The sequence below is a fragment of the Parafrankia colletiae genome (genome assembly GCF_001854655.1).
Classification (GTDB): domain Bacteria; phylum Actinomycetota; class Actinomycetes; order Frankiales; family Frankiaceae; genus Parafrankia; species Parafrankia colletiae.
In genome coordinates this window covers 57,540-115,210 of record NZ_MBLM01000130.1, presented here as the reverse complement: position 1 = coordinate 115,210, position 57,671 = coordinate 57,540, and the positions used below count along the sequence as shown (strand labels likewise).

The 57,671-nt window shown below is 72.8% G+C and carries 41 protein-coding genes (2 of these 41 cut by a window edge); 30 read left to right on the top strand and 11 right to left on the bottom strand.

Features of this window, described 5'->3' with window-relative positions; all coding sequences use genetic code 11:
• On the bottom strand, positions 1–475 hold the beginning of the coding sequence (gene gnd / locus CC117_RS21130; RefSeq protein WP_071086793.1) for a phosphogluconate dehydrogenase (NAD(+)-dependent, decarboxylating). It extends 548 nt beyond the left edge of the window; only the first 475 of its 1,023 coding nucleotides appear in the window; it begins with the start codon at positions 473–475; its stop codon lies beyond the left edge, outside the window.
• A 209-nt stretch (positions 476–684) separates the two neighbouring features.
• Between gnd and CC117_RS21125 the strand changes: the two genes are divergently transcribed.
• On the top strand, positions 685–2,271 hold the full coding sequence (locus tag CC117_RS21125) for a dihydrolipoyl dehydrogenase family protein (protein ID WP_084132510.1): 1,587 nt from the start codon (positions 685–687) through the stop codon (positions 2,269–2,271).
• Positions 2,272–2,302: 31 nt separating this feature from the next.
• On the opposite strand, the gene CC117_RS38190 is transcribed toward CC117_RS21125, so the two are convergent.
• Both CC117_RS38190 and CC117_RS21120 read right to left on the bottom strand, forming a co-directional pair.
• The gene (locus CC117_RS38190; protein ID WP_198541930.1) at positions 2,303–2,446 is read right to left on the bottom strand and encodes a GPGG-motif small membrane protein; all 144 of its coding nucleotides are present in this window, start codon (positions 2,444–2,446) and stop codon (positions 2,303–2,305) included.
• 81 nt (positions 2,447–2,527) lie between these two features.
• Positions 2,528–4,309, bottom strand: a complete 1,782-nt coding sequence (locus CC117_RS21120) for a glycerol-3-phosphate dehydrogenase/oxidase (RefSeq protein ID WP_071086791.1) — start codon at positions 4,307–4,309, stop codon at positions 2,528–2,530.
• 543 nt (positions 4,310–4,852) lie between these two features.
• Between CC117_RS21120 and CC117_RS21115 the strand changes: the two genes are divergently transcribed.
• Positions 4,853–6,025: an acyl-CoA dehydrogenase family protein gene (locus CC117_RS21115; RefSeq protein WP_071086789.1), complete on the top strand. Its 1,173-nt coding sequence runs from the start codon at positions 4,853–4,855 to the stop codon at positions 6,023–6,025.
• A gap of 20 nt (positions 6,026–6,045) precedes the next feature.
• Positions 6,046–7,269: an acyl-CoA dehydrogenase family protein gene (locus CC117_RS21110; protein ID WP_071086787.1), complete on the top strand. Its 1,224-nt coding sequence runs from the start codon at positions 6,046–6,048 to the stop codon at positions 7,267–7,269.
• A gap of 61 nt (positions 7,270–7,330) precedes the next feature.
• On the opposite strand, the gene CC117_RS21105 is transcribed toward CC117_RS21110, so the two are convergent.
• The gene (locus CC117_RS21105) at positions 7,331–8,968 is read right to left on the bottom strand and encodes a glycerol-3-phosphate dehydrogenase/oxidase (protein ID WP_071086784.1); all 1,638 of its coding nucleotides are present in this window, start codon (positions 8,966–8,968) and stop codon (positions 7,331–7,333) included.
• Positions 8,965–9,771, bottom strand: coding sequence for a TetR/AcrR family transcriptional regulator (locus tag CC117_RS21100; RefSeq protein ID WP_071086783.1), 807 nt, complete (start codon positions 9,769–9,771; stop codon positions 8,965–8,967). The genes CC117_RS21105 and CC117_RS21100 overlap by 4 nt, the downstream gene beginning before the upstream one ends.
• Before the next feature lie 127 nt (positions 9,772–9,898).
• Here CC117_RS21100 and CC117_RS21095 point away from each other — a divergent pair, with 127 nt between their 5' ends.
• The 6 genes from CC117_RS21095 (at position 9,899) to CC117_RS21070 (ending at position 18,979) form a co-directional block, all read left to right on the top strand.
• Positions 9,899–11,599: an FAD-binding oxidoreductase gene (locus CC117_RS21095; RefSeq protein ID WP_071086780.1), complete on the top strand. Its 1,701-nt coding sequence runs from the start codon at positions 9,899–9,901 to the stop codon at positions 11,597–11,599.
• A gap of 54 nt (positions 11,600–11,653) precedes the next feature.
• On the top strand, positions 11,654–12,040 hold the full coding sequence (locus CC117_RS21090; protein ID WP_071086778.1) for a hypothetical protein: 387 nt from the start codon (positions 11,654–11,656) through the stop codon (positions 12,038–12,040).
• Between the two features lie 136 nt (positions 12,041–12,176).
• Positions 12,177–12,977, top strand: coding sequence for an SDR family NAD(P)-dependent oxidoreductase (locus CC117_RS21085; RefSeq protein WP_071086776.1), 801 nt, complete (start codon positions 12,177–12,179; stop codon positions 12,975–12,977).
• A 365-nt stretch (positions 12,978–13,342) separates the two neighbouring features.
• A complete protein-coding gene (locus CC117_RS21080) occupies positions 13,343–14,857 on the top strand; it encodes an LmeA family phospholipid-binding protein (RefSeq protein ID WP_241830297.1) in 1,515 nt (504 codons plus the stop codon).
• A 620-nt stretch (positions 14,858–15,477) separates the two neighbouring features.
• The gene (locus CC117_RS21075; RefSeq protein WP_071086769.1) at positions 15,478–17,988 is read left to right on the top strand and encodes an FHA domain-containing protein; all 2,511 of its coding nucleotides are present in this window, start codon (positions 15,478–15,480) and stop codon (positions 17,986–17,988) included.
• A gap of 172 nt (positions 17,989–18,160) precedes the next feature.
• A complete protein-coding gene (locus tag CC117_RS21070; protein ID WP_071086767.1) occupies positions 18,161–18,979 on the top strand; it encodes a hypothetical protein in 819 nt (272 codons plus the stop codon).
• Here the strand turns inward: CC117_RS21070 and CC117_RS21065 are convergent.
• Positions 18,955–21,111 (bottom strand): protein kinase domain-containing protein, encoded by a 2,157-nt coding sequence (locus CC117_RS21065; protein ID WP_071086925.1) that lies wholly within the window; start codon positions 21,109–21,111, stop codon positions 18,955–18,957. The two genes, CC117_RS21070 and CC117_RS21065, sit on opposite strands and share 25 nt — an antisense overlap.
• Positions 21,112–21,429: 318 nt before the next feature.
• On the opposite strand from CC117_RS21065, the gene CC117_RS21060 reads away from it, so the two are divergent.
• Positions 21,430–22,752, top strand: a complete 1,323-nt coding sequence (locus CC117_RS21060; protein WP_241830296.1) for a hypothetical protein — start codon at positions 21,430–21,432, stop codon at positions 22,750–22,752.
• 226 nt (positions 22,753–22,978) lie between these two features.
• Here the strand turns inward: CC117_RS21060 and CC117_RS21055 are convergent, their stop codons facing one another.
• Positions 22,979–24,190 carry an acyl-CoA dehydrogenase family protein gene (locus CC117_RS21055; RefSeq protein WP_071086762.1) on the bottom strand — a complete coding sequence of 404 codons (1,212 nt, stop codon included), beginning with the start codon at positions 24,188–24,190 and terminating at the stop codon, positions 22,979–22,981.
• 199 nt (positions 24,191–24,389) lie between these two features.
• Here CC117_RS21055 and CC117_RS21050 point away from each other — a divergent pair, with 199 nt between their 5' ends.
• The 8 genes from CC117_RS21050 (at position 24,390) to CC117_RS21015 (ending at position 34,291) form a co-directional block, all read left to right on the top strand.
• On the top strand, positions 24,390–25,331 hold the full coding sequence (locus tag CC117_RS21050) for an alpha/beta fold hydrolase (RefSeq protein WP_071086760.1): 942 nt from the start codon (positions 24,390–24,392) through the stop codon (positions 25,329–25,331).
• 127 nt (positions 25,332–25,458) lie between these two features.
• A complete protein-coding gene (locus CC117_RS21045; protein ID WP_071086758.1) occupies positions 25,459–26,121 on the top strand; it encodes an HhH-GDP family DNA glycosylase in 663 nt (220 codons plus the stop codon).
• 179 nt (positions 26,122–26,300) lie between these two features.
• Complete coding sequence (locus tag CC117_RS21040) at positions 26,301–28,961, top strand: HelD family protein (protein WP_071086756.1); 2,661 nt, start codon at positions 26,301–26,303, stop codon at positions 28,959–28,961.
• 322 nt (positions 28,962–29,283) lie between these two features.
• Entirely contained in the window at positions 29,284–30,513 is a 1,230-nt protein-coding gene (locus CC117_RS21035) for an ABC transporter substrate-binding protein (RefSeq protein WP_071086923.1), read from the top strand.
• A gap of 378 nt (positions 30,514–30,891) precedes the next feature.
• Positions 30,892–31,491 carry a sulfite oxidase-like oxidoreductase gene (locus CC117_RS21030; protein WP_071086921.1) on the top strand — a complete coding sequence of 200 codons (600 nt, stop codon included), beginning with the start codon at positions 30,892–30,894 and terminating at the stop codon, positions 31,489–31,491.
• The gene (locus CC117_RS21025) at positions 31,461–32,237 is read left to right on the top strand and encodes a ferredoxin reductase (protein ID WP_071086754.1); all 777 of its coding nucleotides are present in this window, start codon (positions 31,461–31,463) and stop codon (positions 32,235–32,237) included. Before CC117_RS21030 ends, CC117_RS21025 begins: the two co-directional genes overlap by 31 nt.
• A gap of 121 nt (positions 32,238–32,358) precedes the next feature.
• Positions 32,359–33,093: a GOLPH3/VPS74 family protein gene (locus CC117_RS21020; protein WP_084132508.1), complete on the top strand. Its 735-nt coding sequence runs from the start codon at positions 32,359–32,361 to the stop codon at positions 33,091–33,093.
• 118 nt (positions 33,094–33,211) lie between these two features.
• Positions 33,212–34,291 (top strand): acetamidase/formamidase family protein, encoded by a 1,080-nt coding sequence (locus CC117_RS21015; protein WP_071086752.1) that lies wholly within the window; start codon positions 33,212–33,214, stop codon positions 34,289–34,291.
• A gap of 75 nt (positions 34,292–34,366) precedes the next feature.
• Here CC117_RS21015 and CC117_RS21010 read toward each other — a convergent pair whose 3' ends face one another.
• Positions 34,367–35,557 carry an acyl-CoA dehydrogenase family protein gene (locus CC117_RS21010; protein ID WP_071086749.1) on the bottom strand — a complete coding sequence of 397 codons (1,191 nt, stop codon included), beginning with the start codon at positions 35,555–35,557 and terminating at the stop codon, positions 34,367–34,369.
• Between the two features lie 407 nt (positions 35,558–35,964).
• On the opposite strand from CC117_RS21010, the gene CC117_RS21005 reads away from it, so the two are divergent.
• On the top strand, positions 35,965–36,744 hold the full coding sequence (locus tag CC117_RS21005; protein ID WP_131803109.1) for a collagen-binding domain-containing protein: 780 nt from the start codon (positions 35,965–35,967) through the stop codon (positions 36,742–36,744).
• A gap of 96 nt (positions 36,745–36,840) precedes the next feature.
• Here the strand turns inward: CC117_RS21005 and idi are convergent, their stop codons facing one another.
• Entirely contained in the window at positions 36,841–37,524 is a 684-nt protein-coding gene (gene idi, locus CC117_RS21000; protein WP_198541929.1) for an isopentenyl-diphosphate Delta-isomerase, read from the bottom strand.
• Between the two features lie 691 nt (positions 37,525–38,215).
• Here idi and CC117_RS20995 point away from each other — a divergent pair.
• Entirely contained in the window at positions 38,216–39,376 is a 1,161-nt protein-coding gene (locus CC117_RS20995; protein WP_071086919.1) for an alkaline phosphatase PhoX, read from the top strand.
• A gap of 50 nt (positions 39,377–39,426) precedes the next feature.
• On the opposite strand, the gene CC117_RS20990 is transcribed toward CC117_RS20995, so the two are convergent.
• Positions 39,427–42,081: an ABC transporter permease subunit gene (locus tag CC117_RS20990; RefSeq protein WP_071086743.1), complete on the bottom strand. Its 2,655-nt coding sequence runs from the start codon at positions 42,079–42,081 to the stop codon at positions 39,427–39,429.
• A 234-nt stretch (positions 42,082–42,315) separates the two neighbouring features.
• Here CC117_RS20990 and CC117_RS20985 point away from each other — a divergent pair, with 234 nt between their 5' ends.
• Together CC117_RS20985 and CC117_RS20980 are read left to right on the top strand one after the other, a co-directional pair.
• Positions 42,316–43,068, top strand: coding sequence for an ABC transporter ATP-binding protein (locus CC117_RS20985; RefSeq protein WP_084132506.1), 753 nt, complete (start codon positions 42,316–42,318; stop codon positions 43,066–43,068).
• Between the two features lie 158 nt (positions 43,069–43,226).
• Positions 43,227–44,456, top strand: coding sequence for an ABC transporter substrate-binding protein (locus CC117_RS20980; RefSeq protein ID WP_071086741.1), 1,230 nt, complete (start codon positions 43,227–43,229; stop codon positions 44,454–44,456).
• A 156-nt stretch (positions 44,457–44,612) separates the two neighbouring features.
• On the opposite strand, the gene CC117_RS20975 is transcribed toward CC117_RS20980, so the two are convergent.
• Positions 44,613–45,614, bottom strand: coding sequence for an expansin EXLX1 family cellulose-binding protein (locus CC117_RS20975; protein ID WP_071086739.1), 1,002 nt, complete (start codon positions 45,612–45,614; stop codon positions 44,613–44,615).
• 1,063 nt (positions 45,615–46,677) lie between these two features.
• Here CC117_RS20975 and CC117_RS20970 point away from each other — a divergent pair.
• The 8 genes in view from CC117_RS20970 to CC117_RS20935 are tightly spaced (at most 54 nt apart) and all read left to right on the top strand, a layout consistent with a single transcriptional unit that may run on beyond the window.
• On the top strand, positions 46,678–47,847 hold the full coding sequence (locus CC117_RS20970; RefSeq protein WP_071086736.1) for an LLM class flavin-dependent oxidoreductase: 1,170 nt from the start codon (positions 46,678–46,680) through the stop codon (positions 47,845–47,847).
• Positions 47,847–49,148: an LLM class flavin-dependent oxidoreductase gene (locus CC117_RS20965; protein ID WP_084132501.1), complete on the top strand. Its 1,302-nt coding sequence runs from the start codon at positions 47,847–47,849 to the stop codon at positions 49,146–49,148. The genes CC117_RS20970 and CC117_RS20965 overlap by 1 nt, the downstream gene beginning before the upstream one ends.
• Positions 49,145–50,380 carry an acyl-CoA dehydrogenase family protein gene (locus CC117_RS20960; protein WP_241830294.1) on the top strand — a complete coding sequence of 412 codons (1,236 nt, stop codon included), beginning with the start codon at positions 49,145–49,147 and terminating at the stop codon, positions 50,378–50,380. Before CC117_RS20965 ends, CC117_RS20960 begins: the two co-directional genes overlap by 4 nt.
• A 54-nt stretch (positions 50,381–50,434) precedes the next feature.
• Positions 50,435–52,099 carry an ABC transporter substrate-binding protein gene (locus tag CC117_RS20955; RefSeq protein WP_071086734.1) on the top strand — a complete coding sequence of 555 codons (1,665 nt, stop codon included), beginning with the start codon at positions 50,435–50,437 and terminating at the stop codon, positions 52,097–52,099.
• A gap of 30 nt (positions 52,100–52,129) precedes the next feature.
• Complete coding sequence (locus CC117_RS20950; RefSeq protein WP_071086732.1) at positions 52,130–53,086, top strand: ABC transporter permease; 957 nt, start codon at positions 52,130–52,132, stop codon at positions 53,084–53,086.
• Positions 53,086–54,132 carry an ABC transporter permease gene (locus tag CC117_RS20945; protein WP_241830293.1) on the top strand — a complete coding sequence of 349 codons (1,047 nt, stop codon included), beginning with the start codon at positions 53,086–53,088 and terminating at the stop codon, positions 54,130–54,132. The genes CC117_RS20950 and CC117_RS20945 overlap by 1 nt, the downstream gene beginning before the upstream one ends.
• The gene (locus CC117_RS20940) at positions 54,129–55,844 is read left to right on the top strand and encodes a dipeptide ABC transporter ATP-binding protein (RefSeq protein WP_071086730.1); all 1,716 of its coding nucleotides are present in this window, start codon (positions 54,129–54,131) and stop codon (positions 55,842–55,844) included. The genes CC117_RS20945 and CC117_RS20940 overlap by 4 nt, the downstream gene beginning before the upstream one ends.
• On the top strand, positions 55,837–57,671 hold the 5' portion of the coding sequence (locus CC117_RS20935) for an ABC transporter ATP-binding protein (protein WP_071086728.1). It continues 40 nt past the right edge of the window; the window shows 1,835 of its 1,875 coding nt (coding positions 1–1,835); its start codon is at positions 55,837–55,839; its stop codon lies off the right edge, out of view. Before CC117_RS20940 ends, CC117_RS20935 begins: the two co-directional genes overlap by 8 nt.

Here is a 57,671-nt window from a genome sequence, read left to right as displayed (position 1 = left end):
GGGCGGTGCCCACCCCGGGGGCGATGGTCTCGAACAGCGGCTCGAGGCGGGCGACGGTCTCGGGCTCGCCGCCGATCATCAGGCAGTACCCGCGGTCCAGRCCGAACACCCCGCCGGAGGTGCCGACGTCGACGTAGTGGACGCCGCGCTCGGCGAGCTTCGCGGCCCGGTCGACGTCGTCACGGTAGTAGGAGTTGCCGCCGTCGATGATGACGTCGTCGGCCTCGAAGTGTTCCGCGAGTTCGAAGACGGTCTGCCCGGTGATGCCCGCGGGGACCATTACCCAGGCCGCGCGCGGGGTGCGCAGAGCGGYGGTGAACTCGGCCAGGGTGTGGGTGCCCACCGCGCCCTCGCCGGCGAGGGCCTTCACCGCCTCGGAGTTCACGTCATAGACCACACATTCGTGCCCGTCGCGCATAAGCCGGCGAACGAGGTTCGCGCCCATCCGGCCGAGTCCGATCATTCCGAGTTGCATCTGAACTCCCGGTGGTCCTGCACGGACCGGTCGAAGGTGAGGTCCTCGTGGTCCATCCTGCCGTCCGTACCGGGACTCGACAGCGCGGCCTGGGTCACGGACCGGGCACACACCGAGGGCCCGGGCGCCCGGGTGCGCGGCGCCGGACCTGACGGCCCGGCGTGAGAGGGTGGCTCGCGGTGTCGGCGCCAGTGCGGAGGGACGTACCCATGAGCAGGTTGGACGGGCCCGGCGCCGCTGGGTCGTCGGGCACCCGGAGCGAGGTCGGCACGCCGGGCGAGCCTGGCACACCGGGCCAGGTCGACGTCGTCGTGATCGGTGCCGGTCCCGCAGGTGAGGTGGTCGCGGGCCGCTGCGCGGATGCCGGCCTGGCGGTCGCCGTCGTCGAACGCGAGCGGGTCGGCGGCGAGTGCTCCTTCTGGGGGTGTATTCCCAGCAAGACCCTGATCCGGCCGGGTGAGCTCCTCGCGGCGGCCCGGGTCACGCCCGGGGCGGCCGCGGCCGTGACCGGTGGTGCCGACGCGGCCGGTGCGTTCGCCCGCCGTGACGAGATGGTCGGCGACTACTCCGACGAGGGCCAGGTCCCCTGGCTGCGTGACAAGGGCATCCAGCTTGTGCGTGGGGTGGGCCGGCTCGTGGGTGAGCGCCGGGTCGCGGTGCGCGGGCCGGGCGGCGCGGAGCGCACGCTTGTCGCTGCCCGCGCGGTCGTGCTCGCCACGGGTACCCGGGCGACACTGCCGCCGATCCCCGGCCTGGCCGAGGCCGAGGCCTGGGACAACCGGGCCGCGACCGGCGCGCGGGCGGTGCCCCGCCGGCTCGCGGTGCTGGGCGGCGGCGCCGTCGGCGCCGAGCTCGCGCAGGCGTTCCGGCGGCTCGGCAGCGAGGAGGTCACTGTCGTCGAGGGTGGGCCGCGGCTGCTGGCGAGGGAGGAGCCGTTCGCCGGGGACGAGGTGCGCGCCGCCTTCGAGGCGGAGGGCATCACCGTCCTCACCGGCCGCCGCGCGGTGTCCGTCCGGCGGGAGGGCGCACCACACGGCGGTGGCGCGCCCGGGTCCGGGAGCATGCCCTGGGCCGAGCCCGGCAGTCGACCCGCGCAGGCGGCTGGTGGTCCATCCCGTGGTCCCGTCGTGCTGGGCCTCGACGACGCCGGCAGCCCCGACCGGATCGTCGCCGACGAGCTGCTCGTCGCCGTCGGCCGGACGGCAGCATCGGCCGATCTGGGCCTGTCCGCGGTCGGGCTGCCCGACCGCGGTTTCGTCGAGGTCGACACCCGGATGAGGGTGACCGGAGTGGCCGGTGACTGGCTCTACGCGGTGGGAGATCTCAACGGCCGGGCCCTGCTGACGCATGTCGCCAAGTACCAGGCCCGGGTGGCTGCCGACGTGATCAGCGGCCGGGCCGACCCGGCGGGCAGGCCGGCCACTGATCGTGTCGATCCCGGCGCGGTCCCCCGGGTGACCTTCACCGACCCACAGGTGAGCGCGGTCGGCCGGACCGAGCGGGCTGCCCGCGAGGCGGGCCTCGACGTCCGGGCCGTGGCCGTGCCGACCGCATCGGTCGCCGGGTCCTCCGTGCGTGGCACTGACGCCGTGGGCACCTCCCAGATCGTGGTCGACGTCGCCCGGCGGGTGCTGGTCGGCGCGACCTTCGTCGGCCACGACACCCAGGAGATGGTGCACGCCGCGGCCATCGCCATCACCGGTGCCGTCCCGCTGGAGGACCTGTGGCACGCGGTGCCGTCCTTTCCCACGGTGAGCGAGGTGTGGCTGCGTCTTCTCGAGGCCTACGGGCTCTGAGCCGATTCTCCGGCCCTGAAATCCGCAGTCATCAGGTGAAGACCGAGACACCACCGGGGCCGACGAGCAAACCGATGACAATGAGCGCGATGCCATACAGAATTGCGCCCCGGACCAGCGAGACAATGCCCCCGACCACGAGAACGACGGCGATCAGCCACAGGATGAGTTCCATGGTCATCTCGTTCCTCGTGGCCGGTCGACAAAACCTCGCGGCGCTGTGGGATTCCGCGGGGCCCAGACCGGTCAGGCAGGGTCAGGCAGGTGTGGCGGCTCCGCGGTTCTCCTGCACCAGTGGCCGGACGTCGGGAACGTCAAGCCGCGCGGCATCCGCGGCCCGGTCGTTGGGCTGCCGCTGGGACTCGATCTCCGCGGCCACCCGCGCCCGGTAGTGGTCGGTCTCCCGGGCCACCGCCTCGGAGTTCCAGCCGAGGACCGGGGCGATCAGCTCGGCGACGTGGGGCGCCGCCGTGAGCCCCCGGTCGGCGGTCTCCATCGAGATGCGGGTCCGCCGGGTGAGGACGTCCTCCAGGTGCAGCGCCCCTTCGTGCGAGACCGCGTACACCGCCTCGACAGCCAGGTAGGCGGCCGCTCCCGGCAGCGGCCGCCCGAGTTCGGGGCGGGCAGCGACGAGATCCAGCACCTCCTCCACCAGCGTGCCGTACCGGCGCAGCAGGTGTTCGACCCGGGCGACGTGCAGCCCGGACGTCCGCGCGAGGCGCTCGCGGGCGTTCCACAGCGCCGGGTAGCCGTCCGCGCCGAGGAGCGGTACCCGCTCGGTGCAGGACGGCGCGACCGCCCCGCTCATGCCCTCCGTCGCGGCATCGACGGCATCGGCCGCCATCACCCGGTAGGTCGTGTACTTACCGCCGGCGACCATCGTCAGGCCCGGGACCGGCCGGACCACCGCGTGCTCGCGGGACAGCTGAGAGGTTTCGTCCGACTCGCCGGCGAGCAGCGGCCGCAGGCCCGCGTAGACGCCGACGATGTCGTCGGTCGTCAGCGGCGTGCGCAGCACCTTGTTCACGGTGTCGAGCAGATAGTCGATGTCCGTGCTGGTGGCGGCGGGGTGGGCGAGGTCGAGGTTCCACTCGGTGTCGGTGGTGCCGATGATCCAGTGGCTGCCCCACGGGATCACGAACAGGACACTCTTCTCGGTCCGCAGGATGAGCCCGGTGGAGCCGTGCACCCGGTCGCGCGGCACCACGATGTGCACGCCCTTCGACGCCCGCACCGACAGCCGCCCACGTCCCCCGACCATGGCCTGGATGTCGTCCGTCCACACCCCGGCCGCGTTGATCGTCTGGGCGGCGCGTACCTCGAGGTCGACACCGTTCTCCAGGTCGCGGACCCGGACGCCGGCGACCCGGTCGCCCTCCCGGACGAGCCCCGTCACCTGGGCACTGGTGGCGATCAGGGCGCCGTACCGGGCGGCGGTGCGGGCCACGAACATGGTGTGCCGCGCGTCGTCGACCTGACCGTCCCAGTACTGGATGGCGCCGACGAGCGCGTCCGGCCGCAGCGACGGGAACTCGCGCAGCGCCGCCTTGCGGGTGAGATGGCGGTGAAGCGGAACACCCCCGTTCCGGGGAGYGCCACCGTCCCCACCCGGCCTGGGTGCGATGCGCCCGAGGCCCTGTCCCAGAGTGTCGTACAGCAGGACGCCGCTACCGATGTAGGCGCGCTCCCAGCCGTGATGGGTCAGCGGAAGCAGGAACGGGATGGCACTGACCAGGTGCGGCGCGAGGGTCTCCAGGAGCAGCGAGCGTTCGCGCAGCGCCTCGCGGACCAGCGTGCCGTTGAGCTGCTCCAGATAGCGCAGGCCGCCGTGGATCAGCTTGCTCGACCGGCTGGACGTGCCGGCGGCGAGGTCACGCGCCTCCAGCAGGGCGACTGACAGGCCCCGGGTCGCCGCGTCCAGCGCCACGCCGGCGCCGGTGACTCCGCCGCCGATCACGACGACGTCCACGGGCTCGGCGCGCATCCGCCGCAGCGCGGCAGCCCGGCTGGCCGGGTCGAGGCGTGCGGTACCGGTCATCGCGTGTGCATCCCCCTTCGACCGTGTGCTGTCCTGCGGTCGGTGCCGGGCCCGTGCTGCCGGACCCGCCACCCATCGTGCCGGCAGTTGGTTCCCGCCGCTCACGGTGAGATGAACGGCGGGTGGATATCGGGCGCCGACCGGGTGGGGTCTGCTGGCGCCACGGGTGCGTCAGGGTCCATGATGCCCAGCGCACCCGCATCCGACATGTCCGACACGTCGGATGCGACGCGCGTGTCGGCCGCGGCCTGCCCCGAGCCGCGGTTCGCCGCACGTTCCGTGGGTGTCCCTCATGTCATCCGTCACGGCATGTCTTTCGGCGGCCGGGCAGGAACGGCCGCCGGAATGCGGGCTGGCTACGGGCTGCGCCAGAACCGGTGGAATTCGTGCCACTCATTGTCTCGGTCCGCAGGCGGCGTCACGGCGGGCGGCATGAGGAACACGGATAGGGCATGCTTATGCGCGAATCGATCCGATCTCGACGTGCTCCGTCGCACCCTGTCGGCGCGGCCCGGTACGACCTGACCCGGAGGAAGAAACGACATGGACCTGACGTTCTCTGCCGCGGAGGAAGCCTTCCGCGCGGATCTCCGGGGCTGGCTGGCCGACAACCTCCCCAGCGCCTGGCGCGAGCCCGGCTTCTGGGCCACCGTGCCTGACGCCGAGGCCTTCGAGCTGCGCCGCGAGTGGGAGCGGCGGAAGTTCGACGCCGGGTTCGCCGGCATCGACTGGCCGACCGAGTTCGGCGGCCGCGGCGGCACCCCCGGCATGAAGGCGATCTACGACGAGGAGATGGCGCACGCCCGGGCGCCGTCGACCGTGAACTCGCTGGGGCTGGCGTTTCTGGCGCCGACCATCATGGCGATCGGCTCCGAGGAACAGAAGCGCGAGATCATCCGCCCGCTGCTGCGCTGCGACGTCATCTGGTGCCAGGGCTTCTCCGAGCCGGACGCCGGCTCCGACCTCGCGGCCCTGCGGGCATCAGGTGTCGCCGACGGTGAGGACATCGTCGTCAACGGGCAGAAGGTCTGGACGACGAATGCCATCCACGCCGACCGGATCTTCGCCCTGGTGCGCACCGAGCCGGGCAGCCAGCGCCACCGCGGCATCTCGATGCTGCTCATCGACATGCACCAGGACGGGGTCGAGGCCCGGCCGCTGCGGCAGATGAGCGGGGCCACCGAGTTCGGCGAGGTGTTCTTCACCAACGCGCGGGTCCCCGCCACCGAGTGCCTGGGCGGCCTGGGTAACGGGTGGGCCACCGCGATGCTGCTGCTCTCCTTCGAGCGCGGCGCCTCCGGCATCCTGCAGTACACGTCGTTCCGCCGTGCCTACGACGAGATCGTCCGCGCGGCCCGGGTGCTGGGGCGTGACCAGGAGCCGGTGCTGCGCCAGGAGCTCGCCCAGCGTCTGGTGGAGCTGGAGTGCCTGCGCTACCACGCGATGCACGTCCTGACCCGGGTGGAGCAGGGCGCCGATCTCGGCTCCGAGTCGTCGATGACCAAGCTGCAGTGGTCCGAGACGTACCAGGATCTCTTCGAGACCTTCGACAACCTGCTCGGCTCCGACATCGCGATCGGGTCGCCCGTTGCCGGCCTCGACCTGACCGCCCTGCAGGCCGAGGGGTTCTGGAGCAGGTCCGTCACGATCTGGGGCGGGTCGTCCCAGGTGCAGCGCAACATCGTCGCCGAGCGTGTGCTCGGCCTGCCTCGCTGAGCCCTGAAGGGACGACTGACGTGTTCTTCGCGCTGACTGACGAACAGCGGGCCCTGGGCGACACCGTCCGGGACTTTCTGGCCGACCGCTTCGATCTGACCGCCGTGCGTGCGGTGTTCGAGGACGCTGCCGGCGACGGCCACCCGACAGAGCTGTGGAAGGCGGTGGGCGAGCAGGGCTGGCTGGCCGTCTGCGTCCCCGAGGAGTACGACGGCCTGGGGCTCGGCATCCTCGACGCGCATGTGGTGGCCAGGGCGCTCGGGGCCGGGGTGGTTCCCGGTCCGTGGCTGTCGACCGTGCTGGCCGGCGAGGCGGTCCGGCTCGCCGGATCGGAGGCGCAGCGCGCTGACCTGCTGCCCCGCATCGCCGACGGCGACCTGGCCGCGACGGTGGCGCTGCGCGGCGCCGGCCGTGGGTGGGGCGCCGACGGCGTCACGGTGAGCGCCGTCCCGGTCGCGGGGGAGCCCGCGGCGGAGGCGGGCGGTGAGCTGGGCGCGCTCACCGGCGCTGCCTCACCCGTCGAGTACCTCGCCGTTGCGGGCCTGGTCGTCGTCGCCGCCACCGAGTCCAGCACGGCGGCGGGGGCTGCCGGGGCCGGGGCCGGGAGTGCGACCGGCTCGGGTGGCGTCGGCCTGTACCTGGTCGACCCGCAGGCAGCGGGGGTGACCGTCGAACCGCTCACCAGCTACGACGGGACGACCAGGCTCGCCGCGCTGAAGCTGGAGGGCGCGCACGCCCGCCGGCTGCCCGGCTCGTCGGCTGCTGTCCTCGAGGACCTTGTCCGCCGCGGCGCGGTGCTCACCGCGGCCGACCTGGCCGGCATCGCCCGGGAGGCCCTCACCCGGACCGTGCGTTACGACCAGGAACGGATCCAGTTCGGGCGCCCGGTGGGCTCCTTCCAGGCGCTCAAGCACCACCTCGCGGACCTGCATGTCGCGGTGACGATGGCCGAGCACGCCGCCATGTACGCCGCGTACGCGATCGACGCCGAGCTCGACGACCTGCTGCTGGCGGTCGCCGTGGCGAAGGCCAAGGCGAGCCAGGCCGCCCGGGACGCGACTGCCGCGATGATCCAGTACCACGGTGGGATCGGCTACACCTGGGAGCACGAGACACACTTCTTCTACAAGCGGGCGCGCCGGCTCTACGGGGCCTTCGGTGACCCGCCGTCGCACCTGGAGCGTGTCGCGGCCCTCACCATCGACACGGTGGCTGCCCCCGACTCGGAGGCAGCCGCGGTCTGACGGCTGCCACGGCCCGGCAGCCGCCGCGGTGCGCGCACGGGCTGGAGCGGGCGGGCCCGACTCAGCCCGTGCGCACGGCGCGGTGCGTCAGGGCGCTGCGGGCCGCGTCCAGGGCGGCTGCGCGATCGGCGGGCACGAGCCCGACCCGGGTCCGTCGGTCGAGCAGGTCATCCACGTCGAGCGCGCCCTCGTGGAGCACGCCGAACACCAGCTCGGCTCCGGTGACGTCGACGCCGGCGGCGACCGGGGCGAGCAGCCGCGGATCCTCCCGGGCCAGGTCCAGCACCGCGGGAGCCTCGGTGCCGTAGCGCGCCACCAGCCGGCGCGGCGCCGGAATGCTGGCGAGAGCGCGGCGCGGTGCGGCACCGACCAGCGGCAGCCGGCTGGTCCGGCAGGGGCCGGCGTCCAGGTTGGCCTGCGCGACGGCGGCGTCGACCGCGTCCTCGGCCATCCGCCGGTAGGTCGTCAGCTTGCCGCCGACAACGGTGATCACCCGGTTGGCGCCGGTGTGGACGGTGTGTCGTCGGGACAGGTCCGCGGTGCGCCCACCCGGTCCGTCCAGCAGTGGCCTCAGGCCCGCGAACGACCCCAGCACGTCAGCCCGGTCGAGCGGGGTGGCCAACACCCCGGACACCACGTTGAGCAGCTGGGTGATCTCCCCGTGATCCGGCACGGGCAGGTCGACGACCTCGTCCGTCGACACGTCGGTCAGGCCGACGTATACCCGGCCGTCACCCTGCGGCAGGACGAGCACGTACCGGTTGCGCTCGCCGGGGATCGGCACCGACAGTGCCGTCGGTGTGCCGCCGAAGGCCGCCGCGGGCAGCACCAGGTGGGTTCCCCGGCTGGGCCGCAGGCGGATCTCCGGGGCGAGCACCGGCGCCCAGACGCCGGTCGCGTTGATCACCGTACGGGCCCGCAGCCGGCACGGCTGACCGGTGAGCGTGTCGAGCGCCTCGATCTCGACGGGCCCGGGCCCGGGCCCCACGGCGGCCGCGGGCCCGATCCCGTTCGTGCCTCCCGGCACGGAGTTCTGGACCGCGGAGTTCTGGACCGCGAGGACCTGCACGCGGGTGAGGATCCGGGCGCCGAACGCGGCCGCGGTGCGCGCGATCGCCACGACGAGGCGGGCGTCGTCGACGAGCTGGCCGTCCCAGTACAGCAGGCCGCCCCGCAGCCCCTCCTCGCGCAGGCCGGGGACCATCCCCAATGTCTCGACCACCGACAGCCGGCGCGGCGGGGGCAGCACCGAGCTCGGAGTCCGGACCCCGCGCCTCAGTAGATCCGCGAAACCCAGGCCGACGCGGGCGAGCAGCGCCGCGCCGACGGGGACGTCCCGGGTGAGCGGCAGCACCATCGGCAACGGGTGCACCAGGTGCCCGGCCGTGCGGCGGATCAGGATCTCGCGTTCGGCCGCGCTCTCCCGAGCGAGGCGGACGTCCCCGGAGGCGAGGTAGCGCAGCCCGCCGTGGACCAGCTTCGAGCTCCACCTGCTCGTGCCGAACGCGAGATCGCGCGCCTCGACCAACGCGACGGACAGCCCGCGGGAGGCGGCGTCGAGCGCGACCCCGGCACCGGTGACACCGCCGCCGACGACGAGCAGATCCACCACCGTTCCGCCGGCGAGCTCGGCGAGTTCGCGGGCGCGGCGGTCCGCGGTGAGCGACGAGCGTGCGAGCGGGCTGGCCAGGTCGGTCATGACGGCCCTCCGGGGTGCTCGGCCGGCCGGCGCTCGGTCGGCTGGTGGTGGTCGGTCGGCCGGGTCCGGAATGCCGGCCGGGTCCGGGATGACGGTGCCCCCCGCGTGGGCGGCGGAGCCTCGGGTGGCGGAGATCCGGACAGGGGATCGTGGGGCGGGGCCAGGTAGCCGTCCACCATCAGGTACAGCTCGCGTGCCAGCGCCTCCCGGGTGACCTCGTCGCCCATCGCGCCCGCGGAGAGAACGTACGACTGCGCCGCCAGCAGCACCATCCGCGCCTGCGCGTCCGGATCACCGGTACGGACGGCGCCGGTGGCCTGGGCCGCGGCGAGCCTGTCGCGCAGGAGGTCCAGGACCAGCAGCTGGGTCGTGCCGAGCCGTTCCAGGACGTAGGGGACCAGCAGCTCCCCGTCCGTCTCGGTGATGCGCACGAAGAGCGGGTGCGCCCGGAACGCCCGCGCGGCCGCGATCAGGGAACCCACCAGCTCGGCCCGCTCCGCGCCGGGCGCGTCCGGGGCGACCCTCGTCGCCGCCTCGGCGGGCAGCCAGGTGCCGGGGGCGCCGGGCGGGGCGGTGGCTGTGATGATCCGCCCCCACTCGCGTGTCATCACGTCCCGGACGAGGGAACGCAGGTCGGGCCAGCGGCGGTAGAGGGTCATCCGGCTGACGCCGGCGCGGCGCGCGACGTCGGTGAAGGTCGTCCGGCGGACGCCGACGCTCATCAGCAGCGCGGCGGCGGCGTCGAGGACCACCTCGTCCGCGACGGCGACCGGCGCGGGACGGGAGCGGGTCTGTCCGGTCATCGCCCTGGTCCTCCCGGCTCCGCAACGCCGTGCCGGTCACGTGGGGAGTGCCCGGCGCGTGGTCGTGTGACACTGTGACTTGAGTTGTCACACTGTATCGATCGGTCCGTCAAGCCGGGGAGCTGCCATGACGTCCGAGTCGGGTCATCTCGCTCCGCAGCCGGCCGCGGACCCGGTCTGGTGGGGCTGGGGGGTGGCGGAGCGGCACCGGCCGTTGCCGGGCGCCGTCCGGGACCTGCTCGGCCAGCTCGGCATCCCGTCCCGTCCGAGCCCGCCGGTCGCCCTCGCGGACGTCTCCCTGCCACCGGTGCGCCTCCCGGCGGACGTGCGCGGCGAGCTGTGCGCCGCCGTGGGCGCCGAACACGTGCTGGCCGACCGCGAGACGCGGGTGCGGCACTGCCGAGGCCGGTCCACCGTCGACCTGCTCCGTCTGCGCGCCGGGGACGCTGCTGCCGCCCCGGACGTCGTCGTCGTCCCCGCGGACCATGACGAGGTCCTGGCGGTGCTGCGGATCTGCTCCCGGCACCGCGTCGTCGTGGTCCCGTTCGGCGGCGGGACGTCGGTGGTCGGCGGCCTGGCGCCGCCCGGCCTGCCCTCGTCGACCTGGGCCGGCGTCATCGCGCTCGACCTGCGCCGCCTGGACCGGTTGGTGGACGTCGACACCGTCTCCGGGACGGCGGTGCTGGGTGCGGGGCTGCGTGGGCCTGCCGTCGAGGCCCTGCTCGCCGGGCACGGGCTCACCCTCGGCCACCTGCCGCAGTCGTGGGAGTACGCCACCGTCGGCGGGTTCGCCGCGACCCGGTCCAGTGGCCAGGCCTCGGCTGGATACGGCCGGTTCGACCAGCTCGTCACCGGGCTGCGGCTGGCCACGCCGGTCGGCACCTGGCAGCCGGGGCGGGTCCCGGCCTCGGCCGCCGGCCCGGATCTGCGCCAGCTGGCACTGGGCTCCGAAGGCGCCTTCGGTGTGATCACCGAGGTGACGGTGCGGGTACGGCCGGCACCGCCGCGGCGGACCTACACCGGCTGGCGGGTCGCGGACCYGACAACCGGCCTCGAGCTGATCCGCGCACTGGCCCAGCGGGACCTGTTGCCCACGGTGTGCCGGCTCTCCGACGAGATGGAGACGGCGGCCGGCCTCGCCAACGCGGTCACCGCGGGCACCGGAGTCACGGCCGGCGGGTGCTACCTGCTGACCGGCTTCGAGGGGGATGACGAGACGGTGGCCCGGGGCGCGGCCGCGGTCGAGACCGTCATCGCCGCCGGCGGCGGCCAGCCCCTCGGGGAGCAGATCGGCCAGGACTGGCTCGCGGGCCGCTTCCACGCGCCCTACCTGCGCGACGCCCTCCTCGACGAGGGGATCCTCGCGGAGACTCTGGAGACGGCGGCCTACTGGGCGGATCTCCCCGACCTGTATGCGGGGGTGCGCGCCGCGGTCGCCGGCGCCGTCGAGGCGGACGGGTCACCCGCGGTCGTGCTGTGCCACATCTCGCACGTCTACCCGGCGGGGGCCTCGCTGTACTTCACGATCGTCTGCGCGCAGGGCCCCGACCCGATCGCCCGCTGGGGTCGCGCGAAGCAGGCCGCCGGGGACGCGATCATGAAGTGCGGTGGCACGATCACCCATCACCATGCGGTCGGGACGGATCACCGCCCCTGGATCGCCGCCGAGATCGGGGAGGTCGGCGTCGCGGTCCTCCAGGCGGTGAAGGCCGTGCTGGACCCGGCGGGTGTGCTCAACCCGGGTGTCCTGGTGCCGGCGACAGGCTCGGTTTCGCCGACAGGCTCGGTCTCGCCGCCGCCGGGCCCGGTTCCGCCGCCGGGCGGGTGACGGGGACGCCCGCCTGAGGTGTGACCATATGGATACGGTGGGTATCCATTGTGGGTGAGAACATTCGCTGCCGTCATCGTCGCGCTGTTGCTGATCTCCGCAGTCATCTCCGTCGTGCTGGTGGCACTCGCGGTGGCCTACCGCTCGGCCGCGCCCACCCGGGCCGCGAACGCGGCGGCGGTGCGGCCGGCTGCCGGAGGTGCCGTGGCTGCCGGTGGCGCGGTCCCGGGCGGTGCCGTCGGCGGGCCGGGRGCCGGGCGGGCGGTCGTCGGCGGCCGCCCGGTCGACCGCCGGGCCCGCCGGCGGCCGGGCCGCCGCTCGCTGCTGACCCGCAGCCTGCGCGCCGGCCGGGCTCGTGGCCGCGTCCTGCGTGGCCGTGGCCAGAAGGCCGGTGCTCACCGTCGGACGACGTCCGACTCGACGGCGGCCGGCCGCCGGTAGGGCGATCCATCCACCGTCCGGGCCGCCGGGGACGGGGCGCGCCCGGACGGGAACTGAGCGCAGGCATCCAGGCGCGATCGCGCGTATCCGGGCCATATCGGCGCGGCGGCAGCGCCCGCGCGTCAGGATGGGGCGCATGGACAACGGCGCGGCCACGAAACACGCCGCGGGCGCCAGGACCCCCGCCGCAGGTGCCGGGACCCCCGCGGTTCCGGTAGGTGGGGCTGTGGGGCCTTCCAGCCGTGGCCTGATGGTGGTCGGTCCCGGCGCCGCCTTCGGGACGGCGCTGCTGCGCCGGTTCGCTGCCGAGGGGTTCCGGCTGGGAGTGATCTCGCGGTCGGCCGAGACCGTGGCCCGGGTGACCGGCGAGCTCGCGGCTGCCGACCATCCGGTCGCCGGGGCCGTCGCCGACGTCACCGACCAGGCGGCGTTCACCGCCGCTGCCGGGCGGGTGGCTGCCGAGATCGGCGGGCTGACCGTGCTCGTCTACAACGCCAAACTGAGCATCCGGGGCACGGCCTTCTCGGTGCGCGCCGAGTCGATGAACCAGACGCTGGCGGTGAACGTGACCGGGGCGCTGACGGCGGTGCAGATCGCGGCGCCGCTGCTGGCCGAACGGCCGGGCGCGACCATCCTGCTGACCGTCGCCGGCCCGCGCAGTGAGCCGGCGGCCGGCCGGTTCGCGCTCGCCGTCGGGAAGGCGGGTGCGGCAGCAATGGGGGAGGCGATGGCGTCGCTGCTGGCGGCGCAGGGCGTCCGACTGCGCACCGTGGTGCTGGACGGYCGGGTCGGTACCGCCGGGCCGCTGCGGCCCGACGAGGTGGCCGACCACTTCTGGCAGGCGTTCGCCGCCCCGGGTGGGACGGCCTTCCGGCTGGCACCCGAGCCGCGGCGGGCGGGTGCGCGCGGCGCCGCGCAGCTACCGCTCGAGGTGTGACGTCGCGAGAAGGTGCAGAGGAGGGCGTGGCGGAGGCGTGGCAGTGGCCTCCGGACGGTGGCCTCCGGACGGTGACATCCGAGCGGAGGCACTCGGGGCGAGAGCCGGCGAGGCGGGAAGGTGGGCCGCATTCACGGGGTATGCGGAGCGTAGGACGTAGTTGCTGATAGTGATCGGGGTGGAGCGGCCTTCCTGGTGCTCCTGAACGGTGCGTAACCGACAATCGTCCGGGTCGGAAATCCGACACGTGCGAGACACAGGTGATCGGACCCGACACGGTCGCCTGACCCTTCCGCGTGCGACCATCCTCTGATGGGCCGGCGGTTCGGACGGCGGCCGGCAGGTCGGACTCGAGATGACCGACTGTGACAGGCGGCGCCACGCCGGACGCCCGGCGGCGCGGAGCGGGAGATGTTCCGGTGAACCACGGGCACGGCGGTGACGGGCAGGAGCCCGCGGACGCCACCAATGTAATGCCCCCCAGGGGATCCGCCGCGCAGTCGGGCGAACGCGGTACCCGGCCGACCGAGAACGTGCAGCGCCGGGCGCGCCCCGGCGCCCCGGACGCTCCACCGCCCCCGCCGGAGGCCTTCCGGCCCGCCGGTCCACCGCCGCCGGCGGACGCGTTCCGCCCCGGCCGCCGGGTTCGCCCCGCCGACGGTGATCCGGAGGACGAGGCGGAGGGCGAGGGCGCTACGCAGCTGCTCGGTGAGGCGACCCAGGTGGTCCGCCGGAGCCGGGCTCCGAAGGCGGCCGGTGGCCAGCCCGGTGCCGCAGGTGCCCCCGATGCGTCCGCCGCCTACGGGCCGCCCGCCGGGGCCGGCGCCGGGTACGCACCGCCGGCCGGGTACGCCCAGCCTGCCCCCGGGGTCGGCGGTCAGCCCGGCTACGACCCCGCGGCGTCCGGGCCCCGTGAGGGCGCTCCCCACACCGGCGGCACCTACCTCGACAGCGGAGGCCACGTCCGCCCGGTGTTCGCCGGGAACGGCGCGGCGGGCCCGTACGGCGGCGAGGCCGGTCCGTACGGGGCGGAGAGCGGGCCGCTGCCTGCCGGCGGTGCCCAGCAGCCGCCTGGCGGCCCAGGTGGTTCCCGGCCGGCTCCGGGCGGCCCGGCGCCCGCGAAACGCAAGCGTCGCCGGGGCCGGATCCTCGCGTTCGTCGTCGTGCTGCTGCTGGTTCTCTTCGTGGTCGGTGACCGGGTCGCGGTCGCGATTGCCAGGGATCAGATGGAGAAGCAGGTCGAGGTCAGCGTCGCGGAGAGCCTGGAACCCGGTGCCACGCCGCCGACGGTGCGGAACGTCGCGATCGGCGGTTTCCCGTTTCTCACCCAGGTGCTGTTCGGCAAGTTCAAGGACATCAGCGTCACCATCGAGGGAATTCCCACGCCCGGGCCGCGGATCTCCGAGGTCGACGCGAATCTCAAGGGCGTGCACGTGCCGCTGGGTGACGCGCTCTCAGACAGCATCGGAGAGGTGCCCGTCGACGACGTCCGGGCGACGGTGCGGATCACCTATGACGACCTGAACGCCTACCTGGAGACGGTGGATCCCGTAGTTCAGGTGACGCCGGTCGACGGCGGCGAGAAGGTCGAGATCGCGGGTTCTCTCCTCGGCCAGCAGATCAGTGGCGTGACCACCTTCGAGGTCGAGAACAACGAGCTCACCCTTGTCCCGTCGGAGATCGGGCTCGCTGGCGGTATCAACGCCACCATCCCGCTTCCGGGTGGTTTGCGTCTTCCGTCGATTCCCATTCCGATCGCCGGGCTTCCGTTCGATCTGAACATCGTCCAGGCGTCGACGGACGCGACCGGTCTGTCGCTGACCGCGACAGCCAAGGACGTGGTGCTGCCGGCCGCTCCCAAGCCGGCCGGCGACAAGTGACGTCTCGGACTGGGGCGCTGGATCGGGGCAAACTGGACGGATCGCCCACCTTGCTACACTTCGTTTCCGAAAAGTCACTTTTCGTGTTCGAGGTGTCGGGGTGGCGTGGACAGTCGGGGCGATGCCTGCAGTGGTCGCCACGGGCCCGCCGGTGGGCCCCGCGGCCGGCCGCCGGAGCCCTCGTGGGGGCGCGTACGGTAGCGGGTCGGATCGGCGACAGAAGCAGGTACCAGGTGTTCCCGGCGGGCATTGTCGGTGGTGCACCGACCCGCTCACGTCGCCGGTCCCCGTGCCGGACTTACCACACTCGGTCACGAACCCGCTGCCGACGCGATATGAAAGGCGTCGGGACGTGAACGAACGACGTGAGGAAGGTTAGAGGTGTCGGCTCCGGAATCGGCTGAAGCGGTCCGTTCGACGGCGCTCGCGTCACCCGGGCTGGATCAAGGTCGGCATGCGACGCTACGATCTGCGGCATCCCGCAAGATCGGTCAAGGTAGTGAGGATCCATCGGTGGTGGCACCGTTGCCCGTCCTGTTCGGAGACCGATCCGGACGGCGTGCTGATGAGGGTTTCGGCGGGGCATCCCGGCCTGCGTCCCGTCGCGAAGGGGGAGAGACGTGCAGACGACGTATCTGAGAGTCGTCACCGAGGCCGGTGCCGCCACCGTGCCGGCAGGTGAGCAGTTCATCATCGGCCGCGCCCGGACCGCGGACTACGTCATCGCCGACAGCCGTGTCTCCCGTCGACACCTCCTCGTCGAGCAGACCGGCGGGGGTTGGTCCGTCCGCGACATCAGCTCGAACGGGACGTGGGTCGACGGCCAGCGGATGCCGGAGGCACTGCCCGTCCACGGCGAGGTCCGGTTCCGCCTCGGCACGCCGAGCGGCCCCGAGGTCGTGGTCATGYCCGAGTTCCCGGCCGCGCGCGGCGGGTACGACGAGTCCGACTACGACCCGGGCTCCTACGACATGCAGACCATGCTGCCGGGCTCCAGCGGCTACCAGCCGCCGAAGCCGACCGCGCCGACCCGGGGCCAGGGCGGCGGCCGGGCGCCTGGTGGGCAGGCCGCACCCGGTGGGCGTGGTGGCGGTTCCGACTACGACCCGGCGCAGACGCCCTCCGGCTCGACCAGCCTCGACCAGGAGCACGAGCGGCGGACCACCTACCGGCTTCGGCCGGGGACGATGACGCTGGGCCGCGCCCGCGACAACGACATCGTCATCACCGACCTGCTGGCCTCCCGCCGGCACGCCGAGCTCTACATCGGCCGCTCCGGGCTGCAGATCGCCGACCTCGAGTCGGCGAACGGCGTGTTCGTCAACGGCCGCCGCATCAGCCGGACCAACGTGAACCAGGGCGACGTGATCGCCATCGGTCACCACGTGTTCCAGCTCGAGGGCGAGCTGCTCGTCGAGTACCTCGACTCCGGCGACGTCAGCTTCGAGGCCGACGCCCTGAACGTGTGGGCCGGCGAGAAGCAGCTCATGCACGACATGACCTTCAAGCTTCCCGGGCGGGCCCTGCTCGGTGTGGTCGGGCCCTCCGGTGCCGGCAAGTCGACGCTGCTCAACGCACTGACCGGCTTCCGCCCGGCGGACAAGGGCAACGTCCGCTACGCCGGTCGGGACATGTACTCCGAGTACGACGAACTGCGCCGCCGGATCGGCTACGTGCCGCAGGAGGACCTCCTGCACACCTCGCTGACCGTGCGCCGGGCGCTCGAGTTCGGTGCCGAGCTGCGGTTCCCGCCCGACACCACGAAGGCGGAGCGCCGCCAGCGGGTCGACGAGGTGCTCGCCGAGCTCGGCCTGACCCAGCACGCGAACACGCAGGTCTCACGGCTCTCCGGTGGCCAGCGCAAGCGGACCTCGGTCGCCCTGGAGCTGCTCACCAAGCCCACCCTGCTGTACCTGGACGAGCCGACCTCCGGCCTCGACCCGGGCATGGACAAGAACGTCATGGAGTCGCTGCGCAAGCTGGCGGACGATGGCCGGACGGTCGTCGTGGTCACGCACAGCGTCGCCCAGCTCGACCTGTGTGACTACGTACTCGTCCTCGCGCCCGGTGGTTACGTGGCCTACTTCGGGCCGCCCGGCGACGCGCTGTCGTTCTTCGGCGCCCGGGACTACCCCGACGTGTTCCTGACGCTGGAGGCGACTCCGGGCGCAGAGTCGGCGGCCCGGTTCCGGAACTCCCGCTGGTACGTGCCCGCCTCGATCACCGCTCCGTCGGCCCGGCCCGCGCCGGAGGACCTGCCGTCCATCCGGCAGCAGTCCGTCGTCTCCCAGCTCATCACACTGAGCCGACGCATGATGGCCGTGGTCGCGTCGGACAAGTCCTACCTACGGCTGATCATCGCTTTCCCGTTCCTGCTCGGGGCAATTCCGCGAGCAATTCCGGGCGATTTGATTGCGGCGTCTGAGGGACCGAACAGAGACGCGCCGACAGTGCTGCTGGTGATGACACTGTGTGCCTGCTTCATGGGCATGTCGAACTCGGTGCGAGAAATCGTGAAGGAGAGACCGATCTATCGCCGAGAACGGGCGATCGGTCTGTCCCGAACGGCCTATATCGGTTCGAAGATCGTGGTGCTCACGCTCATCACGACGCTGCAGGCGCTGGTGTTCACCACCATCGGCATCGCCGGTCGCCCGATGGGCGACGGCCTGTTCGGGTTCCCCTTCCTGGAAGCCGCGATCGCCGTGATCGCGCTGTCGCTCGCGTCGGCGATGCTCGGCCTGGTCATCTCCTCGCTGGTCGACAACGCGGACAAGACGATGCCGCTGCTGGTGCTCATCACCATGGCCCAGCTCGTGTTCTCCGGTGGTCTGGTCGCCGCGGACGGAACGCCCGGCCTCGAGCAGGTGAGCTGGATCGCGCCGGCCCGCTGGGGCTTCGCCGCGCTCGCCTCGGTGATCGATCTGAACACGATCTCCGGCTTCGGCACGGAGATCAACCCGGACTTCCCGGCCGACCCGCTCTACCGGTTCACGTCGACGCAGTTCCTGATCGACATCGGCGGAGCCTTCGCCGTCGGGGTCGTGTGCGTCATCGCCGTCTCCTTCCTGGTGCGCCGGATGGACCCGAAGACCTCGAAGCGCCGCCCGACGGCTCCCACCGCTCGCTGACATCCCGCGGTCTCCTACACGAGGGGGGCGGCGCCCAACCCGGACACGGGTGGGCGTCGCCCCCTTTCGCGTGCGGACCCGACCCGGTGGACAGGGGTCCGATCCGGATCGCGTTGTCCACAGTAGCCGCCGCGCCTCTGCCGGCGGCCGGCGCGGATCGCAGACTCGGCACATGCCCGAGAGCTATCAACGAGTCGTCGCCCTGGCCCGCAGCCAGGACGACATGATCACCCGGTGTGAGGCGCGTCGGCTCGGCATGTCCGACGCGGCGATCACGGTGCGCCGGCGTTCCGGTGGTTGGTGGGCACCGGTCCGCGGAGCGCTCGTCGTGCCCCCGGTGCGCGACCGGGTGCGCGCCTACGCCCGCGCCGCGCTGGCGGTCGCCGGTGGCGTGGTCTGCCTGCTGACCGCGGCACGCCTGCACGGCGTCCCCGGCCTGCCCCGGTGGGCGCCGCAGGAGCCGGTGGACGTCGCCTTCGCCGATCCGGTGGCGGCCGGCCGGCGCCGGGCCGGCTGCCGGCGCCACGCCATGGCGGTCGAGCCGCCGGATCTCACCGACCTGGGCGGCATCGCCGCCACGGCGGTGCACCGCACCCTGCAGGACATCGTCCTGCGGCTGGACCAGCGCCTGTCGGTGCCGATGCTGCGGGCCGTGCTGCGCCTCGGCTGGCTGGGCGGCCCGTCATCGCCGCCGGCCGGCCTCCGCGACGGCCAGCGCCGCCCGTCGCCCGCCTTCCTGGCCTTCAAGGACGCCGTCCTGCGGCGCAACGACGAGGGCGCGGGGCCCGGCGGCGGCCCGGGCTACTGGCGACTGCTGGACGCCGTCACAGCGTCAGCCGACGCGGCCCGCGCCGACGGAAAGCCCGCAGACAGGGGCCCCACCACAGCGATGCCCGCCGTCACCGCGCCCGCGGGCGCGGTGACGGCGGGCATCGCCGAGAGGACTGACCGCTCTCGCAGCGTCCGTCAGCCGTTTGACCAGCGGACGTGAAAGCTCGGGATGTTCGTGAGAAGACGGTCCGCGTCGGTCGTGTTCGCCGGGTCGGTGAGATAAAGCCGGCGGACCGGCGTGCCCCGCTCACCGGTGAACACCAGGCGGCTGCCGTCCGGCGAGTAGGCGGGGTCCTGGTCCCGCCCCGGCTCGGCGGTGACCCGGGTCAGCCCGGAGCCGTCCGTGTTCATCTGGAAGATCTCCAGGTCGCCTTCAACCTCGCGGCTGAAGGCGATCCGCTGGCCGTCCGGGGAGAAGGTCGGGTCCGCGTCCCGGTTGCCGTCGCCGGCGGTGACGGGTGTCGGGGTCGAGTCCCGCCGGACCGGAATCGTGACGATGAATCCCCGGTCGCTTTCGGTGTCGGACGACCAGTAGGCGATGAGCTCTCCACTGGGCGACCACGCGGGGTCGGTGGCCTGGGGCTTGGCATTGAGCCGGAAGACGGTCACCCCGTCGAGGGACGCGACGTACAGACCCGCGTCCGGCAGACCCTCAACGCTGGTGGTCGACCGGACGACCAGGAACTTGCCGTCCGGGGAGAGGGACGGCCGCGCGTCGTCGGCGATGGTCAGCTTCGACGCCGGTCCGCTGGTGAAGAGCCTGATCGGGGCACCCGAGCCGTCCGCCGCCACCGCATAGAGGGCGTTCTCGGCGCCTTCCCGACGGGTGAAGACGACCGTCCTGCGGTCCGCGCTGACGGAGGGGAGGAGATCGTCCTCGGCGGTGGTGGTGATCGGGCGGATGTCGGTCAGCTCGCCCTGGTCGGGGAGCCGGCCGGTGAACAGGTCGTAGTTCCCGTTCTGGTCGCTGGCGAACACCATCGTGGTGTCGTCGAGGGGAGCCGCGGACTGCGGCAGCGCCCCGGGTGGCAGCGACGCGGGCGCGTCCGAGCCGCTGGCCGCGTCGTCGTCGCCGCCTCCGCCCAGGGCGATCAGCGTGGCCGCGATGACCACGGCGGCGACCGCGGCGGCCGCACCGATGACGACCGGGCCGCGGCGGTTCCGGTGGCTGCCCTCGTCGACCCGTGTCCGCTCCGGCGTGCCGCCGCCGCCCGTCCCGCCGGAGCTCGGGCCCGTGCCGGGCCCCGCGCCCGTCGCGGCGCCGGGACCGCGGGTCGCGGCGATGGTGGCCACCGTCCGGTCGTCGGCACCCGGCCCGCCGCCGGCGCTGCCCGTCTGGCCGCCGCCCGGGCCGGCCGCGTGGAGCCCCGGCCCGGTGCCGGGGGCGATCGGCAGGTTCCAGCCCTGGAGGACGTTGGTGACCTCGCTCGGGTCGATCGTCGCGTCGACGTCGTCCGTGGGGTCGCCCAGCAGGCGCAGCATGAGCTGCTGCGCGGTGGGCCGGCCCGCCGGATTCTTGCGCATGGCGTGCCAGACGATGGGGCGCAGCGCGGTGTCGACGCCGTCGAGGCGCGGCTCCTCGTTCAGCGCCCGGTACAGCAGCACCTGCGCGTTGCCCTCGCCGAACGGGTAGTGACCGGTGGCGGCGTAGGTGACCAGGCCGCCCCAGGCCCAGATGTCGACCGCCGGGGTCACCGCCCCGCCCTCGATCTGCTCCGGCGACATGAAGGCGGGTGTGCCGAGCTGCTGCAGGTCGCCGGTCAGCCCGGAGGCCGAGTCCAGCGCCCGGGCGATGCCGAAGTCGATGACCCGGGGGCCGAACGGGGAGAGCACCACGTTCGCCGGCTTGAGGTCCCGGTGCACGATGCCGGCGCGGTGGATCGCGGTCAGCGCCGCCGCGACACCGACCGCGAGCTGCTCGAGGTTCGCGTCCGCGAGCGGGCCGTTGCGGGCGACGAACCGCGCCAGGGTCTCGCCCTCGATGAACTCGGTCACCAGGTAGGGCTGGGGGGCGTGCGGGGCGGCCTCGAGCACCTCGGCGGTGCAGACCCGGGCGACCCGGCGCGCGGTCTCCGCCTCCGACCAGAAACGGGCCCGGAACTCGGGATTGTCCGCCACGTCGGCACGGATCACCTTGATGGCGACCAGGCGGCCCTGCTGCGACCGGCCCAGGTAGACGGTGCCCATACCGCCCTGGCCGAGCTTGCCGAGCAGCTGGTAGGAACCCAGCTCGCGGGGATCGTCCGCACCGAGCGGAACGGTCCGCGCCGGAATCCCGGCCTCCGATGACATCGAGCCCACCCTCACATGCTGTAGCGGGCCAGATGCCTCACCCGGGAGCACCTCTGCCGCGCATCAAAAAAGATCATCGTTTTGTCGCCGGTGCCGTGGCGGCACCTGACCAGTTCCGCGGGAGCGGATCCCGGCACCGTTCCGGCGGAATCAGAAAGGAACCTCCGGAGCAGGCAACGCAACACTGTAATGCCGCCCGGGTACGCACCGGTGTCCGGATAGGGACTGGATGTGGGACTCTTTTCCGACATACCTCGCCTCCGGAGCGGGGTGGGTGCCGTTGTCCCCCGCGCACCCGGGAAACGAAGGGCTGGATGCGTGCCGCACTGGAATCGGGCGACGGTGGCCAGCGYGGTTCTCGCGGTCCTCGCGTTCGCCGGCGGCATCACGCTGATCGTCACCGCGGCCGCCCGGGACGCACCGGCCATCCAGGGCACTCTCGGCCCGGCCGATCCCCGCGGGCCGGTCTGGGGCTTCCTGCGCTCGGAGGTCACCGCGCCGGCCGCGCCGCTGGAGGCGCCTGACAGCGCCGCGGCGGGGAGCTGGCAGGTCGTCGACGCGCTGGCCGCGGCGAGGCCGGTGATCTCCCGGTCGGAGGTCGGCCGCTACCAGGTCACCTTCCCCGGTATCGGGGTCGCGGGCGGGCGGGGGGTGGCCCTGGCCACGTCGATCGGCGTGCCGCCCGACGGCGGGGCGTACTGCCACGTCACCGACTGGCAGGCGGTGCGGCAGTCCGCCGACGAGGCCGTGGCGGCCACCGCGGCGGGCAGCGGCCGGGTGGCGCCAGTGCGGGCCGGTGAGCGGCTCGACGAACGGGTCGCGCTGGTCTGCCGCGACCCGTCCGGCGCGTACGCGGACTCGCGGTTCGCGGTCCTGTTCACCCACGCGCCGCCCGGCCGCGCGGGGACGGGCGACGGCGGGCCGTACGCCTATCTGCACCACGACGGCTCCGCCGCGGCCGGGCCGCTGGATCCCGACCGGTACAGCGTCGCCGGTCCGGGTCGGATCGACGTCCGCCGGGTGGCCACCGGCCGCTATGCGGTCGACCTCGTCGGCGCCCAGTTCGTGCGCCCCGGCAACAACCTCCAGCTGAATGCGATCGGCGGCGGCGCGGCCGGGTGCAACCCCCTGGATCGGGAGGTGCTCGGTGACCGGCAGACCGTGCTGGTCGGCTGCACCGACGGCGCGACCTGGGCTGACACCCCGTTCGCGCTGCTCTACACCGATCGGGACGCGCTGCTGCCGGCTGGGGCGGGCGGTTTCGCTCACGTCTTCACGGGCGTGACGACTGGCGACGGGCCGGTGGAACCGGCGCCGCTCGGTGATCCGGTCGGGGCGTGGGGTCGCTACTCGGCCAACAGCGCCGGGGCGGTCAACACCGTCCGGCGGGTCGAGGTCGGTGTCTACGAGGTGGTCTTCCCCGGGGTGGGGCGCGGCCCGGACTTCCTGGGAGTGACGGCGTACGGCGACGCGACCTCACGGTGCTCGGCCGACGACTGGGCGCGAGGGGCCGACGAGACCGGAACGGAGCCCACCGACCTGGCCGCGACCATCCGCTGCGTGGACGCGGCTGGCCGCCCGGTGGACAGTCACGCCAGCGTGGCCTACGTGTCCGCGGTGCCGGCGGGCCTGCGCGGATGACCGGATGACCGCGCAGCGGCCCGGGTCCGCGGGCCCCGATCGGCTAGACCGGATCGCCAGACGTGGCTGATGCCCCCGAACATCGCCCCCGATCCCACGTCGGCGATCCGGCCTGTGTCTGATCCAAGCCGGCCGGCGGCCCGCGAACCCCGTAGCTTGCTGGTTTCTGCGCAACTGGTACGAGAAGTTGTCTCCGGTCGCCTTCGCAGGCGCGCGTCGGAGCCGCTCAGGCCAGGCGCATCCCGGAGATCGCCCGGGCGACCACGAGCCGCTGGATCTCCGACGTGCCCTCGAAGATCGTGTAGATCTTCGCGTCGCGGTACATCCGCTCGACGGGATGCTCCCGGCTGTAGCCGGCGCCGCCGAGGATCTGCACCGCCTTCTCCGTCGCCCACACCGCGACCTCACCTGCCTTGAGCTTCGACATCGAGCCCTCGCCGGCCTCGAAGCGGCGTTCGTTGCGGCCCATCCACGCCGCCCGCCAGATCAGCAACCGGGCCGCGTCGATCTCCATGCGCATGTCGGCGAGAGCGAACGCGATCGCCTGGTTGGTGATGATGGGACGTCCGAACTGCTCGCGGGTACGTGCGTAGTCGAGCGCGTACTCGTAGGCGGCCCGGGCGATGCCCACCGCCTGCGCGCCGACGGTCGGGCGGCTCATCTCGAAGGTGCGCAGGGCGGTCTGCTCGGCGGAGCGGGTGCCCTCGCGGGCCCGAGCCAGTCGCTCGTCCAGCTTGTCCTTGCCGCCGAGCAGGCACCGGCCCGGGATCCGGACGTCGTCGAGGAACACGTCGGCGGTGTGCGAGGCACGCAGGCCCAGCTTCCTGATCTTGCGGGTCGCGGCGAGCCCAGGCGTGCCGGGCGGGATGAGGAACGAGGCCTGGCCGCGCGCCCGCAGCTCGGGATCCACCGACGCGACGACGATGTGCACGTTCGCGATGCCGCCGTTGGTGATCCACGCCTTCTGGCCGTTGAGGACCCACTCGTCCCGCGCCTCGTCGTAGCGGGCCCGGACCCGCATCGAGGAGACGTCCGAGCCGGCCTCGGGTTCGGAGACGCAGTAGGCGGCGACCTTCGGGTCGGCAGCGTCCCCGAAACAGGCGGGCACCCACTCGCCGATCTGCTCCATCGTGCCCGACGAGGCCAGGCCGGCGATCGCCAGCGACGTCCCCATGATTGACATGCCGATGCCGGCGTCGCCCCAGAACAGCTCCTCCGACAGGATCGGGAGCGACAGCCCGGTCGGYTCGAACCACAGGGTGGAGAGGGTGTCGAAGGTGTAGAGCCCGATCTTCGCCGCCTCCTGGATGATCGGCCAGGGGGTCTCCTCCCGTTCGTCCCACTCCGCGGCGGCGGGGCGCACGACATCCTCGGCGAAGCCGTGCACCCACGATCGCAGCTCGGTCTGGTCGTCCGTGAGGTCAAGGCTGAAGCTCATGAGGGGTTCCTTCCGTCGGCCTGTGCCGGCCTGTTTCGGCCCCGTCCCGCGTGGCGGAAGAACCGGAACTGCGTCCGACCGGCCGGATCGGCGCGTGTCGCGCCCGATCGGTCCTACATTCTCCCTGCGCGGCCCGTCGGCTGCCGGGCCGGATCGGACCTGGCGGCCGAACAGATGTGGACGAGAGCGAGGCGGGATCATGGCCGATCAGCCGGACGTCGACAGCAACCCCGAGACCGACGAGTACGACGAGTTCGGGCTGTTGCACGAGAACGCCGAGGAACTGGGGATTCCCTACACGGGGCGCCCTGAGGTGGCCCGCGGCCAGGTCGAGGTCGAGCCCGGCCGGTGGCTGAGCCACCTCCGCTGGGGCACGGCCGAGCCCGAACTCGTGTTCCTGCACGGCGGCGGCCAGAACGCGCACACCTGGGATTCGGTGGTGCTCGCGTTGGGGCGTCCCGCGATCGCCTTCGACCTGCCCGGGCACGGCCACTCCTACCGGCGTGACGACCACGACTACGGTCCGTGGGCGAACGCGGATGCCGTCGCCGAGGCGTTGCGGGTGGCTGCGCCCGCGGCGCGGGTCGTCGTCGGCATGTCGCTCGGCGGCRCCACCACCATCCACCTCGCCGCGACCCGGCCGGACCTGTGCCGCAGCGCGATCCTCGTCGACGTGACGCCACAGTCCGCGGACCGGGTCCGCGCGATGGACACGGCGCAGCGCGGGGCGGTGGCACTGGTCGGCGGGCCGCCGACGTACGACTCGTTCGAACAGATGGCGCAGGCCGCGATCGCGCTGAGCCCGCGCCGCCCGGCCTCGGGGGTGCGCCGCGGGGTTCGCCACAACGCCTACCGGCAGCCCGACGGCCGCTGGGCATGGCGTTACGACCTGGCCAGCCCCGGCGGCGCCGACCAGATGACCGCCATGACCCGGCTGTGGGACGAGGTCGATGCGATCACCGTGCCGCTGCTGCTCGTGCGGGGCGGCGCGTCACCGTTCGTCCACGACGACGACGTCGAGCAGTTCCGTCGCCGGCTGCCGGCGCTGCGCACCGCCGTGGTCGACGGGGCGGGCCACTCGGTGCAGAGTGACCGGCCGCTGGAACTCGTCCGACTGATCGAGGAGTTCCTCGCCGGCTGAGCGGAGGCTCCCGGGTGTCCACCGGGACCCGTCCGTCGCCCACTGTGGGCTGGTATGGCCGGCGCGGGGTCGGGCGTGGGGTTGACAGCCGGGAGTCGGGGCCCCCGGCCGCGGGTAGCCCAGGGTCATGGCTGGAACTGACAGCGAGGCGATCCTGCGCGAGCTGCTCGCCCGGCACGGCCGTACCTACGCCGAGGACATCGACGTGGACGTCCCCGCCGACACGGCCGAGGGCATGTTCGGTCTCCTGCTCTTCGCACTGCTGGCGAGTGCGCCGATCCGCACGTCGATGGCGGTCGAGGCGTTCCGCGCCCTGCGCAAGCAGGGTTGGACGTCGGCGGCAGCCCTCGGCGAGGCGAGCTGGGCCGAGCGGGTCCGGGTGCTCAACCGGTCCGGCTACGCCCGCTACGACGAGAGCACGTCGCGGACACTGGCGGATGCCTGCGGCTACCTGCTCGACACCTACGACGGCGACATCCGGCGGCTGCGGGACGCGGCGGACCACACGCCGGACCGCGAACGGGAGCTGCTCCAGCAGATCAAGGGCATCGGCCCGGTCGGCGCGGACATCTTCCTCCGCGAGGCGCAGGCGGCCTGGGACGAGCTGGTGCCCTACGTCGACGAGCGGGCGCGGGCTGCCGCCGGCGACCTGGGCCTGCCGACCGACCCGCGGGACCTGGCCGAACTCGTCGAGCGCGAGGATGTCCCGCGGCTCGTCGCGGCGCTCGTGCGCACCCGGCTGGAGCATGACGCCGACGACGTGCGGCAGGCGGCGGCACGCGGAGGGTGACCGCAGGCCGGGGTGGGTGCCGGGTCCACTCCCGGCGGCGGGGCGGTGAACGGGACACGTCGTGGCCGGGGCGTTGGCAGGCGGGATGATCCTGGTGTGGTGGGCTGTCAGCGGGCAGCGCTGGTCGCTCGCAGCCGCCCCCCGACACGCATCCCACCGCCGAGTGGAAAGGACATCCGGTGCCGACGACTCGTGACTCCGAGCTTGCGTACGAGCAGGCTTACGTCGACACCCTCTACACGCGCCTCGACGAGATCCGCGAGACCACCCGCGACCAGCTCAGGCAGGTCCTGATGGAGGCCGGGACGGGGACGCCGCAGTCGATCGTGGAACGGGACGTCTTCGCCGCGACCCACGCCGACCGCCTGGCCCGCCTGGACGCAGCCGAGGGCCGGCTGTGCTTCGGCGCGATGGACCACACGGAGGGACGCCGCACCTACATCGGGCGGATCGGGCTGACCGACCGGGAGCAGGAGCCCATCCTGGTGGACTGGCGCGCGCCGGTCGCCACCGCGTTCTACCAGGCCACCCTCGCCGACCCGCGCGGACTGGTGCGCCGGCGCCACCTGCGCACCCGCGGCCGCCGGGTCACCGGCATCGCCGACGACCCGCTGGACCCGCGTGCGGCCACCGTCTCCGCGGCCGGGGCCGCCTCCGGGGCCGCGGACGAGGGCGCCGCCGGGTCCGGAGGTGCCCAGGCGCCCGCCTCGGGCGACACGATGCTGCTGGAGGCACTGTCGGCCCCGCGCACCGGGCGGATGCACGACATCGTCTCGACCCTGCAGGCCGAGCAGGACCGGATCATCCGGGCCGCGGCGAACGCCGTCCTGGTCGTCGACGGCGGCCCGGGAACGGGCAAGACCGCGGTCGCACTGCACCGCGCCGCCTACCTGCTCTACACCCACCGCGACCGGCTGCTGCGCTCCGGCGTGCTGGTGGTCGGGCCCAGCCCGGTCTTCCTCCGCTACATCGAGCAGGTTCTGCCCTCCCTCGGCGAGACCGGCGTGGTCTTCGCGACGCCGGGGCGGCTGTTCCCCGGCGTGGACGCGACCGGCGACGAGCCCGTCGCCACCGCCGTGCTCAAGGGCGACGCGCGGATGGCCGACGTGATCGCCGGCGCCGTCCGGGACCGTCAGCGGGTCCCCTCCCGCGGGCTGCGTCTCCGGCACGACGAGCACGACCTTCACCTGGACCGGGACACGGTCGTCCGGGCCCGCACCCGGGCGCGGCGCAGCCGCCGCCCGCACAACTCGGCCCGCCAGATCTTCCTGCGGGAACTGCTGAGCGCCCTGACCAGCCAGGTGGTCGCGCAGCTACCCAACGGGCTGCTCGATCCGGACGAGCGCACGGAGATCAGAGCGGACCTCTGGGCGGACCAGAGCATCCGCCGTGCCCTCAACGACCTGTGGCCCGTGCTCACCCCCGCCCGGCTGCTCGCCGACCTCTACGCCTCGCCCGACCGGCTTGCCCGCGCCGCCGGCACCCGGCTCACCGGGCAGGAGCGCGGCCTGCTGCGCCGCGGCGCGAGCGCCGCCCCCCAGGCCCGTTCCGCCGCCGGGCCCACCGCGCCGGCCGTCTCGGTCGCCCCCGCCGCTCCTGCTGCTTCGCCCGTCCCGGCGTGGACCCCGGCGGACGTCCCGTTGCTCGACGAGGCGGCCGAGCTGCTCGGCGACCCGGACGAGAAGGCCCGTCGCGACGAGGYCCGTCGCGCGAACGCCGAACGGGCGGCGGAACGCGAGTACGCCCGCGGAGTGCTGGAGATGCTCGGCCTGGACGACCGGCTGGACGCCGACGCCGTCGCCGAGCGCTGGACGGCCCCCCGCCAGCGCCGCAGCGCGGCCGAGTACGCCAGCACCGACCGGAGCTGGACGTACGGGCACCTGATCGTGGACGAGGCCCAGGAGGTCTCGGCGATGCTGTGGCGGCTGCTGTGGCGGCGCTGCCCGGGACGCACGGCGACCCTCGTCGGCGACCTGGCGCAGGCCGCCCGCCCGCAGGCGCCGCGCAACTGGGGCGAGCTGCTCGGCCGGGACGTCACCCATTACGCCGTCGAGCGCCTCACCGTGAACTACCGGACCCCCAGCGAGATCATGGACGTCGCCGCGGGTGTGCTGGCCGCCGCCGACCCCGCCGCCGCCGCGCCGCTCTCGGTGCGCTCCGTCGGCCGGCGTCCCCGTGCCGTCCGGACCGTCTCCGGCGCCGCCACCGCGACTCGCGCCGGCAACGAGGCCGCACTGGTGCGTGGCGTGGTCGCCGAGACCAGGGCGGCGGCGGACGAGGTCAGGGGCGGAAGGACCGCGGTGATCACCCCGCCCGGGCGGGTCGCGGCGGTGCGCGGGGCGCTGCACGCGGCGGACCCGGCGCTGCTGGCACCGCGGGAGCTCGAGACCCCCGGCGCCGCCGCGCGCACCGACCGGGGACGGGCGGCCGCGGACCGGCTGCTGGACGCTCCCGTCGCCGTCCTCACCGTCGCCGACTCGAAAGGCCTCGAGTTCGACGCCGTCATCATCGTGGAGCCGGCCGAGATCCTGGCCGGGCCGACCCGGGGCCTGGCGGACCTGTACGTGGCACTGACCCGGGCCACCCGCCTGCTCACGGTCGTGTACGCCGGTGATCTCCCCGCGGTGCTGCACGGCCTGGAACAGGAGGGCGACGTGCCCCCGCCCGCCACCGGGACGGAAAGACCCCACGGCGGTGATGCGCCGCCGGACACCACCAGTGCCGAGGCCGCCAGCGCCGGGAACACCAGCACCGGGAACACCAGCGTGGCTGCCGACACCGCCCTGTCCGCGGATGCGGATGCGGATGCCGGCGGGCGCCAGCTCCATCTGCTCTGGTGAGCRCAACCGCCCAGGTCGGCCAGCCAGGTCGGCCAGCCGGGCCGGGCATCCGGGACATGCGGGCCCTTACCAGGTCAGCGTGGGCGCGGTGGTTGAGACGGGAGCGCCGTCGAGCGTCCGGCCGAAGGGTTGCGCGGGAATTGGCCTGATGGTGGAAGTTCACAGAATCAACGGTTAGACGTTGATGGTGACTTTCGTGGGTCACTCTGGTGCTGTGCGTATCAGACCTGGGACGGGCCGTGGTGGTGCCGGGGATCCCGTAGCCGCCCGGCCGGAGTGCCGAGGTCGGCGCGCGTCCTGGCTGGTGGGGAGCTGGCGGGCGGTGCGGGCCGGAGTAGCCGCACTGCTCGTCGGGGTGGCGTGTGTCTCGTGTGTGTCCCGAGATGGCGCGCTGCCGCCGGCGCCGAGTCGCTCGGATCCGTCCTGCCCGCCGTCACCGGGGATCGCCGGCGACGAGGTCCGGCTCGGCCTGCTGTACCCGGACTCGGGCAACGCCGCCTCGCTGTTCGGCCCGTTCCGCGCCGGAGTGGACGCTCGGCTGGGCGTGGCGAACGCCGACGGTGGCGTGCACGGACGCAGCCTCACCTACCGCTGGCAGGACGACGGTTCGCAGCCCGGCGTGAACCGGACGGCGGCCCAGCGTCTCGTCGAGGAGCAGGACGTCTTCGGGATCATGGAGTCGACCACGGCGTCGGACGGCTCGGCGGAGTACCTGCACAGCCTCGGTGTCCCGGTCACGGGAACCTCGCTCGACGCCGCCTGGACCAGGTTCGACAACATGTTCAGCTACTCGAACATGATCGCGGACGGGGTCTCCGTCTCGACCTGGGGGGAGTTCGTGGCCGACCAGGGCGGGACCTCCGCGGTGATCGCCGTCTCGACTCTCTCGGCCGCGTCCGGTGAGCTCGCCGAGGAGTTGAGGGCCAGCCTGGAGGGCGCCGGCGTGCGGGTAGTCGGCACCGTGGAGGCAACCGGCCCCATCGACCTGCGCGCGGTCGGAAACCAGGTGCGTGACAGCGGGGCGGACACTCTGGTCGGAACCGTCACCGGTGGGGCCTTCGGTCAGGTCGTGCTGGGCGCGAAGGAGGCCGGGACGGACCTGCGGGTCGTCCTGTCCCCGTCGGGCTACGACCAGAGCCTGCTGAAGGCGTTCGGCCCGCTCCTGGGGGGCCTCAACGTCAACCTCTTCGTCGACTACCAGCCGTTCGAGCTGGACCTGCCCGGCCACCGTGCCTTCCTCGCGGCGATGGGCCGCTACGCGCCGCAGATGCAGCCGCCGAACCGCCAGGCATCCCTGTCCGGCTGGATCGCGGCCGACATGTTCGTGCGCGGCCTCGCCGAGGCCGGGCCCTGCCCGACCCGCCAGCGCTTCCTCGACGGCCTGCGTGCCGTGCGCGACTACTCCGCGGGCGGTCTGCTGCCCGCGCCCATCGACTTCATGACGTCCTTCGGTCAGCTGGGACGGTGCTACACCTTCCTGCGGGTGGCGCCGGACGGACAGCGCTTCGAGGTGCTTCGGCCGGCGCCCCGCTGTGGGACCCTGGGGACCTGACACTCCGCGACTCCATGATCCACGAAGCGTCGCGCGCGGTGGGCGGTCTGGAGACCGCGAGGCCCGACGTCCAGGATCGAGGGGTGTCCTTCGGCAGGTCTATGAACGACGGGAAAGGACCTTCGCCCCGGGACTTATGTCCTGAGGTGGTGAGACCACAGCTGTCTGTCATTGCCGATGCGCCGTGGGTGATGGAAAGATCCGACTGTCGCCCGGGGACCCCCCGACCCCGGGCGACGCCCCACCCACCGCGGACGGCGGCCGGGCCCCTGTCGCCGACCCCGGCCGGACCGGTGGCAGACCAGTGGCGGATGATCGTCTGCTGCGGGATGGCCGTCTGCGCCGCGCGGGTAGCCGGTTCCGTGATAGGTGTCGTACGTGGGCATCGTCTCGCCGGGGTTCCAGGGCCGGCCCCGTTCCGCCGGGGAGTCCGTTCCACCGGGTCAGTACGCCACCGACGACTTCCCCGTGCTGTCGGCCGGGCCCACCCCGCGGGTGCCGCAGGCCGGCTGGGAGTTCACGATCACGACCGAGACCGGTGCCGAGCACCGCTGGGACTGGTCCGCCTTCCTCGCGCTGCCCAGTGAGTCGCCCACGGTCGACATCCACTGTGTGACGCAGTGGTCCAAACTGGGGACGTCCTGGGAGGGCGTCAGCCTGGACACGCTGCTCGGCGAGGTGGAGACGTCCGCGGAGTTCGCCCTGGTGCACTCCTACGGCGGGTACACCACCAACCTGCCGCTAACCGACCTGCTGGACGGCCAGGCCTGGGTGGTGCACCGCTACGAGGGCGCGCCGCTGGACCCCGAACACGGCGGCCCGGCGCGGCTCCTCGTCCCGCACCTGTACTTCTGGAAGTCGGCCAAGTGGGTGCGGGGCATCCGGCTCCTCGAACGCGACGAGCAGGGTTTCTGGGAGCTCGCCGGCTACCACGACCGGGGTGATCCGTGGCTGGAACAGCGCTACCAGGGCGACTGAAGGAGCGGCTCGCCTGGCGCGTCGCCCGGCTGGTGGCGGTGCGTGACGAGACGTCCACGGCCCGCACGCTGGTGCTGGCGGTCCCCGGCTGGCCCGGGCACCTCGCCGGTCAGCGGGTCGACCTGCGCCTCACCGCCGCCGACGGCTACAGCACCCGCCGCAGCTACTCGCTGGCCGCACCGGCCGACGGCGACCGGGTGGAGCTCACCATCCAGAAGGTGCCCGGCGGGGAGGTCTCCCCGTATCTGACCGAGGTCTTCTCGGTCGGCGACCCCCTGGAGCTGCGCGGCCCCGTCGGCGGCTGGTTCGTCTGGCGCCCGGCCGACACCGCGCCGGTGCTCCTGGTCGCCGGCGGGTCCGGCCTGGTGCCCCTGATGGCGATGGTCCGCGCGCGGCGCGCCGCCGGGAGCCGGGTGCCGTTCCGCCTGATCTGCTCCGTGCGCACCCCGGAGGACCTGTACTACGCCGCCGAGCTGCGGGACGCCGCCGGCCGTGATCCGGGGCTGGACGTCACCCGCTTCTACACCCGTGCCGTGCCCGACCACTGGACGTCGCCGCCGCGCCGGCTGCGCGCCGAGGATCTCGCCGCCGCCGGCTGGCCGCCCGACTTCCAGCCGACCTGCTACGTGTGCGGCCCCACCGGTTTCGTCGAGGAGGTCGCGGACGCGCTGGTGGAGATCGGCCACGAGCCCGAGCGCATCCGCACCGAACRCTTCGGCCCGAGCGGTTCCAGCGCTCGCGGGTAGGACACGCGCGGTGACCATCTCCTGAAACGATGACCGACGTCGGACATCGGACATCGGACATCAGGCGTCGGAAGTCGGACGTCGGACTGGCGGTCCGGGTCGGGTCCGGTAGGCAGGTGCGGTGACACCTGATCCGCTGACCTCGCTGCCCGCCCGGCTCTACCTTCTCGCCTACAACCTGGAGAAGGACCAGCTGTATCCGAACCGGCGCCTCGGCCGGGCACTGCGCGCCGCCGCCCTCGTCGAGCTGGAGACGGACGGCTGGCTGGTCGACGACGAGGGCCGGGTCCGGGTGGCCGCTGCGCCGCCGGGTGGCCGGGTGGCCGGGGCCGGGCCGACCCCCCGCGGCGGCAGCGGCCGGGCCGATCCGCTCGTCGCAGCGGTGTACCGCCAGGTCGAGGGCGCGCCGGTCGCGCGGAGCTGGGCCGACTGGATCGGGCACGAGCACCGGGCGGCGGTCGTCGAGACCCGGGACGATCTGGAGGCCGCCGGCTGGATCCGGGTCGCCCGGGGCCGGGCACTCGGGGTGTTCCCGACGTCCGCCGTGGTCCTGCTGCCGCGGGCCGAGGTGCGGGCGGTGAACCGGGCCGCGGGCCCGGTCCTGCGCGGTGAGGTCGCACCCGCGGACGCCGATCCGGACCTCGCCCGCCTCGTCGCGCTGGCCGCGGCCGGCGACGTGATCACGTTGGTGAGTGCGGGGCAGCGCCGGGCGTTCGCCGGCCAGCTCGGCGCGCTCACCGCGCTGGCGGGCCACGCCGCCCGTGCCCTCGCCGGCGATGACCCCACCGGTCCGACCTCGGGTACGGCGGCCCGATCTGGTGGTCCAGGTGCCGGCCGCCCCGCCCCCAAGGTGTGAGACCGCGCGCTCGGAGGGGACGTGACGTGCGGTTTCCTGGTGGGATGGCCGTGAATTGACCGCTGTAGGCACCGGTGGTCCGGGGCCGGGGCGCGGACGAGTACCGAGGGAGCGCGTCATGTCCGTCCTGCAGTGTGGGTACGGGGAAGTACCGGGCCAGCACTACCTGCCGTCGTCACCGAAGACGGTCACGTGGGGCCGCCTGCCGACCTCGGCGACCGAGCCGGTGCTCGAGGTGGCGTCCGGGTCGACGGTCACCATCGACACGGTCTCGCACGAGGGGCTGATGGAGGACCAGGGACGTGACCCGGCCGCCTTCTGGGCCGACCTCGACGTCGGCACCGACGCGGTGCTCCTCGACGCGATCGACATCGCCCGGGAGGCGCAGCACTACCGGGGCCTGGACGGCCCGCACGTCGTCACCGGCCCGATCCAGGTCGACGGGGCCCGGCCTGGCGACATCCTCAGGGTCGAGTACCTGGAGCTGCGCCCGCGGGTGCCCTACGGCCTCGTCTCCAGCCGGCACGGTCGGGGCGCGCTGCCCGGCGAGCTGCCGGTCGACCAGGACGGGTCGCTCACCGACCGCTACAGCCAGTTCTGCGCGGTCGACGTGGCGGCTGGCCGAGCCGTGATGCGGTACGGCGCCGGACGGGAGATCACCTTCCCGATCGCGCCGTTCATGGGCCTCACCGGGATCACCCCGGTGGGGGACAAGGCACTCAACACCGTCCCGCCCGGGGCGTTCGGCGGGAACCTAGACGTCCGCGACCTGGTGGCCGGCACCGCTCTCTACCTGCCGGTGCAGATCCCCGGCGCCGGCTTCTACACGGGCGACCCGCACTTCGCCCAGGGACATGGGGAAGTGTCCCTGACCGCGCTGGAGGCGTCGCTGCGGACAACGGTGCGGCTGACCGTTCTCAGCGCGGACGTGGCGGCCCCCCTCGGCGCCGGCACCGGCGGCCCGTTCGGCGAGACGCCGGAGCACTGGATCGCCGTCGGCCTGCACAACGACCTCGACGAGGCGATGCGCCTCGCCGTCCGCGAGGCGCTGCGGGTGCTGGGCCAGGTACGGGACGTCCCGCTGATGGTCGCCTACAGCTACCTGTCCGCCGCCGCGGACTTCGTGGTCAGCCAGGTGGTCGACGACGTCAAGGGTGTGCACTGCCTGATCCGCAAGCGTGACTTCCCCGCCTGGTAGGCGGCCCGGGCCCTGAGCTCGGGGCCGCGCCGTCGTACCGCGGTGCCGCCGATACCGCTGGTGCCGTGCCCGGGACTAGATCGTGAGCTGGCCGGCCAGCAGGCCCCGGTGGTGGGCCGGGCCGCCGAACATCAGCTCGGATGTCTCCGCCCGCCTGAAGTACAGGTGGGCAGGATGCTCCCAGGTGAAGCCGATGCTGCCGTGGATCTTGATGTTCTCCGCCGCGGCCGAGAAGTAGGCCTCGCCGACGTACGCCTTGGCCAGGGACGCGGCCTGGGCCAGCCGCTCGGCCTTCCCGGAGTCGGCGACGCGGGCCGCGTGGTAGGCGGCGGACTTCGACCCCTCGACTGCGACCAGCATGTCGGCGCACTGGTGCCTGACGGCCTGGGATGACCCGATCGGCCGGCCGAACTGGAGACGCTCGCGGGCGTGGTGGACCGCCTGATCGAGGACGGCGCGTGCCCCGCCGGCGCCCTCGTTCGCCAGCGCGACGCAGGCGAGCAGGACCACCTGGGTGAGCACCGGGCCGGCCGCGCCCTCGGCACCGATCAGGCGGGCAGGGGTGTCGGTGAAGGTCAGGTCCGCCTGTTTGCGGGTCAGGTCCATCACCGGCAGCGGGGAGCGGGTGAGGCCCGGCGCGTCGCCGCTGACAGCGAACAGGGAGAGGCCACCGTCGGCCCACGCCGTCACCAGGATCAGACCGGCGACGGCACCGTCCAGCACGAAGTGCCGGGTGCCGCGCAGTGTGTAGGCACCCGCCGCGCCGGACGAGGCGGCGGTGATCAGACGGTCCGCGGGAGTGGAGATCGGAGCCGGCACCGGAGCTGGCACCGGAACCGGGGCGAGCGCGACGGGCGCACCGGTGTCAGGTCGTCCGGAGGGACCGGCGAACGCCAGCGTGCCGATGGCCGTGCCGTCGACGAGGCCGGGCAGCAGCTCCGCGCGGGCGGCCGGGTCGTCCACCGCCAGCAGGGCGCCGGTGGCGAGCACCGCCGAGGCGAGGAACGGCGCGCACAGCAGCCGCGCGCCCATCTCCTCCAGGACGATCCCCAGCTCGACGTAGCCGAAGCCGGCGCCGCCGTACTCCTCGGGAACGTGCAGCCCCTGCAGGCCCAGCTGTTCCGCCATCTGGCGCCAGACCGCCGGGTCGTAGCCCTCGGCCGTCTCCATCAGCCGGCGCACCTCCGATTCCGGCGAGGTGTGCTCGAGGAAGGACCGGACGGTGTGGCGCAGTTCTTCCTGCTCGTCGGAGAACACGAGGCTCAAGAGGTCCCCCCGGGTGGTCGGCCGGTCCAGTGGACGAGTCGGCGTGTTGCGGTTCGTTGGCTTCGTGCTGTTGTTCGGATTAGACGCGTTGCTCGTTTGTTTGGTTGGCCTGGTCGGCCGGATCGGCCGCACACGCCCGGCGGACGGTGGCCGGTGGTCGGCCGGGTGGTCGGCCCGCCGGCCGTGGGCGCCGGCGGAGGGGTCCCGCCATGGCGCGTTCCTGTCGACGCGGATGTCGCCAGCCCGGAACCTAGCCCGTCTTCCGAAGGCCGGCAATCAGTCGCTTCCGGACAGTGGTCTGACGAGGTGTCCTGGTTATCGGATTGCTGGCAGCGGACACCGGACACCGGACGCCGCGCCGACGTCCCTCGTCGTGCAGGGGCAGCTCGACCCTGCCGCTCGGCGGCGTGACCAGAGTGGTGCCGACGGGTGGCGACGCGGGAACCACCCCAGCACTGATCGTCAATTCGCCGCAGCCCGCCGAGTCCGTCGCGGGGCCGAGCGGCTTCGACTTCCCGAGCCTGTTCTCGACCTACCGGGACCTGAACGCGGAAATCGCCAGCTGCGCCGCCACGGTCACCCTGCTGGACCAGAACGGGCTGGCGTCGTGGAACGGCACCGACCCGATCGCGGCAATCCCGCTGCAGCCGGGCCAGAACATTCTCAACCTGACGGGTGACCAGCTGGCCGACCTTGATGTGATCAACCCCGTGCCGGGCGGCGTGCAGCCGTCCGACGCCACGACACTGGTCATCAACGTCGCCGTTACCGGCGACTTGTCTGGGACGTGCCGAACGTCGGCTGGCAGGGCAACGAGCCGTCCCGGCATGTGCTGTGGAACTTCACCACCAGGGGGGTCATCACCCTGCCCGGGGGAAGCGCGACGGTGGGGCACGATCTACGCACCGAACGCCACCCCGGTCGACCTGAGCGCGGCCGACATCGAGGGCAACGTCGTCGTGCGGACCCTGCAGGAGGGCAACGCCGCCGGTGCGAACGGCGGCGAGATCCACTACGCGCCGTTCGAGAACCTGGTCACGAACACGGGGACCACGACCCTGACGGACATTGCCGTGCGCGATGAGCTGGCGGGGTGTCGGCGGGTGGTGTGCCCGGTGACGACACTGGCGCCGGGGGGCTTCCACCGGCGGGAACGAGCCCGCTGGGCAGCGACCAGGTGTCCGTGACGGGCTGATCGCGGCGTGCCGACAGGCCCTCGACCGGACCCTCGACCGGGCGCGCGAAGGTGCGCCCGGTCGAGCGGGCGAGGCGCCGGTGGCCGGTCACTCCGCGGTGATGGTCCGGATCTGCCGGGCCGCCGCCGGAAGCTCGTCGTCTGACGCACTCGGCCAGTTCCGCGGCGACGGCCCGAGGGTCCGGAGCTGCTCCACCTGGAGCCGGGCCCACGGCGAGATGGTGAGCGCACCGCTCATCACGTCGTCGACGAACGTCGACCACGGCAGCCAGAACGCCTCGGCCACTTCTTCCGGATTGATCTGGAAAGCGCCGGAGGTGCGGGTGAAGAAGACCGGGCAGATCTCGTTCTCCACCGTTCCGTCGTCCATGACGCACCGGTAGCGGAACGTCGGAAGAGCCAGCTCGATGGGCCCGGCCTGCAGCCCGAGTTCTTCCTGCAGGCGCCGGGTGATGGCCTCCCGGAAATCCTCACCAGGGGCCGGGTGACCGCAGCAGGTGTTGGTCAGAACCCCCGGCCAGGTCCGCTTCTCCAGGGCCCGCCGCGTGACGAGGAGGCGATCGAGGTTGTCGAAAACGTAGGACGAGAAGGCCAGGTGCAGGGGAGTCTGCGGGCCGTGCACCGTGGCCTTCGGAGTGGTGCCCACGACGTCGCCGGACGGACTGAGCAGGATGACGAGTTCCGGCGTCTTTACTGCCGCCCCGCCCGACCTGTGTGAGTCATGTGGACGAGAAATCATATCCTGAGGCCCAGGATGATTCGCGGTAGCCATGCAGGCATTTTATCCAGGGCGCGCACCGAGGTCGCGTGACTTTCCGCACCGATGTTGTCCGAGGGGCGGCCGGAAATATGGTTCCGGTGGCGGGCCGGCCGCCGAACGCAGACGTATTCGCACCCGCCCGCCCGCATCCTGTGCAGGTAGAAGCCATGTGTGGTCGCCAGGTGCGCGGCCGGGCGCCGCCGGGACCGAAGAACACACGTCTCTCCGGGATGGTTCTTTGTGTCGCCGTGTCGTGATGGCGACACATCCCCGGCGGCTTCTCGGCGCCGCGCCGTGTTCGCCGGACAATCATCCCTCGGCCGCCGGGCCACCGCGGCCCCGGCCACCGGGCCGACCGGCCGTACGGCCGGGGTTCGGCCCCGGCCACGGCCCAGGTCACGGCGATGGTCGCGGTCGCGTTCGGGGCGCCGGCCGATGGCACCTCGGAGGGTTCGGGGCGCGCACCGCACCTACCCGGGAGTGGAGTCGCCACCACGGGGCGGGTCCTGCCCGCCCGGCCCGCGCCAGGAGCGGGCGAATGCCCTCCGCGCGCCGTATTAGCGCGATGTTTCGGCGATCGTAGCCGGCCGGACCCAACGTTCATCGATTCGTGGGTGGCGTRCTCGCGGCCGGGATCACTATCGTTCCCCGAGGCGTTCGGCGCTTTTGCCGAAAAAGCTCCCGAGTTTCTGGAGGATCGATGGTGGACCGGCGGTCATTCCTACGTTCTGCGTTCGTCGGCGCGGGTGTGATGGCTTTCTCGGCAACCGCGCTGGAGGTGGCCATGGCGGCTCCCGCGCAGCCGGGAACGAGCCCCTATGGGGCACTGYTCGCGGCTGATGCCAACGGTGTTCTGCTGCCGTCCGGATTTACCAGCAGAATCGTCGCGAGGTCCGGCCAGACCGTCTCCGGCACGAGCTACGCCTGGCACAGCGCGCCGGACGGCGGCGCCTGCTACGCGAACGGCACCGGATGGATGTACGTGTCGAACTCCGAGGTGGGCAGCGGGTCCGGCGGCGCGTCCGTCCTGCGCTTCAACTCGGCCGGGACGGTGACCTCCGCCCAGCGGCTGCTCTCCGGCACGAGCAGCAACTGCGCCGGCGGAGCCACGCCGTGGGGGAGCTGGCTGTCCTGCGAGGAGACGTCCACCGGGCGGGTGTGGGAGACCTACCCGGCGACCGGCGCGGCCGCGGTGGCCCGTCCCGCGATGGGCCGCTTCGCCCACGAGGCCGCGGCCTGCGACCCGGTCCGCCAGGTGATCTACCTGACGGAGGACCAGAGCAGCGGCTGTTTCTACCGCTTCAGGCCCACGACCTGGGGGAACCTGTCGAGTGGCACTCTGGAGGTCCTGTGCGCCTCCGGGTCCGCCACCTCGGGCACCGCGACCTGGCAGACCGTGCCGGACCCGGACGGATCGCCGACTGCGACGCGCAACCAGGTCTCCGCCGCCAAGCACTTCAACGGCGGCGAGGGCGTCTACTACGCGAACAACACCGTCTGGTGGACCACCAAGGGTGACAACCGGGTCTGGAAGCTGAACTGCGCCACCAACGCGTTCGAGCTGACCTACGACGACTCCCTGGTCAGTGGCACCGCACCGCTGACCGGCGTCGACAACATCACCGGCTCCAGCTACGGCGATCTCTACGTGGCCGAGGACGGCGGCAACCTGGAGATCTGCATCATCACGCCGACCGAGGTGGTGGCGCCGATCCTGCGCCTGTCCGGCCACGGATCATCGGAGATCACCGGCCCGGCCTTCTCGCCGGACGGCTCCCGCCTCTACTTCTCCTCCCAGCGCGGCACCACCGGCTCGTCCTCCGGCGGCATCACCTTCGAGGTGACCGGCCCGTTCCGCACCTGAGCCCGCCCGGCCCCGGGACGGCCACCCGCCCGTCCCGGGGCCGCAGTACGTCACTGCGGTGACGCCTGGCCGGCGACCACCGGTTCGACGGCCTCGCCCAGGTAGGCCTCCCGGACCGTCGCGTCGGCCTGCATCTCCTCGGGTGTGCCCGCCGCCAGGACCTGCCCCTGGTGCAGGACGACGATCCGGTCGCAGGCCGACATCACCAGCGCCATGTCGTGGTCGACGACCAGCACGGTGAGGCCGCAGCCGTGGGCGAGCTCGCGCAGGTTCGCGGCCAGCTCGCGGATCTCGGTGATGGACAGGCCGGCGCCCGGCTCGTCGAGCAGCACCACCGCGGGGTTGCTGGCCAGGGCGCGGACGATGCCGACGAGCCGGCGCTTCGCCATCGGGAGCTCGGTGGGGAGCCGGGGGAGGTCGTCGGTCAGCCCGAATCCCTCCAGCGCGGCCCGTGCCGGGGCGGGGAGCCGGCCGTCAGTGCCACCCGCGTTCTCGGCGGCGACGCGCAGGTTCTGCGCGACGGTGAGATCCTCGAACAGCTCACCGGCCTGGAAGACGCGACCCAGTCCGGACCGGGCACGGGTGTCGGCGCCCTCGCCGCCCAGGGGCCTGTCGCCGAGGAGGACCTGGCCGCCCTGGGTGGCGGCGAAGCCACCGATCGCGTCGAGCAGGGTCGTCTTGCCGGCGCCGTTCGGGCCGACGAGCCCGGTCACCGAACCGGGCAGGGCCCGCAGGGTGACGTCCTGGACGGCGGCGACCCCGCCGAAGCGCACCGACACCCCCACCGCGGCCAGCTCCGCACCGGCCCGGGCCGGCTGTTCCCCGTCGGGGACCGGAGCCGGGTCGTGCTGGAAACGCCGGTGCCAGGCCACCCCGTTCTCGTGCACGAGAACGGTCACGACCAGCGCCGCGCCGAAGATGGTCGCGTAGTTCTCCGTGACGAAGCCGATGTGCAGGTTGGCGATCACCAGGTACACCAGGCCACCGAAGGCCAGCACTCCACCGAGCAGGCCCCCCGTGACCGAGGTGACCCCCGCGATCACCGCCAGGCTGACGAGATTGATCGATTCCAGGAACGAGAACTGGGTGAAGGTGACCGAGGAGCTGCGGAACCCCAGCAGCACGCCCGCCGCACCGGCCATCGCCGAGGAGATGACGAAGGCGGAGAGCTTCGCGCGGGCGACGCTGATACCGACGGACGCGGCGGCCCGCTCGTTCGTCCGCACGACCAGCAGCCGCCGCCCGAGCGCGGACCGCCGGACGGCAGCCACCGCGCAGGCCGCGACGACCAGCCAGAACAGGGCGACGAAACCGTACCGGCCGGGATGGCGCGCCGCGTCCACCTCCAGGCCGAAGACCGTCGGCGGGTGCGGCTGCGAACCGGTGATGCCCCCGGTGTAGTGGGTGCTGTCGAACAGCACTCCGGAGATCGCGACGGCCATGCCCATCGTGAGGATGGCGAGGTTGATGCCGCGGACCCGCAGCGCGGGCAGCCCGACGAGCAGACCGGCCAGCGCACCGACCACGGCACCGGCGACCGGGGCAAGCACGAAGGGCAGGTGGATGTCCAGGTCGAGGCGGACGGCCGCGTAGGCGCCGAGGCCGGCCACGGTCATCTGCGCGAGGCTGACCTGGTTGGCGTAGCCGATCAGGACGACGAGGGACAGCACGAGGATGCCGAAGATGATCGAGAGTGTCGCCGCGTCCCGCCACTGGGCGTCACCGAGGAGCAGCACGCCGGCCGCGGCGGCGAGCGCGACAGCCGCGGGAAGCGGGCGGAACAGGCCCGCGGCGACCGGCGCGGCGGGGACGGCGGGCAGCCGGTTGCTCGCACCGTCCCTGCGCAGCACGAGGATCGCCATGACGGCGACGAAGGGCACCGTCTGCGGCCAGCCGATCTGGAAACGCTCCGGGACGTGTTCCGCGACCAGATGGGTGACCACGCTCTCGCCGACGCCGAGGGCGATGCCGCCGGCCAGGGCCAACAGGTAGCTGTCGAACCGACCGAGCAGGGCGGYCGCCAGGGCGAAGGCCATCACGGTGAGCATCGCGGTGTCGAACTGCCCCACGATCGGCGCGACGAGGATGCCACCGGCGGCTGCCAGCGCCGAGCCGAGCGCCCAGTTGAAGGCACCCAGCAGGTGTGGTGACGCGCCGAGCGCCGCGGCGGCGGACTCGTGTTCCGCCATCGCCCGCGTCATCAGCGGCAGCCGGGCGGTCGCCGACCAGAACGACAGTGCCAGGACGACCACGACCGCGATCGCGAAGATGATGATCCGCTCGGAGGGGATCGTCTGGTCGAAGACGTCCACCCCGCCGGACGGGAAGGAGCTGTCGGGCACCCGCGCCGCGTTCCCGAAGGCAGTGTGTGCCAGACCGATCAGCAGGCCGAGCAGACCGAGCGTCGCGACCATCCGCGAGAGCTGGGTGCGGTGCCGGACGAACCGGATGACGAGCAGATAGACGAGGCATCCGAACAGGGCCGCCCCGAGCAGGGTGATCAATGCGGCGGGGATGTCCGGTATCCCATGATCGTCGCGTAACCAGTAGTACACCAGTGCGCCCCACAGGGCAATCCCGCCGTGCGCGAAGTTGATTGTCCGGGAACCTCGGTGTATTGCCACGATCCCGACGGCACTAACCGCGTACACGCCGCCGACACCAAGACCTAAAAGCGCGAACTGCAGGATGGTCCGCGGATCCATGACACCCCCAGTGCATAGGGGCGAGAAGTGACCGAATAGTCCCTTTTTGCTCGCCTCGTCTGTCGCTGCGAAGGCCGTTGCGGACCCCCGACCAGCAGCGTAAGCTCGTGAGCACTCACTCGCAAGGCCCATCTGAGGGCCGCGGGCGGCGGCCGCCTCCGGTCCCCAGGGCGGCTTTTCGCGGGCTTTGGATGCCCGTCCGGATGCTTACTCTCAGAGTGCGGAGGATCGCGTATGGGTGACGAAGGCCCACATGGCACGGCGACGGTTCCGGGCGGGCGCCCCGAGCATTCGGTGCACTCCGGATCCACCCCCGCGATCGAGGCGCGGGGGCTGGCGGCCGGCTATGGACGGGTGCCGGTGCTGCGCGACATCAATCTCGCGGTGCGCCCGGGCGAGGTGGTCGCGCTGCTCGGCCCGAACGGCGCGGGCAAGACCACACTGCTACGCACCCTGGCCGGTTACCGCCGGCCCACCAGCGGCGAGGTCCGCCTCTTCGGCGAGCCGTGCAACCGGGTCCCGGTCCACCGGCGCTGCCGGCAGGGGGTGTCCTTCATGGGGGAGGAGCGGCACATCTTCCCCGGGCTGACGGTCCGGCAGTCGCTGCGCCTCGTCCGCGGCGGCCCGGAGTCGATCGAGCTGTTCCCGGCGCTCGCGCGGCGCTCGCGGCACCGCGCCGCCCTGCTCTCCGGCGGCGAGCAGCAGATGCTCGCCCTCGCGCTGGCCCTCGCGCGTGCCCCGCGCCTCCTGCTGATCGACGAGCTCTCCCTCGGCTTGGCGCCGTTGGTACGTGAGCGCCTACTCGACACGGTGCGGGCCACCGCCGACCGCGGGGTCGCGGTGCTCGTTGTCGAACAGAACGCACGGGCGGTGCTGAGCCGGGCCGACCGCGCCTATGTCATGCGGCGCGGCGAAATCGTCGACGAAGGAACCGCGAGCCGCTGGCTCGCCGATCTCGACGGTCTCGCCGCCCGCTATCTCTCCTGAACGACCGGCGCCGGCACCCTTCTCGCCGGCACCGTTCCCGCCGGGACGTTTCCGTGGGCGGCGGCGGCGCTGCCGGCGGGGATTTCCGCGCGCACTTTCTCTGCCAACGGCCAACGTTCGTGTCCTGTTGTAACTCGTCCACAAGGAGGGGGCTGGAAATGCTGGGGAGAATCGCCAGGCCACTGGCGACCGCGGTGGCGACGGTGGTGTCGCTCACCGCGGTGCTCGCCGCGTGCGGTGGTGGCGACGACGAGAGCGCCGACTTAAGCGGCGGCCTGACCGGGAACCCGATCAGGATCGCCGCGATCGGGGGGCTGAGTGGCGGGGTGAGCAGCAACCCCGAGTACGCCTCCGGGGCCCGGGCGGCCGTCCGCGCCATCAACGCCAACGGGGGGATCGACGGGCGTCCCCTGGACCTCAGGCTCTGCGACAACCACCAGAACGGCACGGACTCGGCGAACTGCTTCCGCGAGATCCTCGCCGACCGGGAGATCGTCGCGATCGCCGGCGCGTCGGACAACTACCACGACGCCACCCGGAGCCAGATCGAGGCCGCGCAGATGCCGATCATCGGGCAGTACCCGGTGTCCGGCTTCGACCTCACCAACCCGCTCGCCTTCAACGTCAACGGTGCGGTCGTCGTCGGCTTCCACGGCCTGGCGCAGGACGTCGTGGCCAGCGGCGCCAGGCGGGTGGGCCTCGTGACCCTGGACATCCCCACCGCCGACGTGATCCGCAAGACCGTCGGTGACGTCTTCCGCGAGGCCGGGATCGAGGTCGTCAACAACGTCCAGCTCGCGCCGTCCACCGCGGATCTCAGCGCTCCGGCCCAGCAGGTGACCCGCGACAAGCCGGACGCCGTCGTGTGGCTGACCTTCGCCGCCCAGACCAGCGTGGCCGTCAAGGCGTTGCGGGCGACCGGCTATGACGGCACCGTCGCCTTCGCCGGCGCCGGTTTCGAGAAGGATCAGCTCGAAGGCATGGGGGCCGGGGGCCCGCTCACGGTCGGCCTGGTCCTCCCGCCGGCGTGGGACACGTCCAGCGCGTTCGGCAAGCAGTTCAACGAGGACATGGCGGCCTACGAACCCGACGGAAAGGTGGACGAGCTCAGCCTGAACAGCTGGCTCGGCGTCCAGATCTTCGCGCAGGTGGCGTCGTCGATCCCGACCGTCGACAGGGCATCGGTCCTGGCGGGGATCCGGAAGCTGAGCGAGGTGGACACCGGTGGGCTGACCCCGCCGATCGACTTCACGGTGAAGAGCGGGCTGCCGTATGCCGCCATCTACAACCCTGCCTACACCACCGTGCATGTGCGCGACGGTGAGGTCGAGTGGGACGGCACACTGCGCGAGTTCGGGACGGGCAAGGAACTGACGACGGCCTCGTAGCAGCCCGTGGCGTGCCCGGCGGCCGGGAGCCTGGCCGCGCGCACCGGGCGCGAGCGGGTCGGCTGTGGGCAGCACGGCCGCCGGGTGGGGACGGATGCCCCCACCCGGCGGCCCCGCAAGGCGCGCGGGCGGCCTCGAACCGGCGGCGGCGCGCCGTCAGCGCTGCGCGAACTGGCCGGTGAGCTGCTGCGTGACACCCGGCGACAGAGCGACGGTGTGGACGAGCCGCTCACCGTGGATGTCGGTGATCCGCACGGTGAACGGCCCGGGCCCGAGCCCCTGGGGTGCGACGAAGTAGTTCCACATCTCGCGTTGCAGCGGCTGCCACACCCCGTTGGCCTGCACCTCCAGCGAGGCGATCGGGTTGCGGTGCTGGCGGACCTGCAGGGCGAGCCAGTACGCCGACGAGCCCTCCTTCACCCGGTACTGGACGGCTCCGATGTTCGCCGGGCTGACCAGGCGCCAGGTGACGTCGACCCGCCCCGGCACGCCACCGGCGATCCGGGCGAACGCCGGCTCGCTCAGGTCGACGTGCCCTGGCGGGCATTCGGGGCACCGGTCGGTCACCCGGACGACGGTGCTGCCGCCGGGCCCGGTGACCTCGATGTACGCCCCGCAGGCGCGGGCGGTCTCGTAGTCGGTCTCGTTCATCGCCACGACCGGCATGGCCGGGTCGCTCAGCGGGTCGAACATGCAGTTGCCGCCGCCGGTGGCGCCGTAGTGCGTCGCCGGGCCGTGGTAGACGACCCCCGGCCGGATCCGGCCCGGAGCCACGGGCACGAGCGTCGCGGACGGCGGTGTGGCGGGCGAGGTGGTCCGCGGGTCGGCCGGGGTGGTCACCGGCACGCCACCCGGTGTTGCCGGCGGCCGGGTCGCCGGGTGCCCCGCCGGTGAGGTGGYCGGGCTGCTCGTACCGGACGTCGGCGTGGTGCCCGGCCCGGTCGGCTGCGTCCCCGGCGAACCCGGGCCGCCGGTCGGTGTCGCCGTGGGAGCGGCCGTCGCCGCTCTGGTGGGCGGGGCTCCCGAACCCCCGGACGCCCCGCCTGCGGAGGGCAGGCAGCCGGTGATGACGGCAGCGGCTGCCGCGGTCATCGCCACGCAGGGCAGGATGCGCCGACGGTGGGAACGTGTGGTGGCGGCGCCTCGAAAGGGCGGCATGAGGAGAGACCTCCGCGACCGGAGCGTGGAGCCGAGCCGGCTCGACGCGCTGGGACCCCTCCCGCGGCGGCAACGATAGCGCCACCACCGATGCTCGGTCGAGCACTGCAGGTGAACCTGTGGACGCGTTGTGCATCAGCGTGTGATCAATTGATGGGCGTGAATTCTCCGTAGTGGGACAAAGTGACCTGCGGGCGGATGGCGAGTGCGGGAACCATGCGGCGCGGAAGCGGGTGGGAGGGCGGCTCGGGGCGTGCTGCCTGCGGGTAAGCGGTGATCTATCAGGATTTCTTATCGGTCCGATCGGGGTGCAGAACTGGACAGCGCCGGTATTTCCCACCATTCTGATGAACATGTCAGGGAGCCCAGGGGGGGAAGTGCGCGGGCCGCGTCGGGCACGCGGCGGCGCCCGTCGTCCGGCGAGCCTGTCGGGCCCCGGGCGGGTGCTGACCCGACGCCGTTTCGTCGATTTCGGGCTTCTCACGTCCGCCTGCTGTCGCCCCTGCTGATCGGCCTGCCCGCCCGCCGGCTCCGGCCGCCCGCTCCGCACTGCTGCCGGTGATCTCCGGCGGTCCGGTGTCCCGCGAGCCGTTCGAGCCGCGCGGGGCCGTCGCCTGCGTCGCCCAGATCAGCCGATCACTCCGATCAGCCACCTATCCGCCCCGCCGGGCCTTCCTTGCCGGACGGGCGGGGCCCCTGTGCGCGCCTCCACAGGGTGATCCGGACCGGGCTCGCCGGGTCCGGCGCCCGTGTCAGCCGCTTCTGACCTGATCACACTTCGACCCGATCAGCCCTCCCACCCGGCCGTTCCCTGACCCCGGCGGCCTGGCCGTGCGGGGACGTCCTGCCCCGATGCGCGGATTCCGCGTCGCCGCGGCCGGCGTCCCGCGCGGGCGGAGGCCGTTTCCGCATGTCCGGTCGACCGGACCGGGCCCGGACCTGACCACCCGGGCCTGACCACCTGGCAGAGCCCGGCCAGCTGGCCGGCTCTTCGTCTTCTGGCCGTTTCGCCTTGGCCGTTCGTCTCGGTGCGGACAGCTGTCCCGCCCCGTGGAGGTACCTCGTGACCGTCGAGTTCATCAGCGCCATCAACGTCAATCCGTCCAACGAGCTGAACCAGCTGCGACAGAGCGGCCTGGATCCGTCCTACCTGAGGCGGTACTCCCGGCTGCTCGACGAGGGCGGCTTCGACTACACGCTGGTCCCGTACTTCTCGGCGGGGCACGACCCGTTCACGGTCGCCGCGGCCCTCACCCAGTTCACCGAGCGGATCAAGCCGATCATCGCGCTGCGGCCGAACACGATGTACCCGACTGTGGCCGCCAAGCAGCTGGCGACGATCGACCAGCTCAGCGGCGGCCGGGTCGTCGTGCACTTCATCGCCGGCGGCAGCGATCACGAGCAGGCCCGCGAGGGCGACCGGCTGGGCAAGAGCGAGCGCTACGCCCGGCAGGCGGAGTACATCGAGATCCTGCGCAAGGTGTGGAGCTCGACGGCGCCGTTCGACCACTCGGGTACCTACTACTCGTTCGAGGACTTCGTCTCGGTGGTCCGCCCGACCAACGGGACGATCCCGGTGTCCGTCGGTGGCTCCTCCGCGGAGGCATACCGGGTCGGTGGTGCCCTCGGCGACATCTTCGGGCTGTGGGGCGAGCCGCTGAAGGAGACGAAGCAGCAGATCGACGCGGTGGCCGAGCAGGCGCGCCTGGCCGGGCGCACCGACACCCCGCGGATCTGGGTGACGTTCCGGCCGATCATCGCCGCCACCGAGGAGCTGGCCTGGGAGAAGGCGGCCCGCATCCTCGGTGTGCTGCGCAGCACCAGCACGGCGGCCACTGTGTTCCGGGCGGGGCTGGACGCACCACCACCGAACGTCGGATCGCAACGCCTGCTGGCGGCGGCCCGCGCCGGCGAGCTGCACGACCGTGCGCTGTGGACCGCGCCGGCGGTCGCGACGAACGCGACGGGTGCGTCGACCGCGCTGGTCGGCACTCCGGAGACGGTGGCCGCGGCGATTCTCGACTACGTCGACCTCGGGGCGGAGCTGATCTCCATCCGCGGCTACGACAACTTCAACGACGCGCTCGACTACACCCGCGACATCATCCCGCTGGTTCGCCAGGAGCTCGCGCACCGCGAGGCGACCGGGCGGAGCGGGGAGATCGTCCCCGCGGACGCCGGTTACGACCGCGCCCCCGCACTCGCCGCGGCGGCCGCCGGGACGGTGGCGTGATGACCGACGCCCACACCACGAACGGTTCCGCCGGCGCGAACGGCGCGAACGGCGCGAACGGCGCGAACGGCGCGAACGACGCGAACGGCTCGCCGGCGGCCACCGGAGGCGCGGCGCTCCCGCAGACGGCGTCGCCGCAGGTCGAGTTCATCAGCCTGTCGCACCTCAACCCGTCGACGGAGCTCAACCCGGTGCCCAGCCGTGGCATCGACCTGCAGTACTTCCGCCGGTACGTGCGCTGGCTGGAGGACTCCGGCTACGACTACACCCTGCTGCCCTACGGCTCGAGCAGCGCCGACTCGTTCGTCGTCGCCTCGGCGGTCGGCCAGCTCACCGAGCGGCTGCGGCCGATCGTGGCGCTGCGGCCCAACACCGCCTTCCCACTGGTGGCCGCGCAGCAGCTCGCGACGCTGGACCAGCTCACCGAGGGCCGGGCCGTCGTCCACATCATTTCTGGCGGCAACGACGCCGAGCAGGCCCGCCAGGGCGACTACCTGCCGAAGGACCGCCGCTACGACCGCACCTCGGAGTACATCGACCTGCTCCGCCGGGCCTGGACGGAGACCGAGCCGTTCAGCCACCAGGGCGAGTTCTACCGGTTCGACGAGTTCGGGCCCGGCTTCGCGCCGTACGGCCAGAGCATCCCCGTCTCGATCGGCGGGCAGTCGGAGGCGGCGTTCCAGGTCGGCGGGGCCAAGGCCGACATCTTCAGCTTCTGGGGCGAGCCACTCTCCGACCTGCGCGCGGAGATCGACCGGGTGAACGGCATCGCCGCGGCGGCCGGGCGGACCGACCGGCCGCGCATCTGGGTGACCTTCCGGCCGATCATCGCGCAGACCGACAAGCTGGCCTGGGAGAAGGCCCACGAGTACGTGGCGAGGATCGAGCGGACCTACAACGCGGGCGTGTTCCACAAGAGGTACCAGGTGGCCACGCCGCAGAACGTCGGGTCGCAGCGGGCGCTGGACTTCGCCGCCCGCTCGGAGGTGTACGACCGCGCTCTGTGGACCCGCACCGCGGCCGCGACGGGCGGGGCGGGCGCGTCGACAGCGCTGGTCGGCAGCCCGGAGACGGTGGCCGCGGCGATCCTCGACTATGTCGACCAGGGCGCCAGCCTGGTGTCGATCCGGGGCTACGACACCCTCGCCGACGCCATCGACTACGGCCGCTACATCCTGCCGCTGGTCCGCCAGGAGCTCGCGCACCGCGCGGCGACCGGGCGGCGCGGCACCCTGCAGGACGAGCATCCCGGCGCGCTCGCGCCCGGGTTCGACCTGGCCGCGGCCGCAGGCGCCCGATGACCGCCGTGGTGGGGGAGCGTGCCCCCGGCGGCGGCGGCGGGCTGGCGGGTGCCGGCCGGGCGTTTCCCGCGCTGCCGGTGCCGGACCTGTCGCCGGAGGCGCTGGCCGCCGTCACGGCGGAGATCGCCGCGGTGGCACCCGAGTACGACCGCACGGGTGAGATTCCCGTCCTCGGGCTGCAGGCCGCCCATCGGGCCGGGCTGCTGACCGCGACGGTCGCCTCCCGCTACGGCGGGCCGGGCCTCGGGCAGATCGACACCGCGCGCATCCTGATGGCCCTCGGCGAGGGCGATGCCTCGGTCGGGCTGCTCGCGGCCAACAACCTGATGACCCACCTGGGTCAGGCCGCCGCGGCGCACTGGCCGGAGGCCTACTACGCCGACTACCTGCGCCGCGGGCTCGACGGGCCGGCGCTGGCGAACGCCGTCCGGGCCGAGCCGGAGCTGGGCGCCCCCGCCCGCGGCGGCCTGCCGAAGACCACCGCGCGGCGCACCGCGGACGGCTGGGTGCTGAGCGGCCGCAAGGCGTACGCCACCGGCGGCACCGCGCTGGCCTTCCACGTGGTCTGGGCGGTCGCCGACGAGCCGGACGGTGACCCGCAGCGGCCCCGGGTCGGGCACCTGATCGTCCCGGGTGACCTGCCCGGCATCACCTGGATCGACACCTGGGATCACCTGGGCCTGCGGGCGTCCAACACCCACGACGTCGAGTACACCGACGTCGAGCTGCCGGCCGACGCGTTCGTCGAGATCCCGCGCGGGCCGGACGGCGTGTACCGGGACCCGGCGGCGGCGGCGTCGGCCGGCAGCTTCGGTCACCCGGCGCTCTACATCGGCGTCGCCCGGGCCGCCCGCAGCGCGTTCGTGCGGTATGCCCTCGACCGGGTGCCCACCGCGCTGGGACGCCCGATCGCGACGACCGAGCGGATCCAGGCCGTCGCCGGCGAGATCGACGCGCAGATCGCACAGGCCGAGACGCTCCTGTTCGGCGCGCTGCTGCGGATCGAGGCCGGCGACACCACCCATCTTCCGCAGCTGTCGCTGTTGAAGGTCCAGATCGCGCGTTCGGTGATCGCGGCGGTCAACGCCGCCGTCGCCGCGTTGGGCAACCCGGGCCTGACCCGGCACCTGCCCTTCGAGCGTCTCCTCCGTGACGTCCTGTGCGTGCGGGTCCACCCGCCGCAGGAGGACGTCGCCCTGCTGGCGGCCGGCCGCCGGCTGCTCGGCCAGTAGCCGTCCAGGCACTGGCGTCCTTTCCATACGAGAGCACAAGAAAGAACGGATTCGATGACGAGACGCTTGTCCCGGCGCGGCATTGCCGCGACAGCCCTGGCCGTTACGGCAGCGCTGGGCCTGACTGCGTGCGGCTCCTCCGACGGGGAGGGCGGCACGGCCGCCGCAGGAGGGGAGCCGGTCGCCGGCGGAACCCTCAAGATCGCCTTCTGGCCGGACAATCCGTCCTTCACCTGCCTCGACCCGTTCCAGACGTACTGGATCGAGCACCGCACGGTGATCCGCAACGTGGCCGACTCCCTGACCGACCAGGACCCGAAGACCGGGGAGATCAAGCCCTGGCTCGCCGAGAAGTGGGAGATCAGCCCCGACGGCAAGGAGTACACCTTCCACCTGCGCGACGGTGTCACGTTCAGCGACGGCACCCCGCTGGACGCCGCCGCGGTGAAGGCGAACTTCGACGGCGCCCAGGCCGTCGTGAAGGAGACCGGCGGCGCCACCTACGGCGCCAGCTACATCCTCGGCCTCGACCACACCGAGGTCGTCGACCCGAGCACGGTCAAGGTCGTCTTCTCGGCGCCGAACTCGTCGTTCCTGCAGGCGAGCTCGACGACCAACCTGGCGATCATCTCGCCGGACTCGTACAAGAAGACCAGCAAGGAGCGCTGCCTCGGGCAGTACTTCGGCTCCGGGCCGTTCACCCTGGAGAGCTACAAGCCCAACGAGCTGACCACGCTCAAGAAGCGCCCGGGCTACGCCTGGGGCTCGGCGCTGTCGGAGAACACCGGTGAGGCGCACCTCGACTCGGTCGAGTTCTCCTACGTCGCCGAGGACAGCGTCCGCACCGGCAACCTGGTCAGCGGGGCGATCGACATCGCCTGGCCGCGTAACCCGTTCACCGTCGAGGACCGTGAGCTGATCACGAAGTCGAACGGCGTCGTCGAATCCCGGCCGCTGCCCGGTGTGGCCGCCGCCTTCTACCCGAACACGACGGCCGGCCGGCCGCTGGCGGACCTCAACATCCGCAAGGCCCTCTACAAGGCCTTCGACCTGGAGACCTACGCGAAGACGATCTACGGCGCGGACTACCCGGTCGTCGCCGGCGCCTTCGACAGCACCACGCCGTTCTTCGCCCCGCAGACCGACAAGCTGCGCCACGACGTGGCGGGGGCGGGCAAGCTCCTCGACGAGGCCGGCTGGAAGCTCGGCGAGGGCGGCTACCGCTTCAAGGACGGCAAGAAGCTCACCCTCGTCCTGCCCACCACCACCCAGTTCGGGCCCGGCGCCGAGCTGATCCAGGACCAGCTCAAGGAAGCCGGCATCGAGCTGAAGATCGAGGTTGTCACCGGGGCCGAGCTCCCGGCGGTGCTCAAGAACGGCAACTACGACCTGACCTCCAGCTACTTCACCCGCGCCGAGCCGGGGGCGCTGCAGTTCATCCTCGACCCCGACTACGCCAACTCCAAGGCGCTGGCGACCAACGCCTCGTCGCCCGAGACCACGGCACAGATCAAGAAGCTGTTCGCCGACGCCCGCGAGACCACCGATGACGCCCAGCGCGAGTCGGCCTACGCCGACCTGCAGAGCCTGCTCATCGACCAGGGCGTCGTCTTCCCGTGGTTCGAGCGGGTGCAGTTCGCCGGGCTCAGCAAGAGCGTGCATGGCTTCGCCTTCACGTCCGAGAGCTTCCTGAAGCTCAACGACATCTGGAAGCAGTAGCCGGGCCGCGGGGGAGAGAAGAGAAGCACGATGACGCGGTACATCCTCGGTCGGTTCGCGCAGGCACTCGGCGTCCTCTGGGCCGCCTACACCGTGACCTTCGTGGTCCTCTACCTGCTCCCGAGCGATCCCGTCGCGCTGCAGCTGGGGGCGGCGGGGATCGAGACCGACAAACTCTCCCCCGCGGAACTGCACACCGCGATGGCCAGGTACGGGCTCGACCGCCCGATCCTGGAGCAGTACTTCTCGGACCTGTGGGGCTTCCTGCGCGGCGATCTCGGCGAGTCGATCGCCAAGCAGGAGCCGGTCACCGCGCTGCTCGGCGAGCGGCTGGGCCCCACGCTCACCCTGACCGTCACCGCCGGCGTCCTCGCGCTGCTGGGCGGGACGGCGCTGGCCTACCTGGCCTCCTACGTGCGGTGGCGGCCGGCCCGGCTGTTCCTCACCCGGCTGCCGTCGTTCGGGGCCTCCTTCCCGCAGTTCTTCATCGGGCTGCTGCTGATCCAGTTCCTCTCGTTCAACCTCGGCCTGCTGCCGGCCACCGGCACGTACGGCTGGAAGTCGCTGGTGATGCCGGCGATCACCATCGCGATCCTGGCGGCGTCCCAGCTGGCGCAGGTGCTGATGCGCAGCTTCGACGACACGCTCAGCCAGCCCTACGTGGCGACGGCCCGGGCGAAGGGGCTCTCCCGCGCGGCGGTGCAGTGGCACCACGGCTTCCGCAACGCGCTCCTGCCGGCGATGACGATCCTGGGCATCCTCGTCGGCCTGACCGTCACCAGCGCGATCGTCGCCGAGACGGTGTTCTCCCGCAACGGCATCGGCAAGCTCGCCCAGGAGTCCGTCCTCGCCCAGGACGTCCCGGTGGTCCTGGCGATCGTCACGATCGCCGCGGCGATCTTCGTCTTCGTCAACCTCGTGGTCGACCTGCTCTACCCGCTGCTCGACCCACGCATCGTCCACGGTCAGCGGAAGGCGGTCGCCTGATGGCCCTCTCGGTGAGCACCGAGCCGAAGAACCTCCAGCCGACGAGCGCCGGGCCGGTGGACGTCGGTCCGCCGGCCGCCGGGCCGGCGGCGGCCACAAGCGCCGGCCCCGGGGGCCTCGGTACCACCGGTGGTACCGAGGCCCCCGGGACGTCCGGCCTCGCCGCGATCTCCGCGATCCCCGGCGAGGAGCTGGTCGACGACACCGAGCCGGGTGGCCGCCGGGCCGGCCTCGTCGCCTCGCTGCGCACCCTCGGGAGCAAGCCCGGCTTCGTCCTCGCGGTGCTGTTCATCGTGTTCGTCGCCGTCACCGCGTTCGCTCCGGGCCTGTTCACCTCGCGCGGCCCCTTCGACACCGCGCCGGCCGACCGGCTGGTCTCACCGAGCTTCGACCATCTGTTCGGCACCGACGAGATCGGCCGCGACCTGTGGACCCGCATGCTCTACGGCTCGGCGCTGACGATCAAGGCGGCGCTCATCGCGCTGGCGATCGCCGTCATCGTCGGGCTCGCGCTCGGGGTGCTCTCCGGATTCTGCGGCGGCTTCGTGGACGCCCTGCTCATGCGGGTCGTGGACGTCCTGCTCGCCATCCCCGCGCTGCTGATGGCGCTGGCGATCGTGACAGCTCTCGGCTTCGGGACGGTGCCGGTGGCGATCGCGGTCGGTGTCGGCATCATGCCGGGCTTCGCACGCATCACCCGGGCGGAGGTGCTGCGGATCAAGACGCTCCCGTACGTGGAGGCGTCCCGCGCCGGTGGCGCGTCGTGGCTGCGCGTCCTGCTGACCCACGTGCTGCCGAACTCCTGGGGCCCGGTCGCGGTGCTCGCGGTCCTCGACACCGGTGTCGCGATCATCTACATCGCGTCGCTGAGCTTCCTCGGCTTCGGCGCCGCACCGCCGGCCGCGGAGTGGGGCACCCTCATCTCCGCCGGCCGCAACTACCTCGTCACCGCCCCCTGGGTCTCGCTGCTGCCCGGGCTCTTCGTCGCCGCGACGGTGCTCAGCCTCAACCACATCTCCAAGACCCTCCAGGAGCGCGGGCGATGACGGACACCGCCTCCGGCCCGCTGGTGACCGTGGCGGACCTGCAGGTCGGCTACGTCCGGCGCCGGCGCACCGTCCCCGCCGTCCGTGGCGTCACTCTGTCGGTCGCCCGCGGCGAGACCGTCGCCCTGGTCGGCGAATCCGGCTCCGGCAAGTCGACGATCGCCAACACCCTCATCGGGCTGCTGCCCGACAACGCCCGGGTCACCGGCGGCAGCGTCACCGTCCACCCGGGCGACCTGGGTGACCCGGGCGGCGTCGGCCGGCCGGACCGCGCCGTCGAGGTGGTCGGGGCGCGCGAGCGGACCCTGCGGGGGCTGCGCGGCCGGGTGATCAGCCTGGTGCCGCAGGACCCGATGGTCGGCCTCAACCCGACCCGCCGCATCGGCCCGCAGGTCGCCGAGGGGATCCGGCTGCGCGGCGTGAGCGGCGACCGGGTCGGCGCCGAGGTGCTGGAGTTCCTCGCCCAGGCGGGCATCGACGACCCCGAGCTGCGGGCCCGCCAGTACCCGCACGAGCTGTCCGGCGGCCTGCGCCAGCGGGTGCTCATCGCAATCGCCCTCGCCGGGCGGCCCCAGCTGATCATCGCCGACGAGCCGACCAGCGCGCTGGACGTCACCGTGCAGCGCCGCATCCTCGACCACCTGGAGGGCCTGGTCCGGGAGACGGGCATCTCGCTGCTGATCATCACCCACGACCTGGCTGTCGCGTCCGACCGCAGCGACCGGGTGATCGTCCTGCAGAACGGCGAGGTCGTCGAGCAGGGGAACCCGCGGCACATCCTGGTCAGTCCCAGGCAGGACTACACCCGGCGCCTCATCGCCGCCGCCCCCGGGCTGGCACACGGCGGCCGGATCGTGCCGCGCTTCGTCGTGCCCGCCGAGCGGGTCAGCACCCCCGACCCGGTGATCCGCCTGGAGAACATCACCAAGCGCTACCCGCTGCCCGGGCGGCAGGCCGGGTCGTTCCTCGCGGTCGACGACGTCTCGCTGGACGTCGCCCGCGGGCGCACCCACGCGCTCGTCGGCGAGTCGGGATCCGGCAAGACGACGACACTGCGCCTCGCGCTGGGGCTGGAGAAGGCGACGAGCGGGCGTGTGCTTCTCGACGGCGTCGACATCACGGACCTGGGCTGGCGGGAGACCCGCCCGCTGCGGCGCAAGATCCAGCTCGTCCACCAGAACCCGTTCGCCTCACTCGACCCGCGGTTCACGATCGGCCGCAGCATCACCGAGCCGCTGGTGGCGTTCGGGATCGGTGACCGGCGCACCCGGCGCGCCCGCGCCGTCGCCCTCCTCGACCAGGTGGCACTGCCCGCCTCCTACCTCGACCGGCTGCCCGCGGAGCTCTCCGGTGGGCAGCGCCAGCGGGTGGCGATCGCCCGGGCACTCGCGCTGGAGCCCGAGCTGGTGCTGCTCGACGAGCCCGTCTCCGCGCTGGACGTCTCCGTGCAGGAGCAGATCCTCGCCCTGCTCCGGGACCTCCAGGAACGGCTCGGCCTCAGCTACCTGTTCATCTCCCACGACCTGTCGGTCGTCGCGCAGATCTCGCACACCGTCACGGTGCTCAACCGCGGCCGGGCCGTCGAGTCGGGTTCCGTCGCGGAGGTCTTCGGCTCGCCGGAGAGCGACTACACGCGCGAGCTGATCGAGGCCATTCCCGGCCAGCGCAGCGCCGCCCTGTCGGCTGGAGCCGGCGTGCCGCTGGATGTCTGACCTGCCGGCGGGCGCCCTGCGCGTCCGGCCGGGGGAGGCGACGGTCTGGCCAGGGCTGCGCACCATGGTGGACGGGTCCCTCGCCCACCCGGCGCCGGCCCTGGTCGCCACCGTCACCGGAATCGTCAACGGCATCACCATGATCTTCGGTGCGGCCGCGATCGGCTGGTCCACCGATCACCTGATCGTCCCCGCCCTCGCGGGGAACCATGTCGGCCGCGCCACCTGGTGGATCGCGGCCGGGGCGATCCTCGGCGTCTCCACCCTGCGCTGGTTGACGATCATGGTCCGGGGTATCGCCACCGGGCTCGTGCAGCACGGCTCGCAGGCGGACGCCCGGCGGGCCGTCGTCCACCGCTACCTGGACCTCAGCCTGGCCTGGCACCGGCGGCACCCGCCCGGGCAGCTGCTGTCGACCGCGGTCGCGGACGTGGACGCGCTGTGGCTTCCGATGATCTTCTTCTATTTCGCGCTGGGAATGGCGACGATGCTCATCGTCGCGATCATTCAGATGTTCCTGCACGCCACCGTCCTCGGCCTGATCGGTCTCGGACTCGTCGCGGCCGTCTTCGGCCTCAACCTGCTCTACCAGCGCCTGCTCGGGCCCCGGGCACGCGCCGCCCAGGAAAGCCGCGGCCGGTTCGGTGCGCTCGCACTGGAGAGCATCGAGGGCGGCCAGGTCGTCCGGACCCTCGGCCTCGCCGACCGGGAGCGCGGACGGGTCGGCGCCGCCGCGCGCGGCCTGCGGGACGCCAACGTCTCCATGGGCGTCGTCAGCTCGGCGTTCGACCCGGTCATCGAGCTGCTGCCGACCGCGGCGGTGCTCAGCGTCTTCGCCGTCGGGGCACGGCAGGTCGAGTCCGGCGACATGAGTGTCGGGGTGCTGGTGGAGGTCGTCTACCTGCTGCTCACGATCTCCATTCCGCTCAACGTCATCAGCCGCTTCCTGGGCATGATGCCGGTCTCCACCGCCGGGCGGACCCGGATCGCCGCCGTCCTCGACTCCGCCGAGACAACGTCCTACGGCGACCGGGCGCTGGCCGAGGATGCCGGCGGCGGCGCCGTTGCCGTTGCCGTTGGCACGGCCGTTGCCGGCAACGCCGGCCCGGCCGGGCTGGGGCTGCGGGCCCGCGGCGTCGGGCTGGTGATCGGCGGGACCCGCCTGCTGGCCGGCGCGGATCTGGAGATCCGACCCGGGGAGATCGTCGCGCTGGTCGGTGCGACCGGCTCCGGCAAGAGCACCCTCGTCGACCTGCTCGGCCGCCAGACCGACCCGTCCGACGGCGTCGTCGAGGTCGGGGGAGTACCCGCCCCCGAGCTCGCCCGCGGGCAGCTCGCCGCGCACCTCGGCATCGTCTCGCAGACACCCTGGCTGTTCAGCGGCAGCGTGCGGGAGAACCTCCAGCTGGACGGGCACCCCCGCGAGCACCGTGCCTACACGGACGCCGAGCTCTGGAGCGCGCTCGGCGCCGCGGGCGCCGACGAGGTCGTCCGCGCTCTGCCCGACGGTCTGGACACCCGCGTCGGCGAGCGGGGCGCCCGGCTCTCCGGCGGCCAGCGGCAGCGGCTGTGCCTGGCACGGGCGCTGGTGCGCGAGCCGGGCGCGCTGCTGCTCGACGACGCCACCTCCGCACTCGACCCGGCCGTCGAGCGTGACGTCCTCGCCGCGCTCGCCCGGCTGCGGGGACGGGTGTCGGTGCTCATCGTCGGCGGGCGTCCCAGCTCCGTCCTGGTCGCCGACCGGGTCGCGTTCCTGCGCGCCGGTCGGATCGCCGCCGTCGGCACCCACGCCGAACTGCTGGCCGCCGAACCCGACTACCGACGGAT

Coding starts and splice junctions, on each gene's coding strand:
- CC117_RS21125 (WP_084132510.1), top strand. CDS start 685: ATGAGCAGGTTGGACGGGCCCGGCGCCGCTGGGTCGTCGGGCACCCGG.
- CC117_RS38190 (WP_198541930.1), bottom strand. CDS start 2,446: ATGGAACTCATCCTGTGGCTGATCGCCGTCGTTCTCGTGGTCGGGGGC.
- CC117_RS21115 (WP_071086789.1), top strand. CDS start 4,853: ATGGACCTGACGTTCTCTGCCGCGGAGGAAGCCTTCCGCGCGGATCTC.
- CC117_RS21105 (WP_071086784.1), bottom strand. CDS start 8,968: ATGACCGACCTGGCCAGCCCGCTCGCACGCTCGTCGCTCACCGCGGAC.
- CC117_RS21100 (WP_071086783.1), bottom strand. CDS start 9,771: ATGACCGGACAGACCCGCTCCCGTCCCGCGCCGGTCGCCGTCGCGGAC.
- CC117_RS21070 (WP_071086767.1), top strand. CDS start 18,161: ATGCCCGAGAGCTATCAACGAGTCGTCGCCCTGGCCCGCAGCCAGGAC.
- CC117_RS21065 (WP_071086925.1), bottom strand. CDS start 21,111: ATGTCATCGGAGGCCGGGATTCCGGCGCGGACCGTTCCGCTCGGTGCG.
- CC117_RS21045 (WP_071086758.1), top strand. CDS start 25,459: ATGGCTGGAACTGACAGCGAGGCGATCCTGCGCGAGCTGCTCGCCCGG.
- CC117_RS21015 (WP_071086752.1), top strand. CDS start 33,212: ATGTCCGTCCTGCAGTGTGGGTACGGGGAAGTACCGGGCCAGCACTAC.
- idi (WP_198541929.1), bottom strand. CDS start 37,524: ATGGCTACCGCGAATCATCCTGGGCCTCAGGATATGATTTCTCGTCCA.
- CC117_RS20985 (WP_084132506.1), top strand. CDS start 42,316: ATGGGTGACGAAGGCCCACATGGCACGGCGACGGTTCCGGGCGGGCGC.
- CC117_RS20980 (WP_071086741.1), top strand. CDS start 43,227: ATGCTGGGGAGAATCGCCAGGCCACTGGCGACCGCGGTGGCGACGGTG.
- CC117_RS20965 (WP_084132501.1), top strand. CDS start 47,847: ATGACCGACGCCCACACCACGAACGGTTCCGCCGGCGCGAACGGCGCG.
- CC117_RS20960 (WP_241830294.1), top strand. CDS start 49,145: ATGACCGCCGTGGTGGGGGAGCGTGCCCCCGGCGGCGGCGGCGGGCTG.
- CC117_RS20955 (WP_071086734.1), top strand. CDS start 50,435: ATGACGAGACGCTTGTCCCGGCGCGGCATTGCCGCGACAGCCCTGGCC.
- CC117_RS20950 (WP_071086732.1), top strand. CDS start 52,130: ATGACGCGGTACATCCTCGGTCGGTTCGCGCAGGCACTCGGCGTCCTC.
- CC117_RS20945 (WP_241830293.1), top strand. CDS start 53,086: ATGGCCCTCTCGGTGAGCACCGAGCCGAAGAACCTCCAGCCGACGAGC.
- CC117_RS20940 (WP_071086730.1), top strand. CDS start 54,129: ATGACGGACACCGCCTCCGGCCCGCTGGTGACCGTGGCGGACCTGCAG.